Origin of the sequence: Paenibacillus algorifonticola (genome assembly GCF_050481745.1) — a bacterium.
GTDB classification, from domain to species: Bacteria; Bacillota; Bacilli; order Paenibacillales; family Paenibacillaceae; genus Pristimantibacillus; species Pristimantibacillus algorifonticola_A.
Map to the genome: position 1 here is coordinate 1 of NZ_JBCNGR010000002.1, position 57,671 is coordinate 57,671.

A 57,671-nucleotide genomic window follows, 5' to 3' on the forward strand; every position below is an offset into this window, starting at 1 on the left:
GATACCATTCCACCATAGCCGTAGCCTTGCGTTTCTGCTGGCGATACCATTCCACCATAGCCGTAGCCTTGTGTTTCTGCTGGCGACACCATTCCACCATAGCCATAGCCACTGCTCATACCGCCTATCGGATACATCCCGGGAGGACACGGATTATAGCCTCCTCCTCCCTGGCTCACAGGGCTAACCATAGTCGGCTGTTGCCAATGACCGTAACCACCTGTTTGTGTAGGTGATACCGTTGTAGGCATGCTGTAGCCTCCGTATTGCGGTAAAGAAGGTGCAGTTGCAGCAGGAGACACAACTGTGGTCGGGTAAGTCGATGAAGCTTCTACCGCAGGCGTACCGTATTGCATAAACAAGTCAACGCTTTGCTGATGATGAGAATAAACCGGGTACATCTTTTTCTCCACTGGCTTCTCAATCGGCAGCGGTTTTGGCAGCGGTGCCGGTACTGCCTCTGCCTCTGCCTCTGCCTCTGGTAATGTTGGCGTCACAATGGGGGCGGTTGGCACCTTCGTTATTGGTGCAGTTGGCGTTTTCGCAATCGGAGCGGTTGGTGTCTTCGTTATTGGCGCAGTCGGCGTTTTGCCAGGTATTTGTCCTGTCGGCTTTTTACCGCCAACCCATTGCTGTACGCCTTGCATGACCGACAGCGGGTGAAGAGCATGATGTCCTGTATGACCGCCTGTTCCTGTTCCCGCTGCCGTCGTCCCCATTCCTGCTGCGGTTCCCGTTTCTGTAGCCGGTGTAGTCGTCATATGCCCCGCTTTAGGCACATTGACGATTTCGCCTGTCATGAGCACATTGGGATTTTTAAGTTGAGGATTCGCTTTGATCATATCCGCGAGCGGAACTCCCCATGCTTTGGACAGTTTCCACAGCGTATCCCCCTGCTTCACCACATATTGGTGCATAATGTCCATTCCACCCGTTTCATGGGAAGAAGACGGGATTTTAATTTTCATACCCACCTCAATGACGTCTGGATTCGTAATGGAAGGATTAAGCTTCAAAATCTCCTCAACCGTAACATGGTGCTTCTGACCGATTAAGTAGAGAGAATCGCCTTTCTTCACTACATAAATTTTCACTTGCCGACAACCTCCTGTCACGTTCTTTAAATAACTAGTATGCTTGCTACCGTGCATGCATGCTTGCTATCAATCTTTATATCCTATGCAGCACATGGGCAGGTGTCCCCAACTTTGAAAAAAAAATAGCGAGCCGCAGCCAACTTCCCAGAAGCTGTGCGTCTCGCTATTAGCAAAATTTAATTCCATCGGCCTAATCCGGCCGCTTAAACTAACCTTACACCCAGTATGACATGCGGCCACCTGCCACATATCCCCAAGTTACCCATTAGACTGCTGAAGCTGCTCGTACGTAAAGCTTGGATAACAACCAAGCACCCGCACCTGACAACCGATGGCTTCAATTTCAGCAATCGCTGCCGGCAGCAGCACCGTATCAAGAGACATCTCAATGTCGATATAAAAATAAGAATTGCCCAGCTTCTTCTTCGTCGGACGCGATTCAATACGCGACAGATTGATGCGGCGCCATGCAAACGCTGACAACACCTGATGCAGAGCGCCTGGATAGTCATCCGGCAAATTCACCAAAATACTCGTCTTCTTGAAATCAGAATGCCGCGCCGTATAAGGCTGCTCGCCAACGAGCAAAAACCGCGTATAGTTGTTGCTGTGGTCGGTAATGCTCGCCTGCAAAATATCCAGCTCATTGTTCGCCGCCGCTCTTGAAGTACCTATCGCCAGCCAGCCTGCTCCCGGGTTGTCGCGTACGATACGCACCGCTTCAGACGTACTTCCGACATGCTCCGTCTCAGCATGGGGGATTTCGCTTCTAAGAAACTGCAGGCACTGCGCCATTGCAACGGGATGGCTGATTACTTTTTTCACACGGGAATAATCTACGATGCCATACTCATTCGTCAGCTCCGAACGACGGCCGATTAAATTTTGTATCGAAGGATATACCCATTCGGCTTGAATCGGCAAGTCCACTTCATGAACCATCCAGTCCATATGCAGGCTAACCGAGCCTTCAATGGTGTTCTCGATCGGGATAATGCTATAGCCGCTTTCCCCTTTGACCGTCGACAGGAACACATCGGCAATAAGCCGATGATGCTTCCACACTACTTCTTCTCCTGCAAAAAGCTGCCGTGCCGCTTCGTCTGATACTGAGCCCGCCGGCAGCAAAGCAACTGATTTCGTCGTACTCATACGGCCTCTCCTCTAATCCGCTCAAGCAAACCCAGCGATTTTGTGCCAGCCTTTGCCTGCTCTATAGTCACGCTCGGTCCTTCCGCACATGGCTTCAGCCATAGCGTCTGTGCTTCAATTCCTTCCTGCTTCAACGTCTCCAGCAGAAAATGCTCCAACTCCTGCTTGCGAGGACTGTCCGACTCTACAAATGCGATCAGCGTTGGGCCTGCGCCGCTTAAAGCTGCTCCCAGCGCGCCAAAATCGGCTGCTTTAGCCAAAATCTCAGCCATCCCGGGAATAAGTGCTGCCCGGTAGGGCTGATGCAGGCGATCCCGCATCGCATGGCGAATGAGCCCAAGCTCGCCGCTCGCAAGCGCCGCAACGAGCAGCGAGCTGCGGCTCACATTAAAGACCGCATCCTGCATGCTGATTTGTTTCGGCAGCGCATGGCGCGCCTTCTCCGTAGACAGCTGGAAGGAGGGTATCGCAACGAGCGTCTCCAGCTTCTCATGCGGCGCCAGACGAACATAATCTGCCCGCTCTCCATCCCACCAAGCGGATACGACAATGCCGCCGAACAGAGACGCGCCTACATTGTCCGGATGGCCCTCCAGTGCTGTTGCCATCTGAAACAGCTTATCATCCGACAGCGGACTGCCGATTAACGCATTGGCGGCAACCAGCGCACCCACGATGGCTGAAGCGCTGCTGCCAAGTCCGCGTGTAAGCGGAATATTGCTGTACATCGCAATGTCCAGCTCTGGTACTTGTACGCCCGCTTCCTTGAATACAAGCTGCGCCACTTTATAAATCAAGTTTGACTTATCCTCAGGGATGCCTTTCATTTCGTCTCCGTACAAGCGAAATACCGTATGCTCAGCAACCGACATTTCAACCCAAGCATACAAGGAAAGCGCCATGCCCAGCGTATCGAAGCCTGGACCCAAATTAGCAGTGCTCGCAGGCACCTTTACGATTACACGACGGTTATTCATAACGTTATAAAGCTCCTTCGATTGCTAGTGTTGGCTTAACCTTCAACGCGATACACGCTTTTCACCTTGCGGACAACATCCAGCTCTTCAAAGGTTTGCAATACCTTCTGCATCGCTGCTTTATTCGCATCATGTGTAATAACGATTATTTCTGCCTCTGGATTGACTGGATTCGGCTGTTGCAGAACCGACTCCAAGCTTACTTCAAAGTCTGCAAAAACTTGAGTAATGCGCGCTAGCACGCCTGCGCGATCTGCTACATGGAGAAGCAGGAAATATTTTGAGGAAATCTGCTCATCAGTTTTGAGCTTCTTCTCCTTATAGGTCATAATGTTTTGTTTGCCGTTAACGCCAAGCTTCAAGTTTTTCACAACGGCAACGAGATCGGCAACAATCGATGTAGCCGTAGGCATGCCGCCAGCGCCCGGACCATAAAACATCGTTTCTCCAACTGCCTCGCCATGTACATATACGGCGTTGAAAACGCCATTGACTGACGCGATAGGATGCGAATGCTTAACCATCGTTGGCTGTACGCTAATGCTGAACTCGTCATCTTGACGCTCTGCGATGCCAAGCAGCTTAAGCTCATAGCCCAGACGCTTCGCATATTGGATATCTTCGCGACTGACCGATGAAATCCCTTGAACGGATACATCATCCAAGGCCACATTGGCACGGAAGCCAAGCGTCGCCAAAATCGTCATTTTGCGCGCAGCATCCAGCCCCTCAACGTCAGAGGTCGGATCAGACTCCGCATAGCCGAGTGCTTGAGCTTCCTTAAGCACATCGGAGTACGAAGCGCCTTCCTGGCTCATTTTCGTCAAAATATAGTTCGTCGTGCCGTTAACGATACCCATAATTTTAGTAATCCGGTCGGAGGAGAAGCCTTCGATCAAAGTGCGGATAATTGGAATGCCGCCAGCTACGCTCGCTTCATAAAGCACATCGCAGCCATGCTCCTGAGCAACAGCCAGTATTTCCGTCCCATGCAGCGCCATCAAATCTTTATTGGCAGTCACGACATGCTTGCCGCGCGATAAAGCTTCAATAATATATTGCTTCGTCTGTTCAATACCACCCATTACTTCGACGATCACATCAATGTCCGGATTGTGGATAATTTCCCAAGGGTCTTCTGTCAGCTTGGACGGATCGATCGAAATGTCGCGCGCTTTGCTTTTGTTGCTGACCAGCACCTTCGCAATTTCAATTGCCGAGCCGGTCTGGCTTTGCAGATCCTCCTGATGTCCTTCCACAATGCGGACGACACCTGTTCCTACTGTTCCAAGCCCTAACAAACCTACTTTAATTGGTTTCATATGATACCCTCCATTTATCCTTCAATAATATATCGTTCTATTTCATCAGCCTTGCCCGATTACGGCGGCTTTACGTACGCCCTGCTGGCTGCGAATAACATCCATTAAAGAGTCCAAATCCCCGCTGAGCTGGGAAACGTCAACTGAAATGACCACATGGGCAAGTCCTTGCAGAGGAATGCTTTGGTTCATTGTCAGCACATTGCCTTCATGCGTCGCCACAAGCGACAGCACCTTTGACAGCACGCCCGAACGATGCTCCAGCTCCATAGATATCGTCACCAGCCGCTCACGGTTAATCTGATGCATCGCATAAACGCCATCCTTATACTTATAAAAAGCGCTCCTGCTCAGGTTCGCCTTCTCGGCTGCCTCATGCACCGTTGCCGCTTCCCCTCTGGCAAGCATTTCCTTTACCTGCAATGTCTTGAGAATGGCTTCCGGCAGCATATCCTCCCGTACAGCAAAATACCGCTGCGTCACTTCCGTCCCCCCTAAAAAGACATTTGTTCTTCTATAAAGGACATTATAGCGGAATCATAAGGCTGGGGCAATAGGTTTAAATGATAATCCGCTTTTAAACGGGAATAGGATTCAAAAAAAACCGTTCCCTGCAAAGGCAAGCTTCGCAGGGAACGGATTCAATTACATATAACGGGCCGTTATTACGGCAAAGCGTCTGGCTCGCATGCAGCGCGGTCTACTGCTCTGTCCAACTTACAGTCAGCTCGGAAACTCCTTCTTCTGAAGCTAGTTTACCGCCAATGATTGAAATAAATTCGGAGCCGGAAATCGTCCCTTGAATAATAATATTTTTATCATCGATCGTCTGGGCGCCGTCCTCCAGCTTCTTTTCATTTACATAATCTTTATAGGATTGGCCTAGCTTGTCGAAGTCTTCCTTCGTCTTAAAAACAAGCAAAACCGATTTTTTGCCGTTATCGATATTTTCAGTCGAATTTATAATAACCGCATCATCGGGAATCGGGAAATCGGCAGGCAAATAATCGGGTCTTGCGCTTGCAGATGATTGTCCATCACCCTTTGTTTCTGCTTTTCCCTCATCTGAAGGAGATGCAACGGCATCGCTTGGCGTCGCTTCCGCTCCAGGGCTTGCGCTTTCCGCTGTATTTCCCGGCGCTGCGCTCGCTGATTCCTGTGGAGCTGAATGGGTTCCACCAGCAGCATTATTGCCGCAGGCGCTTATGACACCCGCTATAATAACAACAGACAATAAAGAAAACCATCTATTTTTTTTCATGTTCTAACATCCTCTCATTTCATAAGCAAAAGCAATATTACCACATAAAGAAGGAGACGGCCAGCATTCACCATTTTTAAATATATCAATGACGCGGTTTCAGCCAGTCAATTTTCCGATCAGGTCACCGTAATTTGTGAAACGCCTTCTTTTGAAAGTGTCGTTCCCAACAGCCAAATGGAGTGTGTTTTATCGATCGAGCCCTCAATCATAAGCTTCGAATCGCAAACGTCACATTGCCGTCTTCCAGCTTTTTATCCATCTCGGGCCATGTCAGGTCCACTGAAACTGAGGCCCCTCTACCTCCATCCCCCGCCTCATCGCTGCAAGCACCCGGCCAAACGGATTACTCACCATCGTAATTATCTCTACTTGCATATACTTCATTTACGCCGAATCAGTATGCTGCCCTGTATAGCTATTACACCTTTTTGAGCAGGTTGTAACAGCTTTAGCATCATTTTCTGAAAATACAGCGCATTCAGCAAATAAAAAAAGACGGCATGCGCCGTCTCCTTGTGCCAATATTCGATTAAGCCATATAGTCGCTGCCTTCAAAAAACTCAAAGGTGAAATCGCCGATTTGCACCGTGTCGCCATCTTTAGCGCCATGCTTGCGCAGCGCTGCATCAACACCCATTTTCCGCATAATTTGGGCAAAACGCATGACTGAGTCATACGAAGTGACCTTCATACGCTTTAAATATTTCTCGATGCTTTCGCTCTCGACAACGTACAGCTCGTTCTCCTTGCGAATCGTATAGCTGGATTCCTCGCGTTTCTCGAACGTAAACACCTTGCGCTCCGTAACATCCTTCACTTCTTCGATTTCCAGATCATCTGGAACCGACTCCAGCGTATCCATTGCCTTGTACAACAGCTCCTGAACACCCTGCTTCGTCAAGGAAGACATCGGCACAATAAGGTATTCCTTCTCGCCGCGCACTTCCTCCAGCTGCTGCTTGAACATCTCCAAGTGCTCGGCCGCTTCCGGCATATCCATCTTATTAGCTGCAATAATTTGCGGACGGTCAGCCAGCTTCTCATTGTAGAGCACCAGCTCTTCATTGATTTGCAGCCAATCCTCAAATGGATCGCGCCCCTCAGAGCCGGACATATCCAGCACGTGGATGATTACGCGAGTACGCTCGACATGGCGTAAAAACTCATGTCCCAGACCTACGCCCTCATGCGCGCCTTCGATTAATCCCGGTAAATCCGCCATTACGAAGCTGCGGTCATCGCCAACGTCTACAACCCCTAAATTCGGCGTTAGCGTTGTAAAATGATACGCGCCGATTTTCGGCTTGGCCCCGGATACGACCGACAGCAAGGTAGACTTGCCTACGCTTGGGAATCCGACCAGACCTACGTCTGCCATTACCTTAAGCTCAAGCACAATCCAGCGTTCTTCACCTTCTTCACCCGTCTCGGCAATATCTGGAGCCGGGTTGTTAATCGTTGCAAATCTTGTATTGCCGCGTCCGCCGCGTCCGCCTTTTGCTACAATAATTTCCTGGCCATGGCGTGTCATGTCGGCAATGATTTCCTGCGAGTCATCGTCAATAATGATCGTGCCGGGAGGAATGCGTACGATCATATCATCCGCACCTGCACCATGCATGCTCTTCACTTTGCCGCGCTCGCCGCGCTCGCCTTTAAAATGCTTCTGGTAGCGGAAATCCATCAGCGTGCGCAAGCCTTCATCTACGCGAAAAATAATATTTCCGCCTTTACCGCCATCACCACCGGCAGGTCCGCCCTCCGGTACGTATTTCTCACGACGATAGGAGACGATGCCGTCGCCGCCGTTGCCGCCTTTTACAAATATTTTCGCTTTATCGACAAACATGTTGTGCCCCCGTTCAAGCGCGCTTTTCCGCCTTAAGCCGTATTTCCTCCTGCGGATGTTCAATATCGACCGCCTGCAAAGTCGCGCCTTTCAACTGCTGTTTTATTTGATCCTTCAATTGTTGCTCGTCAATTAGCTCGCCTTCCAGATCGAAAGCAACGTGGAGCTGCTGCCCGTCCCAATCCAGTGCCAGCGTAAGAACGGCGACTTCGCCAAAACCAGGCTTAACCGCCAGACGATAGCCATTCATTATACCAATTAATGCTTCGGCGATTTCGGTGCCAGCAAGCGGCAGCTCAACCAAATTCAAATCCTGCTCAATGTCCACCTTCAGCTCAAGCGAGCTTGTCAGTGTACGAAAGCCCTGAATGTAGCTGACGAGCGCTGGCTCCCCGAGCTTTGAAATTTGGCTCTCCGTAAGCATCTTTGCCCTTATTTTCTCCACATATTCCACCGTTTTATCCGGTTTCTGCATCCGTGTGTAGCCATATAGCACTTGCAGGTCGTTCATCCAGTCATGCCGATGATGGTTAAGCGTCCTCATCCCCGCGGCCTGCAGGCTGTGTATCGTAAGCGCGAGCTGCTTCTTATGCTCACGCCGCTCCGAGCAAATCCAGATGGCTGCAGCAGCCGCAAACCAAAGCATGAAAAGCACAAGCAGCCAGACTGACGAAGGCCATACAAGCATAGCCACAGCCGGTAGCACAATAGAAAAAGCCGCGATGTGCTTTGCCGATTTAATGCGATCCATTCATTGATCCCACTTTCTCCCGCATGTTTCCCAGCTAATTCAGTATAACATGTCGCTGCATTAGCCGATAGGTCTTTAAGCAGCAAATGCCCCGGCCTACACGCGAGGCCGGGGCATTTGCTGCTATTATGCTTCTACTGCTGCGGCTACTGGAGCCAGGTCCACTGGATACACGCTCACTTTTTTGCGATCGCGTCCCCAACGCTCAAACTTTACAACGCCTTCGACTTTCGCATAAAGCGTATCGTCTTTGCCGATGCCTACGTTAGTTCCTGGGTGAATTTTTGTTCCGCGTTGGCGGAACAAGATGCTTCCAGCAGATACGGTTTGACCGTCAGCACGTTTAGCGCCGAGACGCTTCGATTGACTGTCACGTCCGTTCTTTGTGGAACCTACACCTTTCTTCGAAGCGAAAAGCTGAAGATTCAGTTTCAACATGAGATTTCCCTCCCTCATTCAAGAGATTGTTGTTTAATCACAACATATTTTCCGTAGGACTCTGCAATCGTATTAAGCATCACGATCATCGACTCCAGCAGCAGCTGCACCTTATGAGCGGTTTCCTGATCAGCTAAAACCGGAATATCCGATGATAGCCATCCATTATCCATTACATAAGGAAGCTTCACATCTGCCAGAGCTTCAATCGAGTTGACCGTACCGACTGATACAGACGATACGCCAGCACAGACGATGTCTTTGCCGAGCTTCGCATACTTCGCATGACCTTTAATCTTAAACGATGTAATCCGCTTGTCAGCATTTCGTACAATCGTAACCGTGATCATAATAATCCTCTTACGCTTGGATTTTGCCGATCGTTACTTTTGTGTACGGTTGACGATGACCTTGCTTACGACGGTAGTTCTTTTTGGCTTTGTATTTGTAAACGATGATCTTTTGGCCTCTGCCTTGTTTTTCAACAGTAGCAGAAACAGTAGCGCCGGAAATAACTGGAGTACCAGTTACAAGACCGTTAGCACCGGATACAGCCAACACGCGATCAAACGTTACGCTTTCGCCTGCATTGGCGTTCAGTTTTTCGATGAAAAGCACATCGCCTTCCTGAACTTTGTATTGCTTGCCGCCAGTTTCGATAATTGCGAACATTGTGAGTGCACCTCCTTATTGTCGAAGACTCGCCTAATCCAGGTGAATGGCAGCATGGGCTGCTATTGCTTGTACCCGATCGGAGCGGTATCTGCAAGTCCGCTGCATATAACAATCAGACATACTTGAACATTTTAGCATACAAAATGGAATCAAGCAACCTCCTTTCTCCGAATTTGTCTAGCAATAAAACGATTTCTCCCGCTTCATTGTCCCAATGATTTTAATTTTGTATAATGAGGCCAGTCTTATAAAACGCTTTTTATAAAAACATCTGTCTAAGGCGAGCACGCAATAACAGGTAGACGACTCATCGTTCATGCTACCATAAGCAAAGGAAGGTTTTGCGGCATGGACGCCATACTTCCAGCTATCATTGAAAGGAGACAAGGACATGGATTATCGGATCGTGGAAAAAGAAGCTTTTCAAATTGTCGGCTTATCCTATGAAGTTAGCTGTAAGAACGGACAAAATTTCATCGACATCCCTAAACTATGGGAGGCATTCAACCATAGCGATGCGCCTTCCGAGCTGTATTCTAAAGGAGACGGGGCTATTATCGGTGTCTGCCTGGACGGCCAGCCCGATAAAGAAACCTTCACCTATATGATTGCCACTAAAGTGACGCCTGATGAAGCTGATTCAGAAAAGAAATATACAGCCCGCACCGTTCCCGCGGCTACTTGGGCCATATTCACTTCGACCGGTCCTCTGCCGGATTCGCTTCAAAACGTATTCCGCCGGATATTCCAGGAATGGTTTCCCGCAACTGGCTATGAGCATTCTGGAGGCCCGGAGCTGGAGGTTTATTTCGAAGGCGATACTTGCGCTGAGGATTACCACTGCGAAGTGTGGATTCCGATTATGAAAAAATGATCCGCTCAAAATAATGCGAATCACTAGTCACCGCGCGTATTAGCCATTGCGTATTATACTTGCATGTGAACAGCCAAATTAGCTTCAGCCTGCTGAAATCAGCAAAAGCGGCCACTGAAAGGGATGCCCTTCAGTGGCCGCTTTCTTAATTTGCATATACACTCCATAACGTTATTTCATGCTTAAGCCTGCGACTTCCTTCCGCTTCCTCCGCAGCATGGACAGCGCTCCGTTAACTGGCCTGCCGCGCCCTCCCGCGCCTTTTTGCGGGTCACTTCCATAAGCCCTAGCCTTGTCCAGCCAACGACCGAGCATTTAGTCCGGTCCTGCCTCGCCCATTCATTCAGGCGCGCCATAATCCGCTCGCGGTTTGGTTCATTTTCCATATCGATAAAATCAATAATAATGATGCCGCCCACATCACGCAGCCGCAGCAGCCGGGCAATCTCATCAGCCGCCTCTAAATTCGTGCGGAAAACGGTATCTTCTAAATTCGTAGCACCTGTAAATTTGCCCGTATTCACATCAATAACAGTTAAAGCTTCCGTCTCCCCCCATATGAGAGAGCCGCCGCTTGCGAGCCGAATATTCGGCTGGAATGCTTCATGGACCTGCCTGGTGACATCAAAAGCGTCAAAAAGCGCAAGCGAGACGCTCTGGTCATACAGCTTGAGCCGTTTCTCGAGCTGAGGCGTCATCTCCCTCAGCAGCGCAGCTGCTTCCTGCAGACGGAATGCATCATCAATCCATACCTCTTCCACTTCCATATCAAGCGTGTCGCGGACGATTCGCCGCAGCAGCCCCGCCTCCATATGCAGGCCTGCTGGTGCTTTTGCCTCCACAGCCTGGCTTATTATACGCTCCCAGCTGGCGCGAAGCTGGGCAACATCAGCCGCAAGCGACTGCTCAGACTCACCTGAGGCCGCCGTCCTTAGGATGATGCCTTCCTCGCCTTGCAGCAGCTGTTCGCCCACTTCGCGCAGTCTGGCACGCTCGCTGTCGGCAGCAATTTTCCGTGAAACGCCTACGTACCCAGCCTGCGGCATGAGCACCAGCCACCGCCCCGGCAATGTAAAATGGGTCGTCACCCTGGCCCCCTTGCCGCCAAGCGGCTCCTTCATTACCTGTACAATCAGCTCATGACCTGGCCGAACGAGCTCTTCAATTGAAGGCTTCGTCTCCGGCTGCTTCTCCAAATTGGGATGCAATAAATCATCTATATACAGAAAAGCATTTTTGCCAAGGCCAATATCTACGAATGCTGCCTGCATGCCAGGCAATACGTTAATGACACGCCCTTTGTAGACATTGCCTACGAGGCCGCTTTTCTCCGACCGTTCCATAAAAAATTCCATGAGCCGGCCATCCTGCAAAACAGCTGTTTGAAGCATTTCTCCGTCACTGTGCATCAACATTTGCTTCATCTCTCAAACATCACCCGCCAGCTCTCACGTTTTCTTTTATATTAACATAAGAAGAGTTATTTAAAGTAGTTCAATTCACTAGCGTTGCATAAAATCTCTGATCCCCAGAAAAGTGAATATTCAAAAAACAAATTATCGACGTGAAATGAAAGAGGTCGAACAGCTCTCAAAAGTAGCTCTTCCGTTTGGTTTAATTATACATTTATGTACTTATCTATTCGTTCTTGCCTACGGCTTGCTCGTTCATGTTTTGGCGAGCTTTCGCTGTCGCCCGCGAGATGTTCGACTCGGCTTTTTCTTGAGTTTCCTTATCCAGCTCCCACAAGGCTGCCATAATAACTTCGTCGGCCAACGCGTGAGTTGTAGTAAGCTGTGTTGTACCTTTATTTCCAGCTTCACCAGCGCCAATAAGCACAAGGCGATGAGTGCAATCCAGATCAGGTTGGTAACAGCCTGATTACTCGTCCCATAAGGATGTTTTTCTGTAAGTACTGCTTCATCCACTTAAAAAGGTCTCGATCGCCCAGCGACTGCGGTACATCTCGCTCATTTCGTCACACGTCAAATCGAAGCGATTAGTTATTAGAAAGAGTACATTTCCTTGCGAGTCTTCAGTTTGAACCATTCGCAGGATGTGCTTCATCTTTTTCTGCTGAGAGCCGATTCGGACGAGGCAATCAGCTGCTACCAGGCTCATTTACAATTTCCTCCATCTGCGTGCGATCATTTTTCTTCGCTACGGTTACCGTCGCTTTCTCAGGAATAACCTCACTATCGTCCAGGAAAGTCAGTCTCATGTGGATTTATATGCCCGCCTTTGTCTTGCGGAATTCGACCCATTTGAATTTCTGCAGACACAGCGTGATAGTGGTGGGGTCAATGATTTTGATTTTATGGCACTGAGCGTTCATCCCCTGCCTGGCCATCACGCGCTTTGCTAACCGTTCAAACACGTGCCTGAGAAGCTCGGGATCCACTTGTTTGTGCTTGCGGCTGAGCTGTGAAGCCGAGATTGAAGTCAGGCCGAGCTCGCACAGTACATCGTCGGCGATATGGCGCAAGCCGTCACGGTTTTGAAGTTGGGCTAGCAGAAACAACTTGAGATAGGCGGTGGTTGTCAGCTTTTTCGCATATTTATCCTTATGGGCGTCCGCCACGGCTGTTGTGAACGTTTTTGTGCAATCGGTGCAAGCCGTTTACCAAATGAAGAAAATAGCGTATGATTGTCCATGCTGAGATCCTTTTCAGTGGTTTTATGGACGAGTCTACCTCTCCAATTCATTGTAAAGGATTTTTTTCTGTGTACTACCAAAATGAACAGAATCTTATGAAAATTCCGAGAAGATTAATGCAACGCTAGTGAGTTCAATTAAGTAAAGATGAATTTAAACTTATTGAAATCCCTCCTGCCTCTGTCTTAAATTTGACATTGAATAATAATTAATTTCTAAATTACAAATAACGTGAGTACACTCACCTATTTAAAACATTTACTTACATTACATATTTCGTGATTCTCTATACTCTGAATTCTTCCCCATTAGATAATTTAAATAAAAATGCCCGTGTGAGTATATAGTTGGGCGACTTGTCTGTTAGACGGTTGCTTTTCTTCGTCACCTTTCATAAAATTAAAAGCTCGGCTTCGGCTTCGTCCGATTCAACCACTAGGCATAGGAATGCAACAGTAATTTCGTCAGTCAAGGGTTTAATTGCAACAGACAGTGCTCAACCTTTCACTCCAACTTCACGAGCAAGGGCAAGAAGAACGCGATAAACGAAATCCAAAGCCGATTTTGAACATCATGATCACTTTAACCGTGAAAATGCTTGAACTGAATATGCTACTTAATTCACTTTAGAAACGTTTCAATCGTCCAGCGGCTCAGACGTGAACGAATGTAATGCCGCTTTCACAGTAGTGATCGAATGCCTCATAGCCTTTGTAGCTGGTCAAGCACATACGTAACTCCAAATTAATCAAACTGAGAGCGGTCGATCTTCTTATCAGTTGTAATCTATGCTTTGTCCTGAATGATGTCGTTTTCGTCTACATGTGCAATTCGCATGTGGAGCTTGATTTCCGCTTGGTCTACCGAAACTTTGCCCATTTTTACTTCTGTAACCATAGATCGACGTTTGTTTAGTCGATGAACTTGCCAATTCATTACTGATTGACGACAGGCTTGAATACCTGATGGAGCAGATCAGGATCCATCAGGTATTCAAGCCTGTGACTTTATTTACCGATCGAGATCATTGTAAGTCTAAGCTCGAATTGGAAAGCCTGACTCTACACATCGTCGGTGACATGCCAAAGCCCTGCTTCGCTCTTTGAAAGCGTATACATACAGATTCAGTTAGGCTGCATTCTCAAGCTTCTCTTGACCTATTTATCTTGCAGGGTTTAGAAACTCAATCTGTGAACAATGTTGTACATACTCGTGCTATTCATTACCAAACAATAAAAATAGCGTATACCTATCCATGAAATAAACATTTTCAGTGAATTATGGACAGGTCTATCTACCATATCTATTGAAAAGGATTTTTCATGCTCAAGTTTTGATAAAACAGAGAGTTTTTAAGATTTGAAATAAAAATGTAACGCTAGTGAACAAAACTGATACTTCAAAATAATACGGTTTTTCATTTAGGTAGTTAATCAAAAAAGAGGCTAACTATAATCATTAGCCTCTAAAACCATTCTAAATTTTAAGTTTTATTAATTGTACGCATTTCCTGCGCCTTTCATAACACCGTTATTAATATTTGAAAAATATATTCTGTAGCCTGATCCATCAGGAACATTACTGTAAACTAGAGAGAACCAAGTCCCATTTTGTGGAACTTGATTTTGTACCGTACCGGTTCCATAAAATACATCAGTACCGTTAACATGTTTAGTAATTCTATACTGAATATAAACGGAATCAGTCGTTACTATTTCTTGCCATCCCTTCAATTCAACACTCCCACCTGATTTAGAAAAAGACTGGTTACTAATTAAATACTTTCCACCCGTCAACTGTTCAATATTCCAATATAAAACAGAAGCGAAGAGACTTATTTGAGCACTAGCTTCATATTCCTGATCTAAAGGCTGCTTTTCAACTTTTCCGTTTACATTTGAACTTTTTGAGTTCAAAGAAGAATTTTGTGTAAGGTCTACTGATAAAGCTTCCTTTACTACTTTCCACGAATTATTTTCCTTTGTTATTACATATGGCAAATCAGGCAATGTACCTGTAATATCCCATGTCTCTTGAATCGTTGCTTTGTAGTTTTCCGAGTCTACCCGTTGGATTGAAGTAACTTTATAATTGAGGATTTGGCTATCATTAAATGTACTTTTGATAAATTCTAGTGCATTATTCCCGCCCTTTTCAACACGTTTATCAATTGAATATTTAAGCATATCATCAATGTCTTTCTTTTCAACAGCTTCATAATACTTGTTTATAACTGAAATAACATCAACTTCATCTTTCTGCGGATCAACTCGAATCCCTTGAGCACTTACTGGGATTGTTGTGAAAATAATAAATAATGACACAATCATCACCAATGAATACCTTCGCAAAAAATTCATTTAAATACCCCCAAATAATTTTTTTCCAAAATTGGAATATCTTAATAATATCATATGCCAAATTATTAATCAAATTTTCCAAATTAGTATATTTTAAGAGTAAGTACAACTTTTAAAATAACCCATGATTGATTTGTGAATAAGAAAACCATACAAAGATGAATAGGCCACGAATCACAACCTTCTTAGATTGCGGAAACGAATTGAACCCAATTGAAATTGTTTTATGGATTGCATGTTATGCTGGGGTCATTTTATAAGCTTAAGCTACTTACACCATGATAAATCTAAAGGTATCAGGCTTTGTAAGTTCTCGTTAAACCTAGCGAGATAATTTGCTAGGAATGTCCGAATCTCACGAAGGAGATCGACAATGTCGTTAGTATCATAGGCCCGTCAGTTAAGACGTTCTCTAGTAAGATCTATCGACTTTAACAACTCATCATAGCCTGTCACACATTTATGAAATTGTCCGCTCATGAGCTCAAAACGCAAAGGGTTGATTAGCGCAATTACCATCGTTTAAATTTTGATATAAAGTCTGCTTCAGTAGCGTCCGATCGCCTGAAATGGCTGCTCCTTTAGCCTGAGCATTATAAATGAATACGAACGATAGTTACATCATGCATGGTATTTCGAAGTATGGTTCTATCGCCACATGTTCCAGTAACTGATCTTATCCGACAGTGATGAAAACAGGTGTATACACTTTATTAAGAAGCATAATAATCCGATAAAGCACACTGGTTCTTTTCACCTATAGCATTGAATTCAGCATTGTGATTTTTGCAAGCCGCCCTTCTGCGTTTTCTTTCTCTAGGAAGGAGTTCCTTTACCATTGTTCATCTTATATTCCATACAGATTAACATTTTTCCTATTTTACCACTATTTTAAATTTATTCATAATGTTAAGAAAGTCACTAGAGTGATTGTAAGGCATATCAAGTGAATAAAACACCCAAGATATAAAAGAACCTTATTCCATGAACAGAAATCAGGATAATTAAACCCTATCAATAATAATAGGGAAAAGCACTTTATGAATCTAAGAAATTAAATGAATCACTGCAGCAGTATACCGTTACGTAACTAGCTAATATTAAACTATCCCTTATATATACTTTAATCCATACGATGGATTGCATATTAATGCTTGCGTAACCTTATTCGCAGAACTTTAGTCAAGGTTCTAGCTTACTACCAAAATAGTATGGCTATCTCCATAAACATGTCCCATAAAACAGAGAATCCTCTTAATTTCAGCAACAGTTAGTCACAAAATGGAGCGCACTGTTCATCATTACATGAGAGTATATTTTTCTAATTCCTATTTCATATTTGTAGCTTTGCATATACGTGGTACCCACGTATTGTTACGGAAGTAATCCTTGAGATATTTTGATGATAAGCCGTAATTGATGTTTTATGGTAGGTATCGAATTGGACTTGGCAATCCCTCTAACTAAATTAATAATATAATTTTTTGGTTCAAAACCGAAATTAGTGCTTGACGAAATAATCCAAGGTTGAAAATGGAAAAACATCCGCTAATCCTGTATTGTTGTAAGTCCTACCCAACAACAAAAAGGAATAAACAGATGCAGATCCAGTATATCAATGAAATGCTTAACATACCAGAGCTAACGATTCATAAGATTCTGCTGATGAGTGGAGATGAAATTCATATAGAAGTAAAGCCCTTAGCCCCAAAGCAATGCTGTCCGGTTTGCCATTCAGACGAATTTGTTACGCTTAAAGGAAGCAATGGTATGTGCACCGTTCGGCACCTTCCTGTTTTCGAGAAAAACGTGTATCTTTTGGTTCCAAGCATCAGGATGCAATATTCGCAATGCCATTCGGGTTTTGTTTGGGTATACGATTTTGTAAGGGCTAAAGAACGTTACAGCAAGCTTTTTCGAGAGCGAATAGTTGAGCAAGTGCTTGGCTCTACAGCAGCACATAGCGCTCGTATGCAAAAAACGCCTGCAAGCACCGCACATCGGATGCATAACGAGGCTCTTCCCTTAGAAAGCGAACGACTTTCCGAGCGAGCATGGAAACAAGCGATCGAAAGCACCGGGTTAGTTTTAGGTGTCGATGACTTCGCCATCAAGAAAGGGCATACCTACAACACGGGTATTCATGATTTGAGAGGTGGAACGTTACTCGATATTTTACCCGGGCGAAAGCTAGAAGAATTACGTGCTTATACCCAGCAGCATCCTGGCTTTCTATTATTAACGCCAAAAGCAGTTGTAATGGATTTGGCCCGGGGCTATCACACATGGATCAGTGAATGCTTTCCGAATGCCATTCGGATCACAGACCGATTTCATGTTCAAGGTTATATCATTGAGGCCATTCAAGAAGTTCGCAAAACGGTAGAACGCTGGCACCACGAGCGAAGGCCATTCTTAAGGCAAATCGTGGGCTCTTGAATGCACAAGAGGGAGCTCTATCTACCGAAAATAAAGCAAAGCTAGATGAACTACTGGGCTACTCCGACCTCCTTCGCGAGGTTTGGGTATGGAAAGAAGCCTTTACTGCATGGTATGACTATTCACCGAATGTCGATGTAGCATCCAGGGGCTTCATTCGTTGGTGCGAACAAGGAGAACAAATAGAGCATGAGTCGGTCAAAAGCGCACTAAAGAAAATGCATAATTGGAAAGAAGAAATCATCAATTATCATCGTTGCCGCTGGACTAACGCGACAGTAGAGGGTCGACATAATCGGATTAAAGCTTTTCAACGCCGACATTATTTCACGAGAAACCGAGACTATTACAAAGCGGGCATTTTAGTCGAATGTAATCGCAATCGTATTCCAAGTTAAACCGTCAAGCACTGATTTTGAGGTAGAGCCTAATTTTTATGATTATTAATTGAAAAAATCAATAATTGCTCGACTCGGATTACGCTCCATTAAATAACGATCTACAACACGCTGCTCTGGAGCAACCCTTGCGATGCTGGAGCCGCGCTCCATAATATAAAACAGGTGATACCGCTCGCGCCACAGTAAACGAACAGCGTAAACCGCAGAGCGCCTGCCATCCACCAAGATAGGGCTGGCAAGCACGCCTTGCGCTATTTTACGGCTCGCTACCTGGTCGCGATGCATGAGAAAGCGAAGGAATAAATACGGGATGCTCCGATTATAGGTCCAGTTCGTCATAAACAGAAACGTTCCAATGACGAGCAGATTCATTTGAATACCGCCGGCGGGACGCAGCAGCCCTAGCAATGAAACGCTGATCATCAAGCCGCTGAGCACAAGGCTGATGCGTGCCGTCCAGCGCATGACGCTGTAAAAATTCAAGCTATAGCTAAGGGCAGCCTGCAGCAGCTTCCCGCCATCAAGCGGATAAATCGGCAATAAATTGAATAAGCCAATCATCATATTGGCATTAACGACATAGGCCGACCATTCGGAATCCCACAGCCCCAATTGGCCGAGACCCCAGGCAGCTAGTCCCATCCATACATTTTGCAGCGGTCCGGCTATCGCCACGAGCGCATCCTCTCCTGCTGGCAGGCTGCCCGCATCCTCCACTTCAGCCACACCGCCGAAAGGCAGCAGCTTAACTTCACGGATTTGCCAGCCAAAATAACGCGCCACCAGCACATGGCCAGCTTCATGGACAATAACGATTAAAAACAAGGTAAACAGCTCGACAAAATAACCTGTTAATACCGAGGCCGCCATTACCAGCACAAACAACGGATGCACCGACCAGCGAATGCCCCTCCATTTAACCAAGCGGGATCACACTTACCGGATCAATATAGCGGTCGTTTTGCTTAATTGCAAAATAAAGCAGGCTCGGCTCCTCGCCGCTTGCTCTGCGCAGGCTCCCAACCGGGTCGCCCGCTTCCACCCAATCATTCACGCCAACCGATGCATACCCTAGCTTGCCATATACGCTGACTCGTTCGTCCGCATGCTGAACTACGACGGTTACTCCATCATCCGATGGCTCCGAGACTACAAGCACTCTGCCCGTTTCCACCGCATTTACCGCTTCCTCCGATGACCCTGCAAGCTCAACCCCATTCAGCAGCTCGGCAAATGTACGTACGATAGCACCGCCCTCAAGCGGAGCAACGACAGGCAGCTTGACCGTCCCTTCGGCAGCCGTCGCCTCCTTCTGCTCCTCTTGAAAAATCGGAATAAACGTCGGCGCTCCGGCAAACGTTTCTTTATACCATTTTGCCGCACTGGCAAAATCCAGCTCATCATGAAGGGCCTGCGCTACATAAGCTCGGCTCTCTATTGCCCACTTCTCATCAGTCTGATATAAGCCCCATATGCCGGCGAACAAAACAGCAGCCGCAATTATTTTCCAGCGCAGCTCGCGAAAAAAGGGATGTGGTCGTTCACCTTTTGGCGGTTCCGCATACGGCGGTCCTCCTGACTCATGTCCATATCGATAATCCATGCGGCTCGTCCGGCTTCGCTGATCATCCTGTATCTGCGTCCATCCATCCCAAGGATTCGGGCTTTCTTTCCACAATTTCTCCGGATCCCGCTCCTCCTCATCCAGCACGGGATAGGACGGCGGCTCAGCCGGCACACCGTATTCCACTCTTGAAAGCCGCTCTTGCATGAATTCATCCCGAACAGGCTGCTCCATCAATCGTCTAATTTTCTCTTCTCGGCGTTTACGCACCGCTTCCTTCGTATCCATCATCCGTTCCTCCCCCTCTCGCTTGTCAGAGAGCTTGTTTCCTTCTACATCCTTATGAGGAAAAACGGACAAGTATGCAATTTCAGCAGGCAAAAAGAAAAAGAACGCCGCCTTCTCTTCACAGAGAATGGCAGCGCCCTTCCAAGCAGCAGCTCATATGGTTATTCAGCCAGCTCATACACTTCCTGATGAGCCTTTATACTGAATACGATGCCAATACTAATCATATTCAGGAGTAGCGAAGTACCGCCGTAACTAATGAATGGCAGTGTGATGCCGGTAATCGGCATTAGGCCGATCATCATGCCGATGTTTTGGAAAATCTGGAATACGAACATCGACGCGATGCCTATCGTCATATAGGAGGCCCGTAAATCATGACATTTGAAGGCGATTATTATAATTCGATAAATGAGCAGGAAATACAGCAGCAATAATACAGCTGCCCCCTGAAACCCAAACTCCTCGCCGATGACAGCAAAAATGGAATCAGAGTACGGGTAAGGGATAAACTTACCGTTTTTCATCTCGCCCTGCAGATAGCCATCACCCGTGAGTCCACCGGAGCCTATGGCAATTTTGGCATTTTGGGATTGATAGCTTTGATTAGCAGTTGCAGTATCCGGATGTAAAAAGGTATTAATCCTTGCATACCAGTGCTGTTTTTCTTGTGCTTCTAAAAATGTTTTAATCTCCGTGTTAAAAATATTAAATAAGGAAACAAACAAAATAGTACCGCCAATTGCTAGCCCTAGCCCGATAAGAACATGTTTGTATTTAATATTTCCAATCCATAACATGCCGAGCAAGATAACTAAATAAATTATCGCATTCCCTAAATCAGGCTGCATCATAACTAAAGCAAAGGGCAAAAAGGCAAACGTACCAATAGGCAACAAATCCTGCATAAAACCTAAACGGTCGCCTTTTTTACGTCCCATTATATAGGCTATTCCAACAATAAGAAAAATTTTCATTATTTCAGCAGGCTGAAAAGAAAATGAACCGAATCTAAACCAGCCCTTTGCCTTATTTATCTCAGATCCGAAAAAATAAACCAAGATGAGCAGTGTAACGCCAAATCCATATAATACATGCCAGCTCTTCAGCAAAATACGATAATCAAACACAGCAGAAAAAATCGCAATTAAAAATCCAGCAATATAAAAATAGACCATTTTTTTAGTTGAAGTGTCGTATTGAGAATTATCCCAAGTCGCACTATAAACGACAAGCAAACTAATAGCCATCAGACAGACCAGGATTGCGACGATACCCCAGTCAATTTTTTTGAATTTATTTAGCACAAGGCAATCATCCTATTCCCAAAAACTTGCGGAACCGTTTGAAGGCGCCTGCCTTCTCGTCTAGCAGCATGAGCGGAACCATATCGCCCAAAATGCGGCGGGCAATGTTGCGGTAAGCAATCGCCGCGCGCGACGAAGGGTCCATCACCGTAGGCTCGCCTGTATTTGCGGATTTAATAACCTTCTCATCATCCGGCACGATGCCGAGCAAATCAACGGCGAGCACCTGACAAATTTCATCAATATCAAGCATTTCGCCGCTCTTCACCATGTTCTGACGAATACGGTTAATGATGATTTTGGCGGCAATGCCTTCTTTCTCAAGCAGGCCGATTACTCGGTCCGCATCGCGAACGGCAGCATTTTCTGGCGTCGTTATAACAATAGCCCGGTCTGCGCCGGCAATCGCATTACGGAAGCCCTGTTCAATTCCGGCTGGGCAATCAATAATGACATAATCAAATTCCTTCTTCAGCTCCAGCACCATGTCTTTGACCTGTTCGGGCGATACATCATTTTTGTCCTTCGTTTGGGCAGCTGGCAGCATGTACAGCTCGTCAAAGCGCTTGTCCTTGATCAGCGCTTGATTCAAGCGGCATCGACCTTCTGCCACATCGATAAGATCATAAATAATGCGGTTTTCCAGTCCCATAACAACATCCAAATTACGCAGTCCGATGTCGGTGTCAACCATACATACCTTCTTGCCAAGCAGAGCCAGTGCCGTTCCCAGATTAGCGGACGTAGTCGTCTTGCCAACGCCGCCTTTTCCAGATGTGACAACAATCGCTTCTCCCATAAGTTACACCCCTCTTAACATAATCGGATTATTGCGTAAACGGTATAATTGCGAAATTTTATCCATTTGCATCGTTCCCTCATTCAAAAAAGCAAACTCCATCGCCGGATCGCCCGACATCCATTCCTCCGGCGGCCTGCTAATGATATCTGCTATTCGCAATTGCGTCGGCCGCATCAGCGATGCCGCAATAATAACATCCGTTCGGCCGTTCACACCCGCATGAGCAACGCCGCGCAGCGCGCCCATCACATAAATATCGCCGGTGCTTATAATCGTTCCACCCGGGTTTACATCCCCCGTCAGCAGCAAATCGCCTTCACGCTCCATCGTTTGACCCGATCGAATAATTCCGCTAATGAGCTGAATGCCCGGTGGCGATTGCGACGGCTGGCTGCCTGTCGCGGACTCCGATTCCACCGATTGTACAATCAGATTGCCCTGCGCGCGAATTACCGTTCGAATCCGTTCTTTATCCTCATCGCCAAGCTGTCTAGCTCCCAGCTTGACATGGACGTGTACGAGCGGGCCGGTGAGCAGCTGCTGATGGGTTTTCTCCAGCTTGTAGTGCAGCTCATCAAGTAATAAATCAAGCTCACAACTATCGTCGAGAAGGAACACGAGACCTTCCTTGACGCCTTTAATCATAATATGCTGCTTTTCGGCCACGATTGTCCCTCCCCAACGTATTGCATTCTTTTCGAAACAATCGAATTCCTGCTTTATCCGCCAATTTATTCCTCATCCTGGTCCTGATTAAGCTTCGCATCCTGCTCATACAGCTTTCGAACAGGCACATAAATAATCAGGGCAAAGGCAAGCTGCAAAAATAAGCTAGGTAAAATATGATCCAGCAGCGCGTAGGCATACGACTCCTCCGTCAACCGGAAAAGCGAATAAATGAAATAAACGGCTGAATCGTATGCGATGCATGCAAAGCCAATGACGGAAAGGCAAGTAAGCAGCGTGCTGCGGCGGCGATCGAACAGCAGTCCGGCAAAGTAGCCGATCAGCCCCATCATAAACGTATGGACGCCGAGCAAATGACCGTAATAGACGATATCCTGAATAAGTCCGATACCTAAACCAAACATCAATGCGCGATGGCGACCGCTATACAGAGCAGCATACAAGATAAAGACAAAACTGAAATGCGGGATAATTTTACTCGAATAATCCGCCGGAATGATCCAGGGCATAACGCTGCCTTCTATAATAAAAAGCAGAAACAACAGCAGGATAAGCCGATTTGTGCTCATCATACTCATTTGCCCGCATCCTCCGATGCAGCGACCTCGACGACAAACACCTCTTTAAGCTGGTTCAAATTAGCTGCCATCTCAATAGAAGCCGTATACGTCAAGCCAAAGTTGCCTTCTTCCTTCGTCTCTACTGTTCCAATTACAAGACCACGCGGATAAACGCTGTCGCTCCCAGAAGTAACAACCAGGTCGCCCACAATCATTTTGTCGTTCTCGGCGATTCTCGTCATAATCAACCGCTGCGTCTCATCATCATAGCTGGTAACCATCCCGAAAGAGTCGCTTTTGCCAAGAATCGTCGCCGCAATCGCATTGGAAGTCGGCGACTTGTCATCCAGCTCCGTAATCGGCATCACGGTTGCCGTATTCGGCCTTACTTGGCTGATAATACCGATAATACCGTCAATTGTCGTAACTGCCATGTTCTGCTTGATGCCATTCAGCGAGCCTAAATTGATTTCCAGCGTCTTGCTGTATGGATTATTGTCAATGGCAATGACATGGGCAATCCGGTAGTTATAATTGTTAATTTTTTTCTGCTGCTCTGTAAAATTCAGCTTTTTCTGCAAACTCTCATTTTCTTCCTGCAAAAAGTTATAGCCGATTTTGTCGCGGGCATAAGCCGCTGCTGTCAGTCTAAGGTACTCATTCTCTTCATAAATCGTCCGGAGTTTGCCAATATCCTCAAAGAAACCCGCTATTGAAGCAGCGGGCACATAAAACCATTGCTGAACGAATCCGACTGAATCTCCGATAAACTTCTCCGGCATACTCAGCTCCTTACGGTCACTTAGCGAGAAGCCGATGACCACAATGAACAGAATAAACCCGAACATAAGCATAAACATGCGCTTATTTCTAAACAGCTTAAACAGCTCGATCACCTGCCTGTTCTAATCACATTTTCATTTTTTGCCTAATAGACGGAAAGCTCTTCTAGCGTCTCGAACGACCGCCTGAGCCGCCTCTGCTCTTGAACAAATGAATATGGTCAAGCGAACGGCCGGTACCTATAGCTACACAGTCAAGCGGGTTGTCCGCAACAATGACCGGCATGCCTGTCTCGCGCTGCAGCAGCTTGTCCAGATTGCGAAGCAGTGCTCCGCCGCCCGTCAGTACAATGCCGCGATCCATAATATCCGCAGATAGCTCTGGCGGGCATTTTTCAAGTGTAATTTTAACGGCATCCACGATCGCTGTCACCGTATCCGCAAGCGCTTCGCTTACTTCATCCGATGTTATCGCAAGCGTCTTAGGCAAGCCGGATACGAGATCACGGCCTCTAATTTCCACCGATTCCGGCGGATCAAGCGGCAGTGCTGTACCCAGATCCATCTTAAGCTGCTCCGCCGTACGCTCCCCAATCATCAAATTGTAAAAGCGTTTAATATATTGGATAATCGACTCATCCATTTCATCCCCAGCGACGCGAATCGAACGGCTTGTTACAATACCGCCAAGCGAGATCACTGCAACCTCTGTCGTTCCACCGCCAATATCAACGACCATGCTGCCCGTCGGTTCCCAAACTGGCAGATCAGCGCCAATCGCTGCAGCGAACGGCTCTTCAATCGTATAGGCTTCGCGGGCGCCCGCTTGCTTCGCAGCATCTTCAACAGCGCGCTTCTCCACTGCAGTAATGCCAGACGGCACGCAAATCATGACGTTCGGATGGCGCGGAAACAAAGATTTCTGCTTTTGCGCTGAACGGATAAAATATTTAATCATCGTTGCTGTCGTTTCAAAGTCGGCAATAACGCCATCCTTCATTGGACGTACAGCGCGAATATTGCCCGGCGTTCTGCCGATCATTTTTTTCGCTTGCTCGCCAACTGCTTCTATTGTTTTCGTATCGGTACGCAGGGCTACCACAGACGGCTCCCTCACGACAATTCCTTTTCCTTTTACGTATACAAGCGTATTAGCTGTTCCCAAGTCAATGCCAAGATCTTTCGATAAACCACCAAACATGTTAGTGCTCCCTTCTGAAATGCCACAATCCTTCTTATTATATTACATGTAGCCTTGTTCCTTCAAACTAATAAACCTTCCATCACCAATAACCAAATGATCCAGCACTTCAATGCCTACCAACTCGCCAGCAGAGACGAGCCGCTTCGTCAGCGCAATGTCTTCAGGACTTGGCGTAGGATCGCCGCTCGGATGATTATGCACGCAAATGAGCGAGGCGCTGCTGCATTTAATAGCTGCACGAAATACTTCCCGCGGATGAACGAGCGACGCATTCAGCGTGCCCATCGACAGCGTCTCTTGGGCGATAATGTGATTTTTCGTATTGAGAAAAAGACAGACGAAATGCTCCTTTTTCAAATGACGAAGCTCATCCATGACATAATTCGCCGCATCCTCTGGCCTCTTCACCGTTACAACGTCGCCATTGCCTGTACGAGACACTCTGCGTCCGAGCTCAAGTCCTGCACGCAATTGAATCGCTTTCGCCGGACCAATGCCGCGAATCGCCGTCAGCTCTTCCAGACTCATATCCATCAAGTTGCGCAAATTGCCACATTCCTTCATGATATTACCCGCAAGATGGACAACTGATTCCTTTTTTGTACCTGTTCGCAAAAGAATGGCCAATAATTCCGTGTGACTGAGCGCTTCGGCCCCATATTTAATTAATCGCTCTCTTGGACGTTCTTCCTGTGGGACATCACGAATGAATTGGCGCTGCGGCTCCATGCCCATCCCTGCTTTCGTAAGTTAGCTTGAAGTACGTGGATCAAAATACATGTATGCGATACGCTGCGAGCATATCTGACAGCAGTGACAGCGGCAAGCCGACAACGTTGAAATAACAGCCCTCGATCCCCTCAACAAGCGTGGCCCCATAGCCTTGAATACCATAAGAACCGGCTTTGTCATGTGGCTCTCCAGTAGCTATATACCGATTAATCTGTTCATCCTTAAGCGGCCTCATATGCACCTTCGTCATGCGATGAGCCGAGGATTGTTCACCATTATGCGTTAAAACACAAGCTACACCTGTATATACTTCATGAGCTCTGCCTTGTAGGCTGCTCAACATAGCAAAAGCATCTGCCTCATCCACTGGCTTGCCCAGTACATGGCCATCCACAACGACAATTGTATCCGCGCCAACGACGATAGAGGGCTCGGTATTCCCCTGTTTCCGCAAAAGCTCAGCCGTTGCCCGCGCCTTGCGCAAGGAAAGCTGTTCTACAATTTGCTCGGGGCTCCAATCGGAGGGCACACTTTCGTCCGCTTCCGAGGACAAAATATAAACCGGCAAGGAAAGGTCAAGAGAGGCGACCAGTTCCTTCCGGCGCGGAGACGACGATGCCAGCACGAACTGGCTGATCGGATTCATAGGTATAGCGCTCCTTCGTTTAAACTTACATTTTGCGATAAAGCCATATAGCCACTATAACACCAATAATACTGAATAAGCTAATTTGGAAGTTAATCGTCATTGTAAAGCTCAGTACATATAAATCAACGGCAGGAGACCACGAAGCCTGAATCGCTTTGGTCAAGAAAGTTATTCCCGGAATCGACTCCAGCCAGCGTGCCACCAAGGCCCCCGCAAGCAGACCGAGCACTAGGAAAAGCAATAACATCCAGCCGTTTTTCTTCATTGTTCAACGCCTCTCGCCAAGTAATGACAACTGCTCTCTATTATACCTTAGTATGATTTCCGTTTACAATGCGCGTATAGTCTCAAACCAAGATTTTTGTGTCAGGATCGCTTCCATTAGAGCTTGCTGCACCGACCACAAGTGCGCCTGAGAAGGATTTTTATCATATTCCGTAAGCGACGAAGCCGCCGTATTTACCGCTTGAACAACCGCACCCATCGACGCTTTACCCGCCTCGCCTTGAAGGCCAGACTCCATCACCTTTATGCTGAGCGTCCATTTTTGATGCTCCGCCCGCCAAGCCTTAGCCGCATTTTCGCCAAGTGGCGCAAGAATCGGCTGCTCCAGTTGGGCCAGCGCCAAATCATCCAGCATGCTTATCAAGGCATTCGTCTGCTCAAAAAAACGGCTTGCATCTGCCGCCTTCCCTGTAAAAGGAAACTGCTCTGGTGCCTGAACAATAAGCTCCTTCACATATACCTCAGTACCAGGCAGCATTTTGCTCAGCGCAATTGCCCTGCTGCGATCGCCTGCCATCCCCGCATATACCCGGTAGTCGTCTGCTGTTGTCACAGCAGCAGACGCAAGTCCCTTGCTAGCCAGCTCCTCCATTGCGGCATCCCTGCCCTCTGAATTGCTAAATACGCCATATTGCAGCAAATGGTAGGTCTGTGGTCGAATGGCCAGTTCCACCGTTTTAAGCGGCGCTGTTGAGCTTCCGCCATTCCCCGCACCTGCTCCCGTGCCCAAGCCATTTTCCGCATTTTGCGATGCTGGATTACCGCTTACCGCGCTCGACAGCTCGCCGGCAGAATTAGAAGAGCTAAGCGAGGAGGAATCCAAAAATAAAGACAACAGCAAATAACCGAATAATGCCCCCGTTGCCAGCGCCCCTGCTACCGATAAAAAAACATTGATCCATGATGGCGAATGTCCAAGCCTGCGTATCGAGCGTACCGGACGGCTGCCTGGATCAAGCTCAGGCGAATGCCGCTGGCCGTCATTAGTCCGACCATAGCGGGTATTTTCTGGCCCATGCTCCATTGCATCGCCACTCCGTTTTGAGCCGCCGAAAGTAGGAGCCTGCTGCTGTTGGAGGTCATTAAATGGTGGAATGGCTCCCTTATCCCCCGTCTGATACTGCTCTTCAGTAACGCCCACAGGCGGCTCATTATCTGCGACATGTCTGGACGTTTTCGTAGCTATAGACGAATCGACAGGCGAATGGGTACGATTAACTGTCACTGTATTAGATTCGTCAGGCAAGTGATGATCCGACTCGCGAATCAACTGTTCCAACTGATCCATCTCCTCGTCGACCTGAGTGCTCCAAGGACTGAACTGCGCATCTGAATAAGAGGCTGTATTTTTATATAGGGGGATGACTCTCGCAAAATCTCCCTGCTTCGAAGCGCTTAGCTGCGCAGCAGCAACTGGAACTTCCACAGCTGGCTCCGCTGTGGCCATCTGCTTGTTTTCGGAGCGCGAGGCTTGTCCGGCTTGGTCGAAACGGTACGTAATGCGGTTTTTTGAGTTCATGTCATTCTCTCCTTGTCTCATTCTTCTATTCCTACTCTATGAGACAATTAAGAGATTTATGATTATGAACAAACGGATACGCAAGCGTAAACGGCTGAAGCCGTCCTTTGGTGGCAAAGCTGCCGTTTCAAGGGTGAAATATAAGCTCATTTATAAGTGTGGAACTTATAAATGCTTATATTTTAAATAACATTCGCAGCTTACCTCAAGTTTCGTACAGTCGACAACCTTTTTTGCTATAAAAATCAAAGGGAATTGTATCCAGCGTATAAATGCTGCGGTAGCTCATTGGAATGATTGTTTTAAATCGCGTCAAAGACATTGCCATCGTTTGGGAGCAGCTCCCTTTTGCTCCAAAAAAACGCTGGAAAACGATTTTCACGTTTTCCAGCGTTTAATGGAGATCCTTATGCAAAGGACAACTGCTTTATTTACGGCCTGCCTTTAACCATTTAGCCAAAGCATCCGCTGTTTTCCAAATATCGCCGGCTCCCATCGTGATGACAAGATCGCCAGCCGAAGCAGCTGACTTCAAATACTCCAGCACTTCTTCCTTTGTTGCAATAAACGTCGTATTCGCATTGCTGTTCGTCTTAATCAGCTCAACCAGCTTCTGCGAGTTGACGCCCTCAATTTGCTGCTCGCCAGCTGGCGAATAAATATCGGTAATGATGACCTCATCCGCCTCCGGAAATGCCCGGCTGAACTGGTCGAGAAGGAAATAGGTACGCGTATAGCGCTGCGGCTGGAACACAGCTACGATCCGTTTGCCTGTCGCTTTGGCAGCACTGATCGTCGCGCTGATCTCGGTAGGATGATGGGCATAGTCGTCAATAACGAGAATGTCCTCTACTTCGCCGAGCACCTGGAAACGACGCTTCGCTCCAATGAATTCACGAATGGCACCCGCAATTTGCGCAAATGGCAGCCCTGCTTCCATACAGGTAATAATAGTAGCCATCGCGTTATATACATTATATTTACCTGGTACAGACAGTTCAACCTCGCCCAGCAGCTTCCCAAGATGGGTCATCTGGAACGATACTTTGCGGTCACCCAGCACGACTTGCTCTGCTTTATAGTGGGCCTCACCATCAATGCCGTAAGTAACGAGCTGAGATGGATCGAGTGATTTACTTGCATACAGCTTGCTAATGATTTCGTTAATATTGTCATCGTCAGCACATACGATAGCTTTGCCATCCTGCTTTACCTGCGACAGAAATTGAACGTAGGCATCTTTCAGCTTGCCAAAATCGCCATCATAATTTTCCAGATGATCCGGCTCAATATTGGTCACAATCGAAATCGACGGATGGTAATGCAGGAAGGAGCCATCGCTCTCATCTGCCTCCGCTACTACGTATTCGCCGCTTCCGGCTTTTGCATTCGTACCCACGTTTACGATCTCGCCGCCAATAATGTAGGTTGGATCCGTTCCGCAGTTTTCCATCACAAGGGCAATCATCGACGAGGTCGTCGTCTTGCCATGAGCGCCTGCAACGGCAACGCCTTTGCCTTCATTCATCAGCTGGGCAAGCATTTGGGAGCGATGCAGCACCGGAATATTTAGCGCCTCCGCTGCACGCCGCTCTACATTGTCTTTGGTCAGAGCTGTCGAGTAAACAACAAGCTCAGCACCTTTAATATTTTCCGGTTCATGACCGATATAGATTTTTGCGCCTTTCGCCACCAGCTTCTCTGTGAGTTCCTGACGAGCGACATCAGAACCAGTTACCGTATAGCCCTTCTCCAGCATGACGCGGGCGATAGCACTCATCCCGTAACCGCCTATTCCGATGAAATGAACATGTTTTGCTGTATTCAAAGACGGTTCACCAACCTTTTTCAGAATCCGAGTTGTACAATAAGAGGGAGCGAACGTCCGCTATTAAATAAAGCGTTCCGGTCACAACCCCAAGGTCTGTTTCCCCGGTCAAATGCTGCAGCTGCTGAAGCGCCGCTTTCCAGTCAGGCTCTACAATCAGCTCAAAAGCCTCATTCCCCTGCACAGAACGTATGAGATCAGCCAGCGCCTGCGCATCTTTTTTGTTGCGAAAATCAGGCTCGGTCACAATTAGCGTATCTACTATTGGCAGTATATGCTTCATAACCTCACGATGATTCTTATTATCCAGCATACCCATCATTAGGATTAATCGATCATAGCGATAGGTTGTTTTTAATGCAGCAGCAAGCGTCTGTGCTCCCTCAGGATTATGTGCTCCATCAATGAGAATACGCGGGGAATGGGACACCATTTCCAGGCGCCCAGGCCATGCCGCAAGGCGCAGCCCCTCCTCCAGCGCATCATCCTCCACGATAAGAGCCGCATATTGGCGAAGCACCTCAAGCGCCATCACTGCAACCGCTGCATTCGTGCGCTGATGAGCGCCGTTCAGCGTGATCGTCAGCGGATGGATAGGGCGGAAAAGCCCATCGAAACGGAACGTTTGCTCATCCTCGCAAACCGAAAGCGCCGTCTCACTGAACTGCTCGCCTAACAAATACAGCGAGCTTTTGCTGTCGTTCGCTTTTTGCCGAATAACTTCGATCACTTCTGGCTGCGTAACCGCACTCACGACAGGAACGCCGGGCTTAATAATGCCTGCCTTTTCCGCCGCTACCTTCTCCAGCGTATCGCCAAGGCGATCCATATGGTCATGCCCGACATTGGTAATGATGGAGAGAACAGGCGTCACAATATTAGTAACGTCCATTCGTCCGCCAAGCCCCGTTTCCCATACGACATAATCGGGATAGGTTACCGTCGCGAAATACAAGATGGCCAGCGCCGTAGACACCTCGAACATCGTCGGAGAGCCCTGCTCGGTTGCCGCAATTTCCTCAACGACAGGCTTTAGCACATTCGACAGTTCAAGCAGTGTCTGCTCTTCAATATCAGCGTTATTATATTGAAAACGATTCGTAAACTTCGTAATGTATGGCGATGTAAACGTACCTACATCATAACCGCATTTAATGAGCGTGCTCGTCAAAAAAGCACAGGTAGAGCCTTTGCCATTCGTTCCAGCCACATGGATAAATTTCAGTCTGCGATGTGGATTATTAAGCCGCTCCATTAAGAGCAGGATACGCTCAAGACCAGGCCTTATCCCGAAAGGAATAAGACCATTAATCCAATCTACTGCTTCCTGGTACGACTGCAGCCCGCCGCTTTCCGGCTGGCCCGAGAGCTGATTCGTCATCGTAGAAACGCCTTCTTTCTTCCCGGTGTCTATCCTCGTAAATCCGCGATTCTAGCTTGAACCTTATCACGTTTGTCCGCATAATCCTTCATTTTGGAGCGTTCTTCTTCGATGACCTTCGCAGGCGCCTTCGCAACAAAGCCCTCATTGCCGAGCTTCTTCTCAATGCGGGTTACTTCGCCATTCAGCGTGGCAAGCTCTTTTTCAAGGCGGGCAATTTCCTGCGAAATATCAATCAGCCCTGCTAGCGGGAAGTACAGCTCCGCACCCGTAACAATACTGCTCATCGCCTTATCCGGAGCTGTTAACGCAAGACCTGCCTCCAGCTTCGAGGTTCCGCAGAACCGGCGGACAAATTCATCATTGCGGGTCAAAATGATCGCCTCGGCTTCGCTCGTCGGCTTAATCAACAGTTCGATTTTTTTGCTCATCGGCACGTTTACTTCCGCGCGAACGTTACGCACTGAACGGATAATATCCATCAGCAGCTCCATTTCCTTCACCGCTTCAGGCGCTTCCAGCGCAGCATCGTATTCCGGCCATGCTGCAAGCGTAATCGTCTCTCCTTCATGCGGCAGATGCTGCCAAATTTCCTCACTGATGTAAGGCATAAACGGATGAATCAGACGCTGCGTGCGATCAAGCACATAAGCGAGTACCGATTTAGTCGCTTGCTTCGCTTCTTCATCGCTGCCATAAAGGTTAAGCTTCGCAAACTCAATGTACCAGTCACACAGGTCATCCCAAATGAAGTTGTACAACTGGCGGCCCGTTTCTCCGAACTCGTAGTTGTCCATCAAGCGGGTTACTTCGCGAACCGTTTCGTTCAGACGGTGCAAAATCCAGCGATCCGCCGTACCCAGCTTGCCGGTAATATTAATGTCGCTTGCGTTGAAGCCTTCCAAATTCATCAGTGCAAAGCGCGACGCATTCCAAATTTTATTGGCAAAGTTGCGCGACTGCTCGACCTTTTCAAAGCGGAAGCGCAGATCCTGCCCCGGCGTGCTGCCTGTCGAAAGCATATAACGCATCGCATCTGCGCCGTACTGTTCAATGACTTCGAGCGGATCGACGCCGTTGCCAAGCGACTTGGACATTTTATTGCCGTTCGCATCGCGTACGAGACCATGAATCAGCACGTCCTTAAACGGCTTTTGATCTGTGAACTCGAGTGCAGTAAATATCATTCGAGATACCCAGAAAAAGATAATGTCATAGCCCGTCACCAAAACATTCGTCGGATAGAAGCGTTTTAAGTCCTCGGTCTGCTCTGGCCAGCCAAGCGTCGAGAACGGCCATAGACCCGAGCTGAACCATGTATCCAAAACATCCTCGTCCTGGCGCAGCTCCGTGCCACCACAAGACGAACAGCTTGTTACTTCTTCATGGTCTACATGCATTTCACCGCAGGCGTCGCAATACCAGGCCGGAATACGATGTCCCCACCACAGCTGACGGGAAATACACCAGTCGTGTACATTTTCAATCCAGTGCAAATAAATTTTCTCAAAACGATCCGGAACGAATGTTACACCGTCGCTGGACTTTTGCGCTTTAATTGCCTGCTCAGCGAGCGGCTTCATTTCAACGAACCATTGCGTTGACAAATACGGTTCAACTACCGCACCGCTGCGCTCGCTGTGACCAACCTGATGCACGTGATCCTCGATTTGAATGCATACGCCTTGCTCCTGTAAATCCTTCACGAGCTGCTTGCGGCAGTCAAAACGGTCTAATCCCGCATAAGGGCCAGCTTCAGCATTCATCTTGCCGGACTCGTCCATAACGATTATTTGCGGCAGGTCATGACGAAGGCCTACCTCGAAGTCATTCGGATCATGGGCTGGCGTAATTTTCACAGCCCCGGAGCCAAATTCCTTGTCTACGTATTCGTCGCCAATAATCGGAATTTCACGTCCAATAACCGGCAATACGATCATTTGACCAATCAGGTGCTGATAACGCTCATCTTCAGGATGAACAGCAACCGCGCTATCGCCCAGCATCGTTTCCGGGCGCGTTGTCGCAACCGTAATATGCCCTGAGCCGTCCTTCAAAGGATATTGCAAATGGTACAAATGACCGTTCAGCTCTTTATGCTCCACCTCAATATCGGACAAAGCCGTTCTCGCAGCCGGGTCCCAGTTGATGATTTTTTTGCCGCGGTAAATGAGGCCCTTCTTGTAAAGCTGTACAAACACCTCGCGCACAGCCTTCGACAGCCCCTCGTCAAGCGTGAAGCGTTCGCGCGAATAATCAAGCGATAGCCCCATTTTGGCCCATTGGCCGCGAATCGTTCCCGCATATTGCTCCTTCCAATCCCACACCTGCTCCAAAAAAGCCTCGCGTCCGAGATCGTAGCGGGATTGTCCTTGCTCGCGGAGCTTCTGCTCCACTTTCGTCTGTGTGGCAATACCTGCGTGATCCGTTCCTGGCAGCCACAAAGCATCAAAGCCCTGCATCCGCTTAAAGCGAATGAGAATATCCTGCAAAGTGAAATCGAGCGCATGCCCAATGTGCAAAATTCCCGTTACGTTCGGCGGGGGAATAACGATCGTATAGGTCTTGGCCTCTGGGCGCTTGCCCGCTTCAAAAAATTTTCCATCCATCCAGAAGTCATACCACTTCAATTCAGCGGCTTTCGGGTCGTAGGTCGTCGGCATCGCCGGCGTCGTTTGATTTTCAGACATAAGCTCCATCCTCCACAAATCGCATAATGGCATCCATACTTAATTTTGAATACAAAAAAACCTTCCGCCCTTATAGCAAAGGACGAAAGGTTAGCTTCCGTGGTACCACCTTTGTTCCGCGCGTCTTGCAGCTGCACGGCACTCAAACAGATAACGGCTGTGGCCGGCTTGAATTAACGAATAGCGATCCGCTTGATTCAAGCAACTCCAGGGCGACTTGTACGAGTAAAATCCTGCGGAACTCTCAGCACTAACGGCTCCGCTCTCTGAAGGCTTGGCTGCGTACTCTTCCCCTTCAACGTCGTTCGTTGACTTTAAGACATATTTATTTAATAATATACTCTTTGTGAAAAAAAGTCAAACAACAAGGCACATTCAAGCTCTTTTATACTTGCTGGGCACATAAAAAAGAGCTTTGACTGCTATTTCACAGATCAAAGCTCCTTTTATTTAACAGCCTGTCGCTACGGAATATAAAGCAGCTGCCCTTCCTCTACCGCCGACTCATTCAAGCCGTTGTACAGCAAAATCTCTCGCGGGTTCAAGCTATAGCGCACTGCAATGGAATCAAGCGTCTCATCGCGCTGCACAATGCATACCCGGATTTTACGGAATTCATGCTCATCGGATTGCTTCAAAAATAAATTGCGCCACTCGATTTCATCGCCTGCAGGTTGCTGAGCCTTCGTTTGCTCAAGCGCATAATCCGCCGCCTCCTGCTCAGCCTGCCGCGCCAATTGCTCACGCTTGCTCGTTTGCAGAAGCGTCACAAGCCCGACGCCTGATGCGGGAGCTCCAGTTGCTTCCGGCGCCTTGCTGCCAAAGGCAATGCGCATCTCCTGCTTCTCCGGCTCCACTTGCTGCTCCGAACCTGCTTCCTCCGACTCCTGCCACTGACTCAAACGCTCCTGCTCGCTATCCTGCCACGGGGATGTATCGCTGCTCTGCTCTGCTCCCGTCGGAATGTAAGGCTCCTCTGCCTGCTTCGGTTGTCCCCCCGGGCTCCAGCCAAAATCCTCCGCCTGTTGATAGGCAGAAGCTCCCTGCTGCCTATCCTGCGCAATGCCATGACCAAGCCCCGTTACGGCTGGCTGCTGCTCAAAAGCAGACGGTGGATTGTAATTAGCGTTAAAGCTCGGCTGCGTCCCGGAATGACCCTGCCCCTGAAACCACTCTGCTGCCGACCAGCCTGCATCACGCGGCGAAGGCGAGATCGTAACGCCAGCCTCCGGCCCTTCTGCTTTCTCGCTTTCGTCAGCCGCTTCATACGCCCGCTCATTATAAGCATTATAAGCATTGTAAGCCTCAATCTCGGAGTCAGACTCAGCGAACTGTTGAACTCCATTAAACTCTTGAGCCTCATTATACTCTTGATTCTGAACCTGCTCACCCCTGAAAGGCAATTGCTCTTCCTGTCCAGTAAAATATGGCTCAGCTTGCAATCCCAAAGCGGCCTGATCAGCTTCATCATCCTCGTCAGCAGCAAATGGTTCGCTGCTACTATACTGAGGCGCCTCTTCGACCGAAGCCTGGCTCGTATCTACGCGATCATGGACGACGGTGAATGGCTCCTCGCGCCACGCTTCCTCCAGTTCCTGCTGCGGCTCCACAAGAATGCCGCGCAGCGACAGCACACCGGTAATGTTTAGCGTTCGCGAGGAAAGCAAATCCACGTCGAAATTATCAATTTCCACCGTCACATCGTCCAGCCGTGAAATCCGGTTCAGCGGCATCGTAATTTCGACGGGGATGAAATGCTCCAGTGCCTGAAGCGGAGCCGCTTCGTTCGTACTGCGATATACCCCGCTTAGCAGCAGCTGGCCTTTCAAAACCGCATGATCCCCCTGTTCAACAACCTGAATGCGAGGCACAAGCTCAATTTCTTCCAGCTCATCGATATCGGCAACTTCATCCGACAGATGCACGCGTTCATACACGTCAAAGCGCAAGCCTTTCGTTTGATCCGTCACGCTCAAGTCCTCCCTCCCTATACTGACCCATTTCGTCGCAACTCTTAGACAATGCTTGGGCTAAAAATGCTACTCTCACTAATTATCTATATGGGCATAGGGGGGAGAGCATGACTATCTTTTGCAGCAGCTACAATTTAGCCCGCAATTCAGTAAGCCAATCGGGCTCAGGCGCCGCAACTTCCACAGGCAAATCTGTCCACGGATGGGCAAAAATAAGGCGTTCGCCATGCAGCGCCTGCGTCTTCAGCAATTGCACAGAGCCGCCATAAAGCGAATCGCCAAGCAGGGGATGGCCCAAATGGCTCATATGAACGCGAATTTGATGCGTTCGTCCCGTCTCCAGCTGCAAACGGACCAGCGTAGCGGCTGCATAGTTCTCGGCCGTTTCATAATGGGTGACAGCGGCATCGCCGCCCTGGGCCACACGCCGTCTGGAGCGATGATGGCGGTCCTTGCCAATCGGAGCATCAACGGTGCCCGCAGGCGGACGCAGCCGTCCTTGAACAAACGCCATATAGCGGCGGTCAATCGCCTTGCGGCGCATCGCTTCGTCCAGCTTCCACTGGGCGAAATCATTTTTGGAATAAAGCACGGGGCCCGATGTATCTTCATCGAGACGGTGGATGTGGCGGACAGGCAGCGGATCTCCTTGCAGCAGCATATGACGAGCCGCCGCTTCATCCAGCGTTCCCGCCTGATTGGCACCTGTGCCATGTACAGGCATGCCTGCGTCCTTATAAAGCACGAGGCAAAAATCATCCTCGAAAAGAACAGTTGGAACGGGACTGCCTTGCGACAGCTTCGCTTGACGGTACAAGGAATCACTAAGCGGGTTCGCAGCCGGAAAGGCGAGCAAGCCCAGACGCTGTCCATCAAAGCGGATGCCCCCGACGGAGAACAGCCGATTGATCCATTTTTCTGGAAAAAGAGAACGGGCCAGCAGCCACTGCCGCACTTGATGCGGATGACTGCTGGCCTCTAATGCTCCGGTGCGTTCTCCAGGTTGCCCGTCATAATTTGGTGCAGACCATGAGCCTTCTGACAGCTCCTGCCAATCCAGCTCAAGCCACTCCCCCGCCCGCTTATAGTGAAGCATTGGCATGGAATGAAACCTCCTATTTTCGAATGCAATCGCCTAAATTGCTGCTTGCTAGAACTACAACCTGCTCAAAGCAGTCCTGTTTGCAGCAATCGTTGCATCAATATCTTCATCCGTATGGACAGCTGACACGAACATGCCTTCGAACTGCGATGGAGCAACGCTCACGCCAAGCTCCAGCATAGCGGCAAAATACGCCTTGAAGCGCTCTAAATCCGCTGTTTTGGCTGTATCGTAATTGATGACATGCGTTTCGGTGAAAAACGGGCATACCATCGAGCCGACACGGTTGATCGTCGAAGCAATGCCAGCCGCCTTCGCATTCGCTTCGAAGCCGCGCTGTAAACGGACCGCTTGGCGCTCCAGCAGCTCATAGGTCTCCGGCGTCAGCAGCTTCAGCGTCGTATAGCCAGCAGCCATCGCCAGCGGGTTGCCTGACAGCGTGCCCGCCTGATAAATCGGACCGCTCGGCGCCATAAGCTCCATCAGATCGCGTCTGCCGCCATATGCGCCGACCGGCAATCCGCCCCCGATCACCTTGCCAAAGCAAGTGATGTCTGGCTTAATGCCATACAGACCCTGCGCACTGCTGTAGTGGACGCGAAAACCCGTCATCACTTCATCAAAAATAAGCAGGCTGCCGTATTGCTCCGTAATGTCGCGCAGTCCTTGCAGAAAGCCCGGAAGCGGCGGGACAACGCCCATGTTTCCGGCAATCGGCTCGACGATGATACAGGCAATTTCCTCGCCGTACTTTTCAAATACGAGCTTGATCGACTCGATATCATTGTAAGGCACCGTAATCGTCTGGGAGGCAATGCTTTCCGGAACGCCGGGACTGTCCGGCAAGCCAAGCGTCGCCACACCAGAACCCGCTTTAATGAGCAGGCTGTCGGCATGGCCGTGGTATGAGCCTTCAAACTTGACGATTTTGCTGCGCTTTGTAAACCCGCGAGCCAGACGCAAGGCGCTCATTGTCGCTTCCGTGCCGGAGTTGACCATCCGGACCACATCAACCGAAGGAACACGCTCGCACACAAGCTCCGCCATAAGCGTCTCCAGTTCCGTAGGCGCCCCAAAGCTGGTGCCTTTTTCCGCGGTGCGCTTGATCGCTTCAACGACCTCTGGATGCGCGTGGCCCATAATAAGCGGTCCCCATGAAGCGACATAGTCGATGTAGCTGTTGCCGTCGATATCAAATACGCGGCTGCCTTGGCCGCGCTCCATATAAACCGGATTCAATCCTACGGATTTAAAAGCGCGAACCGGACTGTTCACGCCGCCCGGAATTACTTGCTTGGCCCGCGCAAATGCCTCGCGTGAGCGAATATCGCTTCTGCCTGAAGATGAATGACTCATCGACTATTCAGCCCCTTTCAACCAACGTGCAGCATCCTTCGCATGGTACGTAATCAAAATGTCCGCGCCCGCGCGCTTCATTCCGGTCAGCGTCTCCAATACGACAGCGCGCTCGTCAATCCAGCCATTTGCCGCTGCCGCTTTTACCATTGCATATTCGCCGCTCACATTGTACGCCGCCACTGGTAGATCAAAATGCTCCTTCAGCAGGCGAATAACGTCCATATACGCAAGCGCTGGCTTAACCATCAGCATATCCGCGCCTTCAACGACGTCGGACTCCGCTTCCCGCAGCGCCTCGCGCGCATTGGCAGGGTCCATCTGATATGTCTTGCGGTCGCCGAATTGCGGCGTTGAATGTGCCGCTTCACGGAACGGGCCATAAAAAGCAGAAGCATATTTGACCGAGTAGGACAAAATCGGAATATGTGTAAAGCCCGCTTCATCCAAACCTTCGCGAATAGCGCCCACGAAGCCGTCCATCATGTTGGACGGAGCGATCATATCCGCGCCTGCCTCAGCTTGTGAAACGGCTGTGCGAACGAGCTGCGCCAGCGAAGCATCGTTATCGACCTCCGCATTGCCTGTACGCTCATGCACATGGATAAGGCCGCAATGACCGTGATCTGTAAATTGGCATAGGCAAGTATCTGCTACAACGAGCAGCTCAGGCGCCCAGCCCTTTACAGCACGAATAGCCTCCTGCACAATACCGTCAGGAGCAAATGCGGAAGTGCCTTCGCTATCCTTCGCAGCAGGAACGCCAAACAGCATGACGGATGGAATGCCCAGAGCCACAACTTCCCTGATCTCCTCTTCCAAGCGGTCTAATGAAAAATGATAAACGCCCGGCATCGATGTGATCTCTTCCTTCACGTTCGTGCCCACCGTCACAAAAATCGGATAAATAAAATCATTAGCAGAAAGCGCCGTTTCCCTCACCATACTGCGAAGAGCGGCGGATTGCCGCAATCTCCGATGCCTTACGACAGGAAATGCCATCTTCCATTCCTCCTCCAACTGTTTTGTGAAGCTTGTGTCGCGCCAATAGTTAAAAAATAATGCCTTATCCCCGTTCCGCGATGCGGAACTTAATCATCGCATCGATAAGCGATGGTATCGTCGCCTGCTCGGCCTCTGCGGCTACACGCAAGCCTGCTTCCTTCATCGTAGCTGACGTCAGCGGCCCTATGCTGATCGCCGGAATGTCCAATATCGCCTGCACAGGATCGCTAATGCCGCTGCGGCGCAGCTTCTCCAGCAGGTTCGTTACGGTCGAGGAGCTGGTGAACGTAATCATATGAATCTGCTTCTCGTCGATCCATTCCAGCACCTGATCATCCTGCGTATCGGCAAGTACCGTCTCGTATACGTCGATTTCCGTTGGCAGCAGCCCCTTGGCCGCCAATTCGCGCGGCAGCACCTCGCGTGCCAAATCACCGCGCGGCAGCAGTACCCGCTCGCCAGCTTGCAGCTCTCCTGCAAGCTGCTCCAGCAGCCCTTCAGCCTGGAACTTTGCCGGCAGCAGCTCGACGGTCAGCCCGCGATTTTCCAGCGCTTCAGCTGTTCTCGGGCCAACGGCCGCGATTCTAGCCTTATGGAAGCGCCGAATATCGATTCCGAAACGCCGCAGCCAACGATAGAAATAGTCCACGCCGTTCACGCTCGTGAACATCAGCCAGCCATATTGCTCCGCTTCCGTAAGCGCAGCTCGCAGTGTAGCGACCGCTGTGGCCTCCTCTGGCTCCCGGATATCAATGACAGGGTATTCGCATGGTTCACCGCCCAGCTCATCTACCAGGTCAGCCAGCTCGCTTGCCTGCGCTCTCGCTCTAGTCACCAGCACGCGCGTGCCGAACAGCGGCTTGCTCTCGTACCACTGCAATTGCTCGCGCTGCAGCACGACATCACCAACGACGATGACAGCCGGCGGCTGAAAATTCGCCTCACGCACAATTTGCTCGATCGTAGCAAGCGTGCCGACAACCGTCTGCTGCTCGACCCTCGTTCCCCAGCGCACCAGCGCAACAGGCGTTGTGTCAGGCTTGCCATGTTTCATGAGCTGATCGGCAATATAGCCAATCTTGGCTACGCCCATCAGAAATATAAGCGTTCCCGTCGCATTCGTTACCTTGTCCCAATAAATCGAGCGATCCAGCTTATCGGGGCTTTCATGTCCCGTTATGATCGAAAGTGAGGAAGCAAAATCACGATGCGTAACCGGAATGCCCGCATAAGCAGGCACAGCGATCGCGGAAGTAATGCCCGGCACGATTTCAAAGCCTATGCCGTTTTCCTTAAGCAGTCCCGCTTCCTCGCCTACGCGGCCAAAAATCGTCGGATCGCCGCCCTTAAGCCGCGTCACCACCTTGCCCTGCAAAGCAAGGTTCACAAGCAGCTGGTTAATTTCCTCCTGCTTCATCGTGTGGCGGTCGGGAAGCTTGCCTACGTATACTTTCTCGGCGCCCGGCTTCATATGCGCAAGCAGCCTTGGGCTTGCCAAGCGGTCATAGACGACAACATCGCTTTTCTTCAAATATTCCAAGCCGCGCAGCGTAATCAGCTTGGCGTCACCCGGACCCGCACCAACCAAATAAACGATACCTTTCCCCATCACTTTTATCCCCCGATTTCCGCTAAAATGCGGTCCGCTCCTCTTGCTATGAGCGCTGCGGCTACTTCCTTGCCCAGCACCTCTGGATCGCTGCCTGTCTTAATTTCCTTCAGCAGCACGGCTCCATCCGCCGATCCTACAATTCCCGTTAGCTCAAGCTCAGCGCCTTCCAGCGTGCCGTCCGCACCTTTACGCACAACCGCATGGGCGCCAATCGGAATTTGGCAGCCGCCATTGAGCGTGCCGAGAAAGCTCCGCTCGGCCCGAACCGCATAAGCCGTTTCGCTGTCGTTAAACAAATCAAGCAGCTCACGAATCTGCCTGTCATTTTCCCGGCATTCAATGCCAAGCGCGCCTTGCCCAACAGCTGGCACCGACACCTCTTCCGGCAGAAAGGCAGATATGCGGTTTCCCCAGCCCATTCTGCTGAGCCCGGCAGCGGCTAGAACGATCGCATCGAAGCCTTCCGTCTCCAGCTTGCGAATCCGGGAATCAATGTTGCCTCTAATAGATTCCACGACCAGGTCAGGGCGCAGGTTTTTGAGCTGGGAGGAACGGCGCAGGCTGCTCGTCCCGACTTTTGCGCCTTGCGGCAAATCAGCAAGGGAGTCGCCCTGCTTCATAATGAGGCAATCCCGCGGATCCACGCGCCTCGGAATCGCACCATTCATTAAACCTTCAGGCAGCTCGTACGGCATGTCCTTCATGCTGTGAACCGCCATATCGATTTCGCCATCCAGCAGCGCTTGCTCGATTTCCTTGACGAATAACCCTTTTCCGCCAACCTTTGATAAGGTCACATCAAGAATTTGATCGCCTTTTGTGACGATTTTTCGAACTTCAAATGAATAGTCAAAACCATGCTGCTCGCTAATTCGTTTCAGCTCGTCAATCACTTGTCCTGTTTGCGTAAGCGCGAGTGCGCTTTGGCGGGTTCCGACGATAATGGTACGCTTTTCCTTATTGTTTGCTGCCATTTATGTATTCCTCCTGTCAGTTGCTGCGATGAGCCGCTCAATCCATACGTCTATATCGCCGTCTTCCTCGCTTTGTTTTGGAGCTTCGCACGCCGCAAGCTTCAGCACTTCGCTGCGTAGCCTTCGGTCGCCAATGGTGAGCTTCACCCGTTCCCGAAGCTCTTTCAGCCTAGCTGTGCTCCCGATATATTCCGGGCCATACTGCAGCGCCAGCTCCTCCCGAATTCGTGAGGACAATGCCGGGCTAGCCCCGGATGCCGATACAGCAATGACCAGCTCGCCGCGCCGCACAACCGACGGATTAATAAAGGTTCCAGCCGCGGCCTCATCTGCCCGATTAACCCAAATGCCCGCTTGCTCGCCATCCAGCACGATTTGGCGATTCAGCTCCGCCTGATCTGTAGCGGCAAATAGCAGCCGCGCTGCCTTCGTGTCCTCACTCGCATAAGCTCTTGCTTTTGCCTCGATGTGACCGCCACGCGCAAGCTCCTCTAGCTGAGGAGTGAAATCAAGCGCAATGACCGTCACCTGATCGGCTCCCGCTTCAAGCAGCCCCAGCACCTTGCGCTCGGCAATCGGGCCGCCGCCGACCACGATGCAGCGGCACCCCTGAAGCTTTAACATGACCGGATAGTAGCCGTTCATAAACCTCACCTAACTTCTAATGAAAATTAGATACGTAGCTTGCCAGCAAATTGAGAACTAGAAAGCTGAACGCCACAATATGCAGCTTCGCAAGCTGCGTGCTCGTGCGATTAAGCAACGACCGGTTTACAACAAAAATAATATAAACAATTAGAGCGATGAAAGAAGTAATGACTTTCCAATCCAGCAGCAGCATCGAACGCCCCTCAATGAGCAGCAGCGTCACTGCAAGCGACAGCGACAAAGCCAGCAGCGGAACGCCAATAATGACAGCGCGATCAGAATATCGCTCAATTTTATCAAGGCTTGGGAGCCTTCTTACATATTTGGACCAGCGTTTCTCCTTCAGCTCCCGATGCAGGAAAATGTACATCCCGGCGAAAATAACGCCTATCGTTAACGACACATAGGAAACAAGCACGAGACTAATATGCACAATCAGCAGCTCTCTTGCTGTTGTTGAAATCGCGAACATCGCCTCATTGCCCGGCTTGCTGTAGAGGTTAAGCGCCAGCACGGAAAATCCAACGACGTTTACGAGAAATACAATAAACTCTATTTTGAAAAAACGGCTGATTACAAGCGATATAGAGACCAAAAGCCAGCAAAAACCCAGCCAATATTCAAAGGTTGATATCGTCGCCACTTCAAAATGCGACACAATTCGCGAAATGAGAAACAATGTCTGTAATATCCATACAAAAATAAGTAGCCCTGTACCCATCCGTTTCGCTCTCCGGCTTGCGTCCATAAAATCGGAGAAATAAAACAGAAGGCTCAGGGCGTATACATAAAGTATCGCGTCATACAACCAGTTTAGCGTTGCCATAAATGCCTCCACATCGCCGCCCTATGCGTCTGTCAAGAGCGTGCTTCTACCGAAGGGCAGAAGCCAATGCTGCCGTAGCTGCAGGTGATTGCACATTTTTCATTTTTGCTGCAGCCGCCTCGGCAGCTTCCGCTTTAAGCTCAGCTTGCTGCGACTTGTCCAATTGCTCTTCCAATGCAAAAAGCTTTACAAACATGTCCATCGCTTCGTCAGCACGTCTTTCTCCGGCCATTTCCTTGATCCGCAAAATAGGGTCCTGCATCATTTGATTGACAATGCTCTTCGTCAGCTTTCTGATTACTTTAAGCTCATGCTCGTCCAGATCCGGGAGCTTGTTCGTCAAGCTGTTGAACGTCTCCTCATGAATCTCTGCCGCTTTCGTCTGCAGCGCCCGAATTAGCGGCACAACTCCCAGCGTTTTGTACCATTGCTCAAAAAGATCCATTTCCTGAGCGATCATCGTTTCGATTTTGGCGGCTTCCTTGCGGCGCTGCTCCAAGTTACTTTCCACAATGCCCTCCAAGTCGTCGATGTCATACAAAAAGACGTTGTCCACCGCAGCAATCGTTGGATCAAGATCCCTTGGAACCGCGATATCAATCATGAACAGCGGCTTTGATCTCCGGCGCTGCATAGCGCTTGCGACAACCTGACGCGTAAGCACAAAGTTGTCAGCTCCCGTCGAGCTAATGACAATATCAGCTTCATGCAGCCTATTCGCCGCTTCGTCTATCGAGCAAGCTATTCCATTAAACTTGTCCGCCAATTGAACGGCACGTTCATACGTCCGGTTCACGACGATAACTCTGTCAGCCCCATTCGCATACAGATGCTTCGCTGTCAGCTCGCCGGTCTCGCCAGCCCCAATCAGCATAACTGTCTTTTTGGAAAATTGGCCAAATATACGCTTGCCCAGCTCAACGGCAGCATAGCTGACCGATACGGCGGATTCGCCGATCGTCGTCTCCGAATGCGCCCGCTTCGCCATCGTAATCGCCTGCTTAAACAGCGTATTGAAAAGCGTTCCCGTCGCTTTCTGCTGCTGGGCTAGTGCGAAAGCATCCTTCACTTGTCCGAGAATTTGCGTCTCTCCGATAATCATCGAATCCAAACCGCTTGCAACGCGGAATAGATGCTCAATCGCCTTCTCATCCTCGTACATATATAAATGATTCGTAAATTCTTTCCTTGGCAGGTTGAACCACTGCTCCATAAAGCTGCGGATATAATGCCCGCACAAATGATGTCTGTCCACCACCGCATACAATTCTGTCCGATTGCAGGTCGCTACAATGACACATTCCATAATGCTGTCTGTATTCATAAGCTGTTTGACAGCTTCTGGCAGCTCTTTTTCCGAAAACGCAAAACGTTCTCTCACTTCTACTGGAGCTGTACGGTAGTTAAGACCTACTGTAATAATGTGCATATGTGTCACCTGCCTCCCTTATCAAATTGCCGCGTCTCGTTCTTTCTACGCCATTATAGCACAGTTCAACATTCATACTTCCTTCATTTATGAATAAAGTTTGAACCACAAAACCATTATTCCCTAATCATACAAAGAAATAACCATGGAAGCTTCCATGGTTATTTCTGTATCATACATGTGAGAGCTTTAAACGAGCTCGATTTGTTTCAATTTCGGTTCTTCAACTTGCAATTCGCCCATACCGCGTATCAGCTTCTTTGCATGAGTTGTTGTTGGCTTCAGCACAGCAATCATATAATCGATAGCCACCTGTGGATCCACGGTTTCACCGCAAGTATAACAATCAAGCGCGGCAAATCCTCTCTCAGGATACGTGTGAATAGAGAGGTGACTCTCTGACAGCAACACGAGTACGGTTGCTCCTTGAGGCTCAAATTGTTTGGATTGCACCGACATTACAGTAGCGCCACAGCTTTCAGCAGCCTCCACCATTTGGGCTTGCAAAAATTCAGCGTTGTTCAGTAGATCGAAATCTACTCCCCAAGTATCAACAGCAACGTGTCTTCCGAAAGTTGAGTATTCCATCTTCCGGTTCCCCCTTCCTAGGAATAAAATGTTTAAAAATTTCATCCGCTAGGACCTACGTCATTCACTTCCCGAGGGAATAATCTCTCGCAACATAACCATGTCCTGAGTGAATCCTGGTTCCTATTATTGTGTTAAACGATGTTTTCAACGAGATTAAAAATAACATCTATCTGTCAGAAATGCAACCTTTTTTTTCAGCCAGCCATATTATTTTTTGCGTCCAGCGGACAGAACACGGAAATATGGTCGACCTTTCCAGTTGATTTCGGGATAATGAATTTGAGCTGATATTGTTCATTAACCTCGTACATATAAATCTGATCGTCGCCATTCGTCGCTGTTTCATTGCCCAACGACTTCTCAATATCAAAGGAAGTCAACTGCTTTGCCCCAATATAGAAGCGGCTGCTAGCAAACAAGAAAATATTTGAATGCCGTTGTGTTGAACATGCTGTAAACCTCCAGATTCCCATGAAAAATAAAAAAAAAGAAACCGCAGCAGCGATTCCTATAAGCTTATGTTTACTGTCTGCATGCCACGCATACTTTAATTACGCCTCAAGCATAAACAGCTTGTGCGTATGCATAGCCAAACGCTCATCAATAGCGGCGATTTCGGTCTGATCTTTCGTCTGATTCCGAAGATCAAGCAGCTCATTAATGGCATTATTAACCATCGAAATCTCGCGTTCAATCAAACGGCTGCGGAATACCCGCTCCAGTTGCCCGATCGTATCCTTGTATTCGAACACAACACGTGCGCCGCTCTTCGTTGTTTCAACGATTTTACGAACGGCTCCCTGTATATAGTGGTAGGTCATTGTATAATGGCTGTAAATGCGATTAACAACGGCGTCCCCATGGAAAGCTGAAACAGCTTTGCGCATAGCATTGGTTAGCTTCTGGTGAACAAGGCGGCAGGTGAGCACACAAACGTAACGGTCTTGTTGACGCTCAAAGATCAGTCTGATCTCTTCCCTCCCTGCTACGTCTTCGAGAACCAGCTCCTGATTGCCGTTATCGAGCACCATCACTTGTAGGTGAAGCTGCTGATCATCAAAAAAACGGACAAATTGGGTCATCTCTTCATTCGTTAACTGCAGTTTGGCATTTACATACTCTGTGGCTAGCCGCTGAGCCATAAAAATCTCCTCAATTCTTTAAACTTGCAATTGGATGCTACAATCAATTCTATTCTTCTATATCCGCTTTACGTAAATTTGAAACGAATCCATCTAATGACCATTCGCCCTTTCACGCTTGCTTACCTATATTATACGTGATTGCATCCATTTATTCCTGCCGCTCAGTGCCGAAATTCTCGCATATTTCAGAAAAAACGGGAAAATTATGCGAGGAGACCCACATATCTTCCTGTATTCTCTTTCTTATGTGAAAAGTTGCCGCACTTGCTCCCTTATGTGGATATCGTCTCCGTAATAACGCCCCATAATTCATCGCGGCCTTGGCCGGTCTCCGAGGAATAGAGCACCACTTTATCACGAGGATCCGCTTGCAGCGTCGCCTTGATCATTTTAATATGCTTGTCCCATTTGCCTTTAGGGATTTTGTCCGCTTTCGTTGCAACAATGCAGGTCGGAATATTGTAATGCTTGAGCCAATTGTACATGAGCTGATCATCCTTCGACGGCTCATGGCGAATATCAATAATAAGCAGTTGCAGCTTAAGCTCCTTGCGATCACGAATGTATCTTTCAATCATTTGACCAAAAGCTTCGCGCTGGGTTTTGGAAACTTTGGCGTAGCCATAACCGGGGAAATCGACAAAATAGATGCTGTCATTGACGCGGTAATAGTTAAGCTGCTGAGTTTTACCTGGCTGCGAGCTTGTTCTTGCCAAGTTTTTACGCATAATCATTTTATTAATTAATGAGGACTTCCCGACATTCGAACGCCCTGCCAGAGCAATCTCTGGCAAGGCATCCTCCGGGTATTGGTGCGGCTGAACCGCGCTTATAATAAAATCTGCTTGTGTAATCTTCATAATATAGGTGTTCCTGCTTTCTCTTCTGTGTTGGCCGGAAGCAGCGCATGCAGGAGGACTTCATCAATATGCCCAACCGGGACAAACGTTATCTCGCTCCGCACACTGTCTGGAATGTCGCGCAGATCGCGAACATTATCCTTCGGCAGCAATATTTTCTTAATGCCTGCGCGGTGGGCGGCAAGCGACTTCTCCTTGAGTCCGCCGATTGGCAGTACGCGTCCGCGTAGCGTGATTTCCCCTGTCATCGCGACCTCTTTGGACACATAGCGTCCAGTCAAAGCCGAAATAAGCGCAGTGGCTATCGTGATGCCTGCAGACGGTCCATCCTTCGGAATCGCACCTTCCGGAATATGAATATGAATATCGTTTTTCTCATGGAACTGCGGATCAATGCCAAGCTCCAGCGCCTTCGAACGCGTATAGCTGAATGCAGCCTGCGCCGATTCCTTCATGACATCTCCGAGCTGCCCCGTGAGTGTCAGCTTTCCGCTGCCCGGCATAACGGTCACCTCAATAACGAGCGTATCGCCGCCAACCTCCGTCCAGGCAAGGCCAGTAACGGCACCGATCTGATTTTCAGCCTCAGCCATGCCGTAGCGGAACTTCGCAGGTCCAAGCCACTCCTTAAGCAGCTCCAGATCAACGTTGAGCGTCTTCACCTCAGCAGGCTGCTCTGTCTCTGATTGCGGCTCAGACTGCAAGGCAGCCTCTTGCTGCTTCTCTAGACGCCCAGATAGGGATGCAGCTTCTCCGCCCTCGCCAAATGCCGCTTCCAGCACATTCAGAGCAGGCTCATCCTGCTCAGCAGCTTCCTCTGCCTTGATCGGAACCGTGCCCGATGCAACAATTTGCTTCGCTGCCTTGCGGCAAATCGCAGCCATTTGCTGCTCCAAATTCCGCACGCCGGATTCGCGCGTGTAATCGCGGATAAGCTGAAGCAGCGTTTCCTCGCTCACATGCAGCTGCTCATCTGTGAGGCCATGCTCCCGCTTCTGCTTCGGCAGCAAATAACGCTCAGCGATTTTCAGCTTCTCCAGCTCGGTATATCCGGGAATGTACAGCACTTCCATCCGGTCCAGAAGGGGACGCGGAATGTTATGCATGGCATTCGCCGTCGTTACGAACATGACGCTCGACAAGTCGAATGGAACCTCAACAAAATGATCGCTAAACGTATTATTTTGCTCCGGGTCCAGCACCTCAAGCAATGCAGAGGCCGGATCGCCGCGGAAATCCATTGCCATCTTGTCGATTTCATCGAGCAAAAACACCGGGTTGCTTGAGCCAGCCGTTTTCATGCCTTGAATAATGCGCCCTGGCATAGCACCTACGTATGTACGGCGATGCCCGCGAATTTCTGCTTCGTCCCGCACCCCGCCAAGCGATATACGAACGAATTTGCGTCCCAGTGACTTCGCGATAGACCGGGCGAGCGACGTTTTACCAACGCCTGGAGGACCGACTAGACACAGAATCGGTCCCTTAAGTTTTTTGACAAGCTGCTGGACCGCAAGGTATTCCAGTACCCGCTCCTTCGGCTTTTCAAGCCCATAATGATCCTGATTGAGAATGTCTTCCGCCTTGGACAGACTGAGATCATCCTCAGTCTCCTTGCTCCATGGCAACGATAAAAGCCAATCGATATAATTGCGTATAACGCCGCCTTCAGCCGAGGTGGTCGGCATTTTTTCCAGACGGTCAATTTCTTTCTCAATCTTTTCTTTCACTTGGTCAGGTACGCCAGCCTGCTCCAGCTGGCTGCGCAGCTCCTCAACCTCGCCGGCGCGCCCTTCCTTCTCACCAAGCTCCTTCTGGATCGCTTTCATCTGCTCACGCAAATAATATTCCTTCTGCGTTTTCTCCATCTGCTTCTTGACGCGCTGGCTGATTTTGCGCTCCAGTTCCAGCACTTCCCGCTCATTGTTCAAAATATCAAGCAGACGCTCAAGCCGCTGACGGACATCGATCGTCTCCAAAATATCCTGCTTGTCTTTAATCTTGAGCGACAGATGGCTCGTAATGACATCAGCAAGACGGCCTGGATCATCAATATCCGAAACCGCAGCATGCGTCTCTGGCGTAATTTTTTTGGACAACGAAGTATAATGCTCGAATTGGCTGAGCACCGAGCGCATGAGCGCATCAACCTCAGGGTCGGTCGTTTCTTCTTCCGGAAATTCCTTAACCATTACCTCATAAAATTCTTCAGTCGGCAAATAATCCATAATTTCCGCGCGCAGAACGCCTTCCACCAGCACGCGGATCGTTCCGTTAGGCAGCTTAAGCATCTGCCGCACCTTCGCAATCGTACCGATTCTGTAGATATCTTCCTCTGTCGGCTCCTCTATGTTCACTTCCGATTGCGAGCAAAGCAATATCATATGATCGTCAACCATCGCGCGCTCTAGCGCGCGAACCGATTTGTCCCTACCCACATCAAGGTGTAGCACCATGCTGGGATATACCAGTAGCCCCCTGAGCGGAAGCAAGGGCAGCCGACGGTTTTTCGTTTTTCCGGATCCCACACCAGCACCTCCAAAAGTTCAAGTCTTCCTTATTTTATCATTCTGCGGAATCAGCCTGCAAATAGGGAACAGCCGCCCCCATATACCGTTCGTTTGGAACGTGGTTTTCCACTTCGTTTACGATCGTGTTTCCTAGAGGGAACACCAGATTAAATACTTCATCTACACGCTCCACAGGAATGACCTTCAAACCTTTCAGATCAGCAAAAATGGCCTGCCAGTTTTCACGCGGAATAATGACCGTATCTGCCCCTGCCTGAAAAGCAGCCTCAACCTTCGCCAGCACGCCGCCTACAGGCTTGACGTCGCCATGAATGCCAACTTCCCCGGTCATCGCCAGCTTGTTGTCGATTGTCTCGTTTTTGATCGCCGAAGCAATTGCCGTCGCCATTGCAACCCCAGCAGACGGGCCATCAATTGGCGTTCCACCCGGGAAGTTGATATGCAAGTCATAATCCTGTGGATTGAGTCCATACCGGCGCAGCATCGTCAGGACGTTTTCGACAGAGCCCTTCGCCATGCTTTTGCGGCGCAGCGTACGCGAGCCTCCGCCAAGCTCTTCCTCCTCGACCACTCCTGTAATCGTATATTGCCCTTTGCCGCTGGCAGCCGGAATAGCACTGACCTCCACTTCGAGCAGCATGCCCATATTCGGGCCATAGACGGCAAGGCCGTTGACAATGCCCACTTGCGGCGCCTCCGGCACCTTGCGTTCAGGACGCGGCGGAATTTGGCTGCTGTTCACAACCCATTCTACATCGGCTGCTGTAATGCGATCCCGTTTCTCGGATAAAGCAACGCCTGCAGCAAGCTGAATGACGTTTACCGCTTCACGGCCATTTGTCGCATAGCGCTGCACGACCTCTACAGCTTCAGGGCATGGGGAAAATCCAATTTTCCGAATCGCATTTTCGGCAATGGATGATATCTCACCTGCGAGCAGCGGACGAAAGAATATTTCCATGCAGCGCGAGCGAATCGCGGGCGGCAGCTCCTGCGGCGAACGTGTCGTTGCACCGACAAGACGGAAATCGGCAGGCAGGCCATTTTGAAAAATATCATGGATATACGAAGGAATGTTAACATCCTCGGAATTATAATAGGCGCTCTCCAAATATACTTTGCGATCTTCGAGCACTTTTAACAGCTTATTCATTTGGACGGGATGCAATTCCCCGATTTCATCAATGAACAAAATACCGCCATGCGCCTTCGTTACAGCGCCAGCCTTCGGCTGAGGGATACCAGCAACACCCATCGCCCCCGCGCCTTGATATATCGGATCGTGAACAGAACCAATCAAAGGATCCGCAATGCCGCGCTCATCAAATCTCGCAGTAGTTGCATCGATTTCCGTAAACTTCGCTTCAGGCAAAAACGGCGAGGACGCATTTTTCTTCGCTTCCTCCAGCACAACGCGAGCAGCCGCTGTTTTCCCGACGCCCGGCGGTCCATAAATAATGACATGCTGCGGATTTGCGCTGCAAAGCGCGGCTTTGAGTGCGCGCAGGCCATCCAGCTGGCCAACGATATCCTGCATCGCTTGCGGCCTTGTCTTCTCGGCAAGCGGCTTCGTCAGCGAGATGGAGCGCAGCTTGCGCAGCTTGTCCATCTCCTTGCGGGACTCACGGTCAACCGCAGACCGATTCGTTTTTTGATTACGCAGCAAATTCCAGAAGTACAAACCGATAACCACTGCAAAAAACACTTGAATCAACATCAAAATAATACTTAAATTCATTTGTTACCCGCTCCTCTCAAAGACACACTCCGGCAATAAAGTTCATAACTGGTAGTATTGCCTCATCAGGAGAAAAATAACCATCTATATAAGCGTAAACGGCGTTGCCTTCCGTTGGCGGCAACGCCCGTTTTGCTCAGATATAGAAGCGGATTCAAGGTAAAACGGCTGTCGCCGTCCGTTGGCGGCGCGGCGCGTTTCCTTTCGAGAAATATAGAAAAGGTATCGCGCAATGCTAAACTTTCCTATATTTTCAAAAAAACCGTGCCGTCGTTCACATGAACAACAGCACGGCCATGTTTATAAGGCAGGCGTATGATGCTTGCGGCCAGGAATTTCTCCTGTTTCTTCAAATGCATGGACGATAATATCAATTTCCTTCTTCAGCTCACTGAGCAGCTCGGCTTCCGGAACTTTGCGAACCAGCTCTCCGTAACGGAACAGCATCCCTTCGCCTCTAGCACCCGCAATACCGATATCTGCTTCACGTGCTTCACCAGGACCATTGACGGCGCAGCCAAGCACCGACACCTTGATCGGCACCTTGATTTTCGAAATGTATTCCTCAACCTCATTGGCGATCGTAAACAAATCAATATCAAGCCGTCCGCAAGTTGGACAGGAGACGAGCGTTGCCGCATTCGTAATTAGTCCAAATGTTTTCAGCAGCTCACGAGCTACCTTTACTTCTTCTACGGGATCAGCACTTAGACTAATACGCAGCGTATTGCCGATGCCAAGCGTCAGCAGCGCGCCAATACCGGCAGCACTTTTGATCGTTCCCGTATGCAGCGTGCCTGCTTCCGTAATGCCAAGGTGAAGCGGGTAACGGATCTTCTCCGCAGCCATCTTGTAAGCAGCAATAGCCATCGGAACATCAGAAGCTTTGAGCGACACAATAATATCGTGGAAATCTAGCTCCTCCAAAATACCGATGTGGAACAATGCACTCTCCACCATTGCCTCAGGCGTCGGATAGCCGTATTTCTCCAGCAAATGATTTTCCAAGGAGCCGGCATTTACACCGATGCGAATCGGAATGCCTTTTTCCTTGCAAGCTTTCACGACCGCTTCCACACGCTCGCGGCGGCCGATATTGCCGGGATTGATTCTAACCTTGTCAATGCCGTTTTCAATTGCAGCAAGCGCGAGCCTATAATCAAAATGGATATCGGCAACAAGAGGAATATGAATCCGCTTCTTTATTTCCTTAATCGCTTCCGCCGCTTCCTTATTGTTGACGGTCACGCGAACGACCTGACAGCCCGCTTCCTCGAGCCGAAGTATTTCCGCAACAGTTGCCTCTACGTCTGCCGTTTTGGTCGTGCACATACTTTGAATGATGACTTCGTCGCTGCCGCCAATCGTCAAGTTGCCGACTTTGACAGGCACCGTATCTTTACGTGTGTACATACAGTGATCTCTCCCATGAACGTCAAAGTCCACCCTCTTGATGCGAGCTATGAAGCCGCCCAGCGGGTGGAACAGTGACGGTGATGAATATTATTTAGGCGCTTTCTTCCTTCTTCTTGCCCTTCTTCGCAGTCAGCTCAGGCATCATTTTGTCCCGAACAGCCTGCTCCGTAACGAGGCAAGTGTTGACATCATCGCGCGATGGAATTTCATACATCACATCAAGCATAATGCCCTCAATAATGGCACGAAGGCCGCGGGCACCTGTATTGCGCTTGATTGCTTCCTTGGCAATTGCTTCCAGTGCGCCTTCTTCGAAGTCCAATTTTACATTGTCCATCTCCAGCAACTTCTGGTATTGCTTAACGAGCGCATTTTTAGGTTCGGACAAAATCCGTACCAAAGCCGGCTCATCAAGCGGCTCCAAAGTCGAAATAACAGGAAGACGGCCGACAAACTCGGGGATAAGACCGAATTTAAGCAAATCTTCCGGCAATACCATCGACAAGTATTCGCCTGCTTTCAAATCCTTCTGTACTTCGCCAGTAGAATTGAAGCCAATCACTTTTTTGCCGATACGACGTTTGATTAGCTGCTCCAGCCCATCGAAGGCACCGCCGCAAATAAACAAAATGTTCGTCGTATCAATTTGGATGAACTCTTGATGTGGATGCTTGCGTCCGCCTTGTGGCGGTACAGATGCGACCGTTCCTTCAAGAATTTTCAGCAAGGCTTGCTGAACGCCTTCACCCGATACATCGCGTGTAATTGAAGGGTTCTCGGATTTACGAGCAACCTTGTCAATTTCATCGATATAAATAATGCCGCGCTCTGCTTTCTCAACGTCATAATCTGCCGCCTGAATAAGCTTGAGCAAAATGTTCTCAACGTCCTCGCCCACATAACCCGCTTCGGTAAGCGAAGTTGCATCAGCAATTGCGAAAGGAACGTTCAAAATTTTAGCCATCGTCTGCGCCAGCAGCGTTTTACCCGAGCCTGTAGGGCCAACGAGCAAAATGTTACTCTTTTGCAGTTCAACGTCTTCGATTTTGCTTTGTGAATTTACACGCTTGTAGTGGTTGTAAACAGCAACTGCAAGCGACTTCTTAGCAAATTCCTGTCCGATAACATAGGAATCAAGAATACCGCGAATATCTTGCGGCTTCGGAATGTCTTTCAGATCCAGCTCTTCTTCATGACCTAGCTCTTCTTCTACAATCTCCGTGCAGAGCTCGATACATTCATCGCATATATAGACGCCGGGACCGGCAACCAATTTACGCACTTGCTCCTGCGATTTACCGCAGAATGAGCATTTCAACTGGCCCTTCTCATCGTTGAATTTAAACATGGAATCACCCCTTCATCAAAATCTTATATCGGCGTGGTAATAACCTTGTCGATCAAGCCGTATTCCAACGCTTCCTGCGCGCTAAGAAAATAATCGCGATCTGTATCGCGGTCGATTTTATCATAGGGCTGACCGGTACGCTCCACATAAATATTATTCAGCTTATGCTTCGTTTTAAGAATCCAGTCGGCATGAATTTTAATATCCGTTGCCTGACCTCTTACGCCGCCAAGCGGCTGATGGATCATAACTTCACTGTTAGGCAGCGCAAAACGCTTGCCCTTGGCTCCCGCTGTCAGCAGAAGGGAACCCATGCTCGCAGCCATACCTACACAAATCGTAGACACGTCCGGCTTAATATATTGCATCGTATCAAAAATGCCCATGCCGGCCGTTACAGAACCGCCAGGGGAATTGATGTACAGATGGATGTCTTTCTCAGGATCGTCGGCCGTTAGAAAAAGCAGCTGTGCAATGATGGAGTTTGCAACATCGTCATCAATCGCACTTCCGAGAAAAATAATTCTGTCCTTGAGCAAACGCGAGTAAATATCGTAAGACCTCTCCCCGCGATTCGTTTGTTCGACTACGATAGGTACCAGATTCATCCGACCAACCTCTTTTCGTTTATGGCTTAAATTCCAACTTTATTGTAACACGCCAAAAGCTCACTGTCATTTTTCACTACTACCTTATGCGAACGGCGATGCTTGATATGTACGGAGAACTGCCCCGCGCTTGGTTGTACCATTATGTAGTTTGAAAATAAGGCACGTGGGTAGACGTGCCTTATTCTCAGGTTAATGCTTATATTCAGTTGATTAATTAAGCTTCCTGAGCCGCTTCAACGATCTTGCTGTTATCATTCAGGAACTTGATTGTTTTGCGAAGTTGAACATCTTGCTTCAGGCTGTCGATGTTGCCGTTCTTCGTGAAAAGTTCACGAAGCTCTTCAACTGGACGGTTGTAAGAAGTCGACAGTGTTTCAAGCTCAGCTGTCAAATCCTCGTCTGTAATCTCGATGTTTTCTGCTTTAGCAATCGCTTCAAGAACCAGATTGTTGCGAACGCGTTTAGCTGCATCGCCTGCCATTTGCTCACGAAGCACGGACTCGTCTTGACCAGAGAACTGATAGTACAGGTCCAGCGTCATGCCTTGCATGCGAAGACGGTTTTCGAAATCGCGAAGCATGAAATCCACTTCCGTATCAACCATTGGCTGTGGAATTTCCACTTGCGCAGCTTCGCTTGCTTTTTCAACGAGTTGAACTTCAAGCGTTTGCTCTGCATCTTTCGCTTTCTTTTCTTTCAGCTTGCCAGCAAGATCTTGCTTGTACTCTTCAAGCGTGTCAAATTCGCTGACATCTTTAGCGAACTCATCATCAAGTGCAGGCAGGCTTTTGCGTTTGATTTCGTGCAGCTTCACTTTGAAAATCGCTTGCTTACCTGCAAGGTTCTCAGCGTGGTACGCTTCCGGGAAAGTCACTTCAACATCTTTGAAATCGCCGATTTGCATGCCGACGACTTGATCTTCAAAGCCTGGAATGAACGAATTCGAGCCTAGCTCAAGCGAATAGCCTTCGCTTTTGCCGCCTTCGAACTGCTCGCCATCTACATAACCATCAAAATCAATGACAGTTGTATCGCCGTTCTCAGCTGGACCTTCTTCAAGAACAGTCAGCTCAGCATGACGTTGCTGCAGGCGCTCCAGTTCAGCAGCGATTTCTTCTTCACTAACTTCTGTGCTTGCAGCTGTAACTTCAAGGCCTTTGTACTCACCAAGCTCAACTTCTGGCTTAACGATAACTTTAGCTTTGAATTTGAACGTTTGGCCTTTGCCAAATTGTTCAACATCGATTTCAGGACGGTCAACCGGCTGAAGATCATTTTCTTCGATTGCGTTTGTGTAAGCTTCAGGCAGCAAAATGTCGATTGCATCCTGATAAAGGCTCTCTACGCCAAAGCGCGATTCGAACATGCCCCGTGGAACTTTACCTTTACGGAATCCAGGAACGTTAACCTTTTGAACGACTTTCTTAAACGCCTCATCCAGTGCTACTGCTACTTTCTCAGCACCAACCTCAACATCGATGGATACGATGTTCTTGTCTATTTTTTCCCAAGTTGCTTTCATTTTATGCTTTCCCCTCCAAAAATACGCATACATCCGTAGATTTCACGTTTCATAAACCATTCTATTATAATAGTATTGAGCTTTTTAATCAAGGCTCGGGATCTTCATCCCCTGGCTGCGGTACAACGGCTACCTGACGAAGCGTCCGGCAAGCCTGTTCGTAACGGAATCTAAGTGCTTCTGTAATGCCGTATGTATCTCGAATATCATCATCATTGACGGTGCCATATACGGTAATTAACAAAGTCTGGTGCAGCGCTCCTGCGTAGCAATCCACCGTCTCCTCATCATCCCGCAGCATCCAAGTGTAAGCGGTCGTGCCGTATAAAAATTGCAAGCTATCTTTCCAGAGCTCTCTCGCAAAATGTGGAAGCGATGGATCATCCGCCTCCGTAATGCTTTCCACGCGCTCCAAAATGCGATTGACGGGCTGCGGGAAATCATCCATTGC

49 protein-coding genes, 2 pseudogenes and 1 other annotated feature (1 of these 52 running past the window's edge) are annotated in these 57,671 nt (G+C 48.9%); of the genes and pseudogenes, 2 read left to right on the forward strand and 49 right to left on the reverse strand.

All coding sequences use genetic code 11. The annotated features are described in order from the left end of the window. From ABEW34_RS00300 to rplU, 11 genes are all read right to left on the reverse strand, one after another. Nucleotides 1-1,094, reverse strand: a 1,094-nt coding sequence (locus ABEW34_RS00300; protein ID WP_430153828.1) for a LysM peptidoglycan-binding domain-containing protein, incomplete at its 3' end; no start/stop codon positions are given. Between the two features lie 261 nt (nt 1,095-1,355). Next, the gene (gene pheA / locus ABEW34_RS00305; RefSeq protein WP_430153831.1) at nt 1,356-2,249 is read right to left on the reverse strand and encodes a prephenate dehydratase; all 894 of its coding nucleotides are present in this window, start codon (nt 2,247-2,249) and stop codon (nt 1,356-1,358) included. After that, nucleotides 2,246-3,226, reverse strand: a complete 981-nt coding sequence (gene thrB / locus ABEW34_RS00310; protein WP_430153834.1) for a homoserine kinase — start codon at nt 3,224-3,226, stop codon at nt 2,246-2,248. The genes pheA and thrB overlap by 4 nt, the downstream gene beginning before the upstream one ends. A 35-nt stretch (nt 3,227-3,261) precedes the next feature. Next, the gene (locus ABEW34_RS00315) at nt 3,262-4,548 is read right to left on the reverse strand and encodes a homoserine dehydrogenase (protein ID WP_430153837.1); all 1,287 of its coding nucleotides are present in this window, start codon (nt 4,546-4,548) and stop codon (nt 3,262-3,264) included. A gap of 45 nt (nt 4,549-4,593) precedes the next feature. Continuing rightward, nucleotides 4,594-5,031, reverse strand: a complete 438-nt coding sequence (locus ABEW34_RS00320; protein WP_056039935.1) for an ACT domain-containing protein — start codon at nt 5,029-5,031, stop codon at nt 4,594-4,596. A 217-nt stretch (nt 5,032-5,248) separates the two neighbouring features. Then, nucleotides 5,249-5,809, reverse strand: a complete 561-nt coding sequence (locus tag ABEW34_RS00325; protein WP_430153839.1) for a hypothetical protein — start codon at nt 5,807-5,809, stop codon at nt 5,249-5,251. A 532-nt stretch (nt 5,810-6,341) separates the two neighbouring features. Further along, a complete protein-coding gene (gene obgE / locus ABEW34_RS00330; RefSeq protein ID WP_430153841.1) occupies nt 6,342-7,661 on the reverse strand; it encodes a GTPase ObgE in 1,320 nt (439 codons plus the stop codon). 13 nt (nt 7,662-7,674) lie between these two features. Then, nucleotides 7,675-8,412, reverse strand: coding sequence for a Spo0B domain-containing protein (locus tag ABEW34_RS00335; protein ID WP_430153843.1), 738 nt, complete (start codon nt 8,410-8,412; stop codon nt 7,675-7,677). Between the two features lie 126 nt (nt 8,413-8,538). Then, nucleotides 8,539-8,850: a 50S ribosomal protein L27 gene (gene rpmA, locus ABEW34_RS00340; protein WP_046229372.1), complete on the reverse strand. Its 312-nt coding sequence runs from the start codon at nt 8,848-8,850 to the stop codon at nt 8,539-8,541. A 14-nt stretch (nt 8,851-8,864) separates the two neighbouring features. Then, nucleotides 8,865-9,200 carry a ribosomal-processing cysteine protease Prp gene (locus tag ABEW34_RS00345; RefSeq protein WP_430153847.1) on the reverse strand — a complete coding sequence of 112 codons (336 nt, stop codon included), beginning with the start codon at nt 9,198-9,200 and terminating at the stop codon, nt 8,865-8,867. 10 nt (nt 9,201-9,210) lie between these two features. Beyond that, entirely contained in the window at nt 9,211-9,522 is a 312-nt protein-coding gene (rplU, locus tag ABEW34_RS00350) for a 50S ribosomal protein L21 (RefSeq protein ID WP_430153850.1), read from the reverse strand. Nucleotides 9,523-9,916: 394 nt separating this feature from the next. On the opposite strand from rplU, the gene ABEW34_RS00355 reads away from it, so the two are divergent. Next, the gene (locus ABEW34_RS00355; protein WP_430153852.1) at nt 9,917-10,399 is read left to right on the forward strand and encodes a GyrI-like domain-containing protein; all 483 of its coding nucleotides are present in this window, start codon (nt 9,917-9,919) and stop codon (nt 10,397-10,399) included. A gap of 182 nt (nt 10,400-10,581) precedes the next feature. On the opposite strand, the gene ABEW34_RS00360 is transcribed toward ABEW34_RS00355, so the two are convergent. The 3 genes and pseudogenes from ABEW34_RS00360 to ABEW34_RS00370 all read right to left on the reverse strand — a co-directional run bounded on the left by ABEW34_RS00360 (nt 10,582) and on the right by ABEW34_RS00370 (nt 15,415). After that, nucleotides 10,582-11,823: an Rne/Rng family ribonuclease gene (locus tag ABEW34_RS00360; RefSeq protein WP_430153855.1), complete on the reverse strand. Its 1,242-nt coding sequence runs from the start codon at nt 11,821-11,823 to the stop codon at nt 10,582-10,584. Nucleotides 11,824-12,626: 803 nt separating this feature from the next. After that, nucleotides 12,627-12,986: pseudogene (locus ABEW34_RS00365) on the reverse strand (DUF4372 domain-containing protein); the annotation flags it as partial. Between the two features lie 1,562 nt (nt 12,987-14,548). Beyond that, nucleotides 14,549-15,415, reverse strand: coding sequence for a hypothetical protein (locus tag ABEW34_RS00370; protein WP_430153858.1), 867 nt, complete (start codon nt 15,413-15,415; stop codon nt 14,549-14,551). A 1,599-nt stretch (nt 15,416-17,014) separates the two neighbouring features. Here ABEW34_RS00370 and ABEW34_RS00375 point away from each other — a divergent pair. Continuing rightward, nucleotides 17,015-18,252: pseudogene (locus tag ABEW34_RS00375) on the forward strand (ISL3 family transposase). 45 nt (nt 18,253-18,297) lie between these two features. On the opposite strand, the gene ABEW34_RS00380 reads toward ABEW34_RS00375, so the two are convergent. The 35 genes from ABEW34_RS00380 to ABEW34_RS00550 all read right to left on the reverse strand — a co-directional run. Further along, nucleotides 18,298-19,179 (reverse strand): M50 family metallopeptidase, encoded by an 882-nt coding sequence (locus ABEW34_RS00380; RefSeq protein WP_430153860.1) that lies wholly within the window; start codon nt 19,177-19,179, stop codon nt 18,298-18,300. Next, nucleotides 19,172-20,110: a peptidoglycan DD-metalloendopeptidase family protein gene (locus ABEW34_RS00385; RefSeq protein WP_430153862.1), complete on the reverse strand. Its 939-nt coding sequence runs from the start codon at nt 20,108-20,110 to the stop codon at nt 19,172-19,174. The genes ABEW34_RS00380 and ABEW34_RS00385 overlap by 8 nt, the downstream gene beginning before the upstream one ends. Nucleotides 20,111-20,268: 158 nt before the next feature. Continuing rightward, entirely contained in the window at nt 20,269-21,414 is a 1,146-nt protein-coding gene (locus ABEW34_RS00390) for an FtsW/RodA/SpoVE family cell cycle protein (RefSeq protein ID WP_430153864.1), read from the reverse strand. 7 nt (nt 21,415-21,421) lie between these two features. Further along, entirely contained in the window at nt 21,422-22,213 is a 792-nt protein-coding gene (minD, locus tag ABEW34_RS00395; RefSeq protein WP_046229380.1) for a septum site-determining protein MinD, read from the reverse strand. Between the two features lie 3 nt (nt 22,214-22,216). Next, nucleotides 22,217-22,885, reverse strand: a complete 669-nt coding sequence (locus tag ABEW34_RS00400; RefSeq protein WP_430154118.1) for a septum site-determining protein MinC — start codon at nt 22,883-22,885, stop codon at nt 22,217-22,219. A gap of 62 nt (nt 22,886-22,947) precedes the next feature. Continuing rightward, on the reverse strand, nt 22,948-23,481 hold the full coding sequence (mreD, locus tag ABEW34_RS00405) for a rod shape-determining protein MreD (protein ID WP_430153865.1): 534 nt from the start codon (nt 23,479-23,481) through the stop codon (nt 22,948-22,950). After that, nucleotides 23,478-24,323, reverse strand: coding sequence for a rod shape-determining protein MreC (gene mreC, locus ABEW34_RS00410; RefSeq protein WP_430153868.1), 846 nt, complete (start codon nt 24,321-24,323; stop codon nt 23,478-23,480). The genes mreD and mreC overlap by 4 nt, the downstream gene beginning before the upstream one ends. Nucleotides 24,324-24,411: 88 nt before the next feature. Then, the gene (locus ABEW34_RS00415) at nt 24,412-25,446 is read right to left on the reverse strand and encodes a rod shape-determining protein (protein WP_099521294.1); all 1,035 of its coding nucleotides are present in this window, start codon (nt 25,444-25,446) and stop codon (nt 24,412-24,414) included. Between the two features lie 42 nt (nt 25,447-25,488). Then, nucleotides 25,489-26,178, reverse strand: coding sequence for a RadC family protein (gene radC, locus ABEW34_RS00420; protein WP_430153870.1), 690 nt, complete (start codon nt 26,176-26,178; stop codon nt 25,489-25,491). Nucleotides 26,179-26,218: 40 nt separating this feature from the next. Continuing rightward, nucleotides 26,219-26,827: a Maf family protein gene (locus ABEW34_RS00425; RefSeq protein WP_430153873.1), complete on the reverse strand. Its 609-nt coding sequence runs from the start codon at nt 26,825-26,827 to the stop codon at nt 26,219-26,221. A 25-nt stretch (nt 26,828-26,852) separates the two neighbouring features. Continuing rightward, nucleotides 26,853-27,095 (reverse strand): DUF4321 domain-containing protein, encoded by a 243-nt coding sequence (locus ABEW34_RS00430; protein WP_338555257.1) that lies wholly within the window; start codon nt 27,093-27,095, stop codon nt 26,853-26,855. Nucleotides 27,096-27,158: 63 nt separating this feature from the next. Next, nucleotides 27,159-28,634 carry an SPOR domain-containing protein gene (locus ABEW34_RS00435; RefSeq protein ID WP_430153875.1) on the reverse strand — a complete coding sequence of 492 codons (1,476 nt, stop codon included), beginning with the start codon at nt 28,632-28,634 and terminating at the stop codon, nt 27,159-27,161. Nucleotides 28,635-29,061: 427 nt separating this feature from the next. Beyond that, nucleotides 29,062-30,462, reverse strand: a complete 1,401-nt coding sequence (gene murC, locus ABEW34_RS00440) for a UDP-N-acetylmuramate--L-alanine ligase (protein ID WP_430153877.1) — start codon at nt 30,460-30,462, stop codon at nt 29,062-29,064. 7 nt (nt 30,463-30,469) lie between these two features. Beyond that, entirely contained in the window at nt 30,470-31,843 is a 1,374-nt protein-coding gene (locus ABEW34_RS00445) for a bifunctional folylpolyglutamate synthase/dihydrofolate synthase (RefSeq protein WP_430153879.1), read from the reverse strand. 29 nt (nt 31,844-31,872) lie between these two features. After that, nucleotides 31,873-34,533, reverse strand: coding sequence for a valine--tRNA ligase (locus ABEW34_RS00450; RefSeq protein ID WP_430153882.1), 2,661 nt, complete (start codon nt 34,531-34,533; stop codon nt 31,873-31,875). A gap of 75 nt (nt 34,534-34,608) precedes the next feature. Next, nucleotides 34,609-34,841: a binding site (T-box leader), on the reverse strand. A gap of 156 nt (nt 34,842-34,997) precedes the next feature. Then, a complete protein-coding gene (locus tag ABEW34_RS00455) occupies nt 34,998-36,503 on the reverse strand; it encodes a LysM peptidoglycan-binding domain-containing protein (protein WP_430153885.1) in 1,506 nt (501 codons plus the stop codon). A 130-nt stretch (nt 36,504-36,633) separates the two neighbouring features. Then, a complete protein-coding gene (locus ABEW34_RS00460) occupies nt 36,634-37,608 on the reverse strand; it encodes an RluA family pseudouridine synthase (RefSeq protein WP_430153888.1) in 975 nt (324 codons plus the stop codon). Between the two features lie 54 nt (nt 37,609-37,662). Then, nucleotides 37,663-38,964: a glutamate-1-semialdehyde 2,1-aminomutase gene (gene hemL, locus ABEW34_RS00465; protein ID WP_430153891.1), complete on the reverse strand. Its 1,302-nt coding sequence runs from the start codon at nt 38,962-38,964 to the stop codon at nt 37,663-37,665. A 3-nt stretch (nt 38,965-38,967) separates the two neighbouring features. Beyond that, nucleotides 38,968-39,966, reverse strand: coding sequence for a porphobilinogen synthase (gene hemB, locus ABEW34_RS00470; protein ID WP_430153892.1), 999 nt, complete (start codon nt 39,964-39,966; stop codon nt 38,968-38,970). A 64-nt stretch (nt 39,967-40,030) separates the two neighbouring features. Next, entirely contained in the window at nt 40,031-41,578 is a 1,548-nt protein-coding gene (gene cobA, locus ABEW34_RS00475; RefSeq protein WP_430153894.1) for a uroporphyrinogen-III C-methyltransferase, read from the reverse strand. A gap of 5 nt (nt 41,579-41,583) precedes the next feature. After that, nucleotides 41,584-42,555 (reverse strand): hydroxymethylbilane synthase, encoded by a 972-nt coding sequence (gene hemC / locus ABEW34_RS00480; protein ID WP_430153895.1) that lies wholly within the window; start codon nt 42,553-42,555, stop codon nt 41,584-41,586. After that, the gene (locus ABEW34_RS00485; RefSeq protein ID WP_430153897.1) at nt 42,556-43,200 is read right to left on the reverse strand and encodes a precorrin-2 dehydrogenase/sirohydrochlorin ferrochelatase family protein; all 645 of its coding nucleotides are present in this window, start codon (nt 43,198-43,200) and stop codon (nt 42,556-42,558) included. Between the two features lie 16 nt (nt 43,201-43,216). Continuing rightward, a complete protein-coding gene (ccsA, locus tag ABEW34_RS00490; protein ID WP_430153900.1) occupies nt 43,217-44,029 on the reverse strand; it encodes a cytochrome c biogenesis protein CcsA in 813 nt (270 codons plus the stop codon). 46 nt (nt 44,030-44,075) lie between these two features. After that, complete coding sequence (hemA, locus tag ABEW34_RS00495) at nt 44,076-45,458, reverse strand: glutamyl-tRNA reductase (RefSeq protein ID WP_430153902.1); 1,383 nt, start codon at nt 45,456-45,458, stop codon at nt 44,076-44,078. 189 nt (nt 45,459-45,647) lie between these two features. Further along, nucleotides 45,648-46,046, reverse strand: a complete 399-nt coding sequence (gene speD, locus ABEW34_RS00500) for an adenosylmethionine decarboxylase (protein ID WP_341281729.1) — start codon at nt 46,044-46,046, stop codon at nt 45,648-45,650. A 197-nt stretch (nt 46,047-46,243) separates the two neighbouring features. After that, the gene (locus tag ABEW34_RS00505; RefSeq protein ID WP_430153905.1) at nt 46,244-46,429 is read right to left on the reverse strand and encodes a DUF4309 domain-containing protein; all 186 of its coding nucleotides are present in this window, start codon (nt 46,427-46,429) and stop codon (nt 46,244-46,246) included. Nucleotides 46,430-46,600: 171 nt separating this feature from the next. Continuing rightward, nucleotides 46,601-47,191 carry a non-ribosomal peptide synthetase module gene (locus tag ABEW34_RS00510; protein ID WP_430153908.1) on the reverse strand — a complete coding sequence of 197 codons (591 nt, stop codon included), beginning with the start codon at nt 47,189-47,191 and terminating at the stop codon, nt 46,601-46,603. A 275-nt stretch (nt 47,192-47,466) separates the two neighbouring features. Further along, on the reverse strand, nt 47,467-48,054 hold the full coding sequence (yihA, locus tag ABEW34_RS00515; RefSeq protein ID WP_430153911.1) for a ribosome biogenesis GTP-binding protein YihA/YsxC: 588 nt from the start codon (nt 48,052-48,054) through the stop codon (nt 47,467-47,469). Beyond that, nucleotides 48,051-50,582 (reverse strand): endopeptidase La, encoded by a 2,532-nt coding sequence (gene lon / locus ABEW34_RS00520; RefSeq protein ID WP_430153913.1) that lies wholly within the window; start codon nt 50,580-50,582, stop codon nt 48,051-48,053. The genes yihA and lon overlap by 4 nt, the downstream gene beginning before the upstream one ends. A gap of 37 nt (nt 50,583-50,619) precedes the next feature. Next, nucleotides 50,620-52,323 (reverse strand): ATP-dependent protease LonB, encoded by a 1,704-nt coding sequence (lonB, locus tag ABEW34_RS00525; RefSeq protein ID WP_430153916.1) that lies wholly within the window; start codon nt 52,321-52,323, stop codon nt 50,620-50,622. Nucleotides 52,324-52,623: 300 nt separating this feature from the next. After that, nucleotides 52,624-53,736 carry a flavodoxin-dependent (E)-4-hydroxy-3-methylbut-2-enyl-diphosphate synthase gene (ispG, locus tag ABEW34_RS00530; RefSeq protein ID WP_430153919.1) on the reverse strand — a complete coding sequence of 371 codons (1,113 nt, stop codon included), beginning with the start codon at nt 53,734-53,736 and terminating at the stop codon, nt 52,624-52,626. A gap of 94 nt (nt 53,737-53,830) precedes the next feature. Next, complete coding sequence (gene clpX / locus ABEW34_RS00535; protein WP_430153922.1) at nt 53,831-55,087, reverse strand: ATP-dependent protease ATP-binding subunit ClpX; 1,257 nt, start codon at nt 55,085-55,087, stop codon at nt 53,831-53,833. A gap of 23 nt (nt 55,088-55,110) precedes the next feature. Next, entirely contained in the window at nt 55,111-55,695 is a 585-nt protein-coding gene (gene clpP, locus ABEW34_RS00540; RefSeq protein WP_056039867.1) for an ATP-dependent Clp endopeptidase proteolytic subunit ClpP, read from the reverse strand. Between the two features lie 217 nt (nt 55,696-55,912). Further along, nucleotides 55,913-57,220, reverse strand: coding sequence for a trigger factor (tig, locus tag ABEW34_RS00545; RefSeq protein ID WP_430153925.1), 1,308 nt, complete (start codon nt 57,218-57,220; stop codon nt 55,913-55,915). An 88-nt stretch (nt 57,221-57,308) separates the two neighbouring features. After that, on the reverse strand, nt 57,309-57,671 hold the 3' end of the coding sequence (locus ABEW34_RS00550) for a hypothetical protein (protein ID WP_430153927.1). 546 nt of this gene lie beyond the right edge of the window; 363 of the gene's 909 nt are visible here — the last part of the coding sequence; its start codon lies beyond the right edge, outside the window — the gene reads right to left on this strand; its stop codon occupies nt 57,309-57,311.

Excerpts from the sequence above, each read along its gene's own strand:
- pheA (WP_430153831.1), bottom strand. The coding sequence starts at position 2,249 with ATGAGTACGACGAAATCAGTTGCTTTGCTGCCGGCGGGCTCAGTATCA.
- thrB (WP_430153834.1), bottom strand. The coding sequence starts at position 3,226 with ATGAATAACCGTCGTGTAATCGTAAAGGTGCCTGCGAGCACTGCTAAT.
- ABEW34_RS00315 (WP_430153837.1), bottom strand. The coding sequence starts at position 4,548 with ATGAAACCAATTAAAGTAGGTTTGTTAGGGCTTGGAACAGTAGGAACA.
- ABEW34_RS00325 (WP_430153839.1), bottom strand. The coding sequence starts at position 5,809 with ATGAAAAAAAATAGATGGTTTTCTTTATTGTCTGTTGTTATTATAGCG.
- obgE (WP_430153841.1), bottom strand. The coding sequence starts at position 7,661 with ATGTTTGTCGATAAAGCGAAAATATTTGTAAAAGGCGGCAACGGCGGC.
- ABEW34_RS00335 (WP_430153843.1), bottom strand. The coding sequence starts at position 8,412 with ATGGATCGCATTAAATCGGCAAAGCACATCGCGGCTTTTTCTATTGTG.
- rpmA (WP_046229372.1), bottom strand. The coding sequence starts at position 8,850 with ATGTTGAAACTGAATCTTCAGCTTTTCGCTTCGAAGAAAGGTGTAGGT.
- ABEW34_RS00345 (WP_430153847.1), bottom strand. The coding sequence starts at position 9,200 with ATGATCACGGTTACGATTGTACGAAATGCTGACAAGCGGATTACATCG.
- rplU (WP_430153850.1), bottom strand. The coding sequence starts at position 9,522 with ATGTTCGCAATTATCGAAACTGGCGGCAAGCAATACAAAGTTCAGGAA.
- ABEW34_RS00355 (WP_430153852.1), top strand. The coding sequence starts at position 9,917 with ATGGATTATCGGATCGTGGAAAAAGAAGCTTTTCAAATTGTCGGCTTA.
- ABEW34_RS00360 (WP_430153855.1), bottom strand. The coding sequence starts at position 11,823 with ATGAAGCAAATGTTGATGCACAGTGACGGAGAAATGCTTCAAACAGCT.
- ABEW34_RS00370 (WP_430153858.1), bottom strand. The coding sequence starts at position 15,415 with ATGAATTTTTTGCGAAGGTATTCATTGGTGATGATTGTGTCATTATTT.
- ABEW34_RS00385 (WP_430153862.1), bottom strand. The coding sequence starts at position 20,110 with ATGATGGATACGAAGGAAGCGGTGCGTAAACGCCGAGAAGAGAAAATT.
- minD (WP_046229380.1), bottom strand. The coding sequence starts at position 22,213 with ATGGGAGAAGCGATTGTTGTCACATCTGGAAAAGGCGGCGTTGGCAAG.
- mreD (WP_430153865.1), bottom strand. The coding sequence starts at position 23,481 with ATGAGTATGATGAGCACAAATCGGCTTATCCTGCTGTTGTTTCTGCTT.
- mreC (WP_430153868.1), bottom strand. The coding sequence starts at position 24,323 with ATGTTTATGCTTATGTTCGGGTTTATTCTGTTCATTGTGGTCATCGGC.
- ABEW34_RS00415 (WP_099521294.1), bottom strand. The coding sequence starts at position 25,446 with ATGTTTGGTGGTTTATCGAAAGATCTTGGCATTGACTTGGGAACAGCT.
- radC (WP_430153870.1), bottom strand. The coding sequence starts at position 26,178 with ATGGAGCCGCAGCGCCAATTCATTCGTGATGTCCCACAGGAAGAACGT.
- ABEW34_RS00425 (WP_430153873.1), bottom strand. The coding sequence starts at position 26,827 with ATGAATCCGATCAGCCAGTTCGTGCTGGCATCGTCGTCTCCGCGCCGG.
- ABEW34_RS00430 (WP_338555257.1), bottom strand. The coding sequence starts at position 27,095 with ATGAAGAAAAACGGCTGGATGTTATTGCTTTTCCTAGTGCTCGGTCTG.
- ABEW34_RS00435 (WP_430153875.1), bottom strand. The coding sequence starts at position 28,634 with ATGAACTCAAAAAACCGCATTACGTACCGTTTCGACCAAGCCGGACAA.
- ABEW34_RS00445 (WP_430153879.1), bottom strand. The coding sequence starts at position 31,843 with ATGACGAATCAGCTCTCGGGCCAGCCGGAAAGCGGCGGGCTGCAGTCG.
- ABEW34_RS00450 (WP_430153882.1), bottom strand. The coding sequence starts at position 34,533 with ATGTCTGAAAATCAAACGACGCCGGCGATGCCGACGACCTACGACCCG.
- ABEW34_RS00460 (WP_430153888.1), bottom strand. The coding sequence starts at position 37,608 with ATGCCAATGCTTCACTATAAGCGGGCGGGGGAGTGGCTTGAGCTGGAT.
- hemL (WP_430153891.1), bottom strand. The coding sequence starts at position 38,964 with ATGAGTCATTCATCTTCAGGCAGAAGCGATATTCGCTCACGCGAGGCA.
- hemB (WP_430153892.1), bottom strand. The coding sequence starts at position 39,966 with ATGGCATTTCCTGTCGTAAGGCATCGGAGATTGCGGCAATCCGCCGCT.
- cobA (WP_430153894.1), bottom strand. The coding sequence starts at position 41,578 with ATGGGGAAAGGTATCGTTTATTTGGTTGGTGCGGGTCCGGGTGACGCC.
- hemC (WP_430153895.1), bottom strand. The coding sequence starts at position 42,555 with ATGGCAGCAAACAATAAGGAAAAGCGTACCATTATCGTCGGAACCCGC.
- ABEW34_RS00485 (WP_430153897.1), bottom strand. The coding sequence starts at position 43,200 with ATGAACGGCTACTATCCGGTCATGTTAAAGCTTCAGGGGTGCCGCTGC.
- ccsA (WP_430153900.1), bottom strand. The coding sequence starts at position 44,029 with ATGGCAACGCTAAACTGGTTGTATGACGCGATACTTTATGTATACGCC.
- hemA (WP_430153902.1), bottom strand. The coding sequence starts at position 45,458 with ATGCACATTATTACAGTAGGTCTTAACTACCGTACAGCTCCAGTAGAA.
- speD (WP_341281729.1), bottom strand. The coding sequence starts at position 46,046 with ATGGAATACTCAACTTTCGGAAGACACGTTGCTGTTGATACTTGGGGA.
- ABEW34_RS00510 (WP_430153908.1), bottom strand. The coding sequence starts at position 47,191 with ATGGCTCAGCGGCTAGCCACAGAGTATGTAAATGCCAAACTGCAGTTA.
- yihA (WP_430153911.1), bottom strand. The coding sequence starts at position 48,054 with ATGAAGATTACACAAGCAGATTTTATTATAAGCGCGGTTCAGCCGCAC.
- lonB (WP_430153916.1), bottom strand. The coding sequence starts at position 52,323 with ATGAATTTAAGTATTATTTTGATGTTGATTCAAGTGTTTTTTGCAGTG.
- ispG (WP_430153919.1), bottom strand. The coding sequence starts at position 53,736 with ATGTACACACGTAAAGATACGGTGCCTGTCAAAGTCGGCAACTTGACG.
- clpX (WP_430153922.1), bottom strand. The coding sequence starts at position 55,087 with ATGTTTAAATTCAACGATGAGAAGGGCCAGTTGAAATGCTCATTCTGC.
- clpP (WP_056039867.1), bottom strand. The coding sequence starts at position 55,695 with ATGAATCTGGTACCTATCGTAGTCGAACAAACGAATCGCGGGGAGAGG.
- tig (WP_430153925.1), bottom strand. The coding sequence starts at position 57,220 with ATGAAAGCAACTTGGGAAAAAATAGACAAGAACATCGTATCCATCGAT.